Origin of the sequence: Vibrio sinensis, from assembly GCF_003605645.1 — a bacterium.
GTDB lineage: Bacteria > Pseudomonadota > Gammaproteobacteria > Enterobacterales > Vibrionaceae > Vibrio > Vibrio sinensis.
In genome coordinates this window covers 1-57,671 of the sequence record NZ_QVMU01000022.1, presented here as the reverse complement: position 1 = coordinate 57,671, position 57,671 = coordinate 1, and the positions used below count along the sequence as shown (strand labels likewise).

Sequence of the window (57,671 nt, the reverse complement as noted above, 5' to 3'; positions counted from 1 at the left end):
GGAATATTTGCTCATACTTTGTGTCGATTTGGATTAGAATACCGTGAATTTTACGCAATCCAGATCGAACTGTCATTAAAAGCGAACGTTCGATAGACCCGAATGGAGAATCTAATGGTTGATAACGCCAAACAAGCATTGCTCTCGTTTAGCGAAAAGTATCGCTTAGCGCACCAAGCTGAACACGGCACGCTTCCTTTTAATGAAGAATTGGCGGACCTTGTTTCCCCATGTGTTGAGCAAAAACGAGAAGATGGTGTGGAGTGGCTTGCTTGTGTACGCGATCAGCAAGCAGATTTCTCTAATGTTGAAAATGGTATCGAGCTTGCGTTGCACGAAGATGTTGCCATCTTTTTCGGTACTCAATATAGCGCTGATATGAATGCGCTGTGGCAGGGCAACGAACTGACGTTACTTCAAGTGTGGAATGATGAAGATTTCGTGCGTCTGCAAGAAAACATTCTTGGACACCTTGTGACTCAGCGCCGCTTGAAATTGAAACCAACGATTTTTATTGCTGCGACAGATGCAGAGTTGGATGTAATTTCGATTTGTAACCTTACCGGCCAAGTAGTATTGGAACGTTTAGGCACAAGCAAACGTGATGTGTTGGCGGTCAATCTCGCTGAATTTTTGAATAACCTGACGCCGGTGGTTTAGATGTACGTTGTAGAGATGCAATTTGAGTGTTTCGACAACACGACGGTTTCTGCGGTCGATAAAGCCATTAATGGCTTAATGGATGCGCTACGTTATAACGGTCAAGTTCTCGGTCGAGAGTTTCCTATTGTCATGGGAGATGGTGAGTTTTATGTGCGAGTGGTATGTCCTGAACAAAACAGCTTGCACCCCAAGTACCATTCTGATTTCGTTAAAGTCTGTATGAATCGCCTTTCTGATGCGGCATTGCTTGCGCCTAAAATGCGCTTGCTAGGACGCGATCTTAATTCGGAAGAAGCGGCGGAAGAAGAGACACCAAGTTGGCAAGTGCTGTACACCACGTATGTGCATACTTGTTCACCGCTGCGTAGTGGTGAGTCGCTATTGCCAATTCCGCTATATCGTAACCCTCCGACTTTGAATGGCGATCACAAAGGTGTGGTTAAATGGCAAACTGAATGGCAAGCGTGTGATGAAATTCAGATGGCTGGAGGCTGTCGGGCTGAACATGCTGCTCTGCATGAAATTTGCGATGCTGATAGCGTGCTATTTCGCCGTGGTTGGGATTTAAGAGGTCGAATTGAATTCATTACTAAAATCCCAACCTATTACTACCAGTATCGAGTTGGAGGCGTAAGCCTAGCAGAAGAGAAAGCTCGTCCTTGTCCCAAATGTGGTGGAGCGTGGCTACTTGATGAGCCGTTACACGACATCTTCTACTTTAAATGCGATGAATGCCGAATTGTTTCCAATATTTCTTGGGACCACATTAAGTAACCTGAATTTGAGATAGACGTGTTTATCTTGAGCTCAGATTTCGCTATTAAGACCCGCTTATTTTTGCGGGTCTTTTTTATCCATTTCGTCAGAATGTTCTTCTTTTGAGTCGCTCGATTCTGAGTCGACCACATCAGAGTGCTCTGAGTCCGCTTTATCCATGTTCGACGAGCGATTTTTATCTCTTTGGCCAAGTTTCATTTTTGCTGTGTACTTCAACGCCATAATATTACCGATGATGACACTCAATACGATGATGATGATCACCCAAGGGTTAGTGAGTAACTCCATTGAACACGCTCCTAAGATATATTAGTGATAAATTGAGTGTAGAACTGCTCAAGGTTATCTAACACGCTTTCCTTTCCGATAATGGGCTGTGCTTGTAACTGTTGACGTAATGTACTGACGGATAATTGCATCATACACCCTTGTGCCGTCTTTTGATGGCTAATATGCCAAGGTTCCGGTGAGACTCCACCTTTGTCTTTCGCATAAGGGAAGAAAAAGCCAAATTGAGTCAAGTGGGCAGTGAGCCACTGATAAAATCGAGCTTGATGTCCGGTGAGGTATTCCCAAGGTTCAAGTTGTAACTGAGTATCGAGAGGTAGGCTGTTTCGGTCAAACACATCAAACTCAGTTCCCCAGTGATGCCGACTTGCCCCTGGTAATGCAGACCAACGTAAAATAGCGAAAGCTTTATCGGCATCGCTAAGCGTTTCACTATCGATAGGTTGGCAATGTCGGTCTAAGATGGCCCTTTCACCGGACATTTTCCCATTCCAAATTGCCAACTGACGATCGAAATCGCGAAACCCACTGGCAATATTGAGATTAAACCCAGCTTGATCCGCCGCATGTTTTAGCGCCAGCAAATCTTGAGCGACTTGCTGGTGGACTAAAAACTGCTTTTGACCGATTAAGGCTTCCACTAAGTGGGAAGTCACTTGACCAGTCAGTTGCTCGGAAGTCATGTTCACGAGAATAAATTTTCCAATGTTTTTTGGTACATTTTTGTCAGTTTCTCTAGGTCATCAACGCTGACGCACTCATTGACCTTGTGAATCGTGGCATTGACAGGACCAAGTTCAACCACCTGACCTCCCATGCGAGCGATAAAGCGTCCATCTGAGGTTCCGCCAGTGGTCAGTAGAGCGGGCTTGGTTTGATTGACCGCATCAACGGCATCTACAACTGCATCCAATAGTGCGCCGGTATCGGTTAAGAACGGGTCGCCATTAAATGTCCACTTGAGATCGTAATCCAAGTCATGTTTGTCCAAGATGGCGTTAATGCGTTCGATGATGATGTCGTTATTTAATTCGGTACTAAAACGTAAGTTGAATTGAACATTAAACTCACCCGGTATCACATTGGATGCCCCTGTTCCTGCTTGAACGTTCGGGATTTGAAAACTAGTAGGAGGGAAATATTCGTTTCCTTTATCCCACTCGGTTGTCGTTAGTTCATGGATAGCGAGCAAAGATTGATGAACCGGGTTTTTTGCCAAATGTGGGTATGCCACATGACCTTGAATCCCTTTGACGGTTAAATCACCAGTGATTGAACCTCGACGACCATTTTTGACGACATCACCGACATGATGGGTACTGGATGGTTCACCAACAATACACATGTCGATATGCTCACCCCGGGCCATCAGCGCTTCAACGACGCGTACTGTACCGTTAATAAATGGCCCCTCTTCATCAGAAGTAATTAAAAAGCCAATTGAGCCATTATGATCTGGGTACTGGGCAATAAACTGCTCTACCGCAACCACCATACTGGCGAGCGAGCCTTTCATATCAGCGGCGCCACGGCCATAGAGAACGCCATCTTTGATAGTGGGTTCAAAAGGGTTCGTCTCCCAGTGGCTTAGATTACCAGCTGGTACAACATCAGTATGGCCTGCAAATGCAAACAAAGGGGCTTGCGTGCCACGGCGTGCCCAAAAATTTGTTGTATCTTCAAAAACCATAATTTCAATGTTAAAACCCAGTGCTTTAAGACGTTCAATCATCACATCTTGGCAACCCGCATCTTCAGGGGTTACCGATTGACGGCTAATGAGGTCTTTTGCGAGAGCCATAGTTGGGCTATCAGTCATCCTTGAAATCCTTTTTTAACTGAAAATAGCGGAGTATTGATCTGCTTTAAAACCAATATGATATTGATCATTAACCAATAGGATAGGGCGCTTGATCATAGCTGAGTGCTCAACCAGTAATGGAATAACACTGTGTTCATTTAAACTATTTTTTTGCTCTTGAGATAGTTGGCGATAAGTGGTTCCGCGTTTATTTAAAACGTTCTCCCAACCCAGTGCTTGGCAGAAAGTGGTGACCATCGCTGCATCGATACCTTGCTTGCGGTAATCATGGAATTGATAGTCAACGCCTTGAGCCTCTAGCCATTTTTTTGCTTTTTTAATTGTGTCGCAATTTGGAATACCAAACATCGTAATTGACATAAACAACCTATTGAAGTGACTTTATTTATTGTTATTTGAGCTGGTTTTTATCGTATCAGGAACTGCGAGTGGAAACAAAAGTGTGACGAAGATATTTCGTTGAATAAAAAACTAACACTTTCAATAGGGAGGAATGGAGACTTATTGATCAAACGCAACACCTGTAACGCCAAAACAGAAATAATGAGCAATGAAGTTTATAGGAGGTATCAATGGAACTGAGTCCTGTTTTTGCAAGGCGTTTGTATTTGGCTCTGTTAGTGGAACACTTAGAAAGACCGAATGTCCCTAAGTTGATTGAGAAGACAGGTTGGCCTCGTCGCACAATTCAAGATGTGATTAAGGCATTACCTGGGATCGGTATCGAGCTCGCGTTTGTTCAAGATGGTCGTCGTCACAACGACGGTTATTACCAGTTATCTGACTGGGGGCCTTTTGATAGCCAATGGGTTATAGAGCGAGAAATCGATATTGCAGCAAGCTTAGGCTTTGAGGCTTAATATTTTTCAAATATCCACAGTTTAGATCGCGCTTATTTTTGCCCTACGATCAGTCAACATAAAGGCAGCAGTGAACATTGCTGCCTTTTTCGTTTCTTAAGCCCAATTATACCAATTCACATCGTTTTTTATTCATCCTCGCGGATTAAAACTCACTACGCGCCGTCAGTGATTTCTCTTTTGCAAATGATGAATATTTACTTATCCGGGTTGGAATTAGCACGAGCTAGGTTACTTCACACTAACCCAATTATCGGCATAGATGGGCTATTTATTCTCGTGTACCAAGAGACACCTTAGTTTGCGATGAAGTCGTTATCGGATACTTGTGGGTGAAAAAATAGTGAAAGATGGTAGTATCGCCCCCCACTTTTTAGTTTGTTAATTCGCTATCGCTCGTATTAACACCAATAAATAGATTGTTCTAGTATGATGACGTTACAACCAGATTTGATTTCTTCAAGTTTACTGACCTTAGGTGTGATCTTTTTAGCGGAAGTCGGGGATAAAAGTCAGTTGGTTTGTATGACATTGGCGTCACGTTATCGCACAAAACCGGTAATTTTCGGTGCTATCTGCGCATTTGCCTTACTGAACCTTTTAGCTGTCAGCCTAGGGGCCAGTTTAACGTTACTTGTTCCTGAAAAATGGTTAACTGTGTTTGCGGCTGCACTATTTGGTCTATTTGGTATTCAAGCTCTTTTAAGTAAAGAGGAAGGTGAAAGTGAAGAGAGCAAGCCGAAGCGAAGTCGCAATATTTTTATCACGACATTTGTGATGATTTTCCTTGCTGAATTGGGCGATAAGACTCAGCTTGCGGTAGTCACACTCAGTACTACTTATTCACCTATCGCTGTCTGGATGTCTTCGACACTCGCTTTAACGGCAACGTCAGCCATGGGGGTTTTTGTCGGTCGAAAGTTTCTTGCTAAAATGAATGTTCAATTGATACATAGAGTGAGTGGGGGGCTTTTTATCGTGATGGCTTGCCTGATGCTCTATCGTCTATTTTGAAGTGATATATAGCTGATTCACTGCTCATCTACTCAACTTAAGCAGGTAACCGATTTTAATGACACTCATAAAAGCTCGGTTACCTTATGGTTATGATAGACCTAATTATGCCTAAGATTGAGTAAATTGATACGCAATAAACCCAACCCAACTGATGGCAAGCAGTACCCATGGAAGTGTATTGCTTTTGCTTGAGCTAACCGCCTCTACCGGTTCGATTATTTCTACAGAATCAGTGGCTTGTTGTTTCTGCTTTTGAACTTTCTTTTTCGCTTTATCTGCTTGACGTGACTTCTCTTTTTGCTGCTTTTTGTACAGCGCGATGCCTTTCTCTATGCCTTGAGCAATTAATTTAGTTTGTTCTTTAGTCTGGTTTGTTTTCTGGGTGGCTTTGGCAATTTTCATTGCTTCGGTTTGAGTTTGCTCAGAGGGGATTGTTTTATTTTTCATGCCATTGGTCTGGGTTGATCAATACTTAGCCTATGTTAACACGATATAATGGCCAGTGAATTAGCTTAGCGTCAAAGGATTTGAAAAGCATGAAGAAAGTAATATTCATTAGTGTCCTATTAGCCATTCCTACTTTCTTATTGTTGCGTGGAGAGCTTCCAGTGGATCAACGCTCACAGGAACTTGTCGTGACGGCTGAAGATGCAATGGAAAATCTACAAACGAAACTCAGCGACGATCCAAACCAAGCACAATTATGGTTTCAGCTTGGTCAAGGGTATCTTGCTAACCAAGAATTCTCTTCAGCACTAACATGTTTTGATTATGCCATTCGATTAACGCCTAAACCCTCAGCCAGTTTTTTTGTTGGTAAAGCAACAGCGATGTATTACCTTGATACTCAAACAATAACCATTCCTATGCGCGAGTTGTTAGATGCTGCATTAGATTTGGATCCCTATCATCCTGCTGCTCTCACTCTTATCGCTAACGACCACTTTATTAGTTTTCGTTATCAGCAAGCCATAGAGAGTTGGACTAAGTTACTGAATAGCGATCGTGTCGATATTGATCGCGAAAAAATCATTCGGTCACTCAATCAAGCGAAAGCAATGATACAGAAATAGCCAAGACTTACGATAAAGCGTTTAAAGATCAAGAGTGTAAAGACAAAGAGCCAACAATTTCAAATTGTTGGCTCTTTAATTATGAGATCTTAATGGTGGTAAGAATGACTATTGGTAGCTGGCTTCTCGTTGTTCAGCGGCTTTGTCCCATTTTGGTGCCACTGTTTCTAAGAAGTGTTTCTTCTCTTGATTCATCTTATCCATATCCATACCAAGTGCCTGTTGGGCTTTTAACTTGGTGGAAATGTCTGGGATAGTGACTGGCTCGGTGACCCCTTTTGTTGCCAGTAAACGAATTAACTTAGTTCGTGCGTCCGCAGCATGATCAACGGCACTACCCAATACTTCCAGTGCAACTTCAGGTGCGTGCATATGAATGCCGTGAGAGGCAATAGCATAATCCCAACGCCATTGAGCATGACGAATATCCATCAGTATTTCGGCCATTTCAGCTTCACTAGCTCCGGCTTCCCATGCAGCTTGCGCTTCAAAGTGTGCGGCGACAATTTGTTTTTCGGCGGTCAGCTTCATTTTAAGAACTTGTGCTTTACGACTTGAAACAATGCTGTGTAGCTGTTCTTTGGTTTGAGTGTGACAGTTGGCACAAGTGTCTTCAAAGCGATCGAACGGATTCCCCACTTTATGATCGGTATAAACGGTTCCATCTTCTTTGGTGACTTTTGGCATATGGCAGTCGACACACGCTACTTTGTTTTTACCATGAATACCCTCTCGCCAAGTTTCAAAGCCCGGATGCTGCGCTTTGAGCATTGGTGCTTTGGAAACTTTGTGGGTCCAATCTTTGAAGTTAAGGGCATCATAGTAGTCTTCCATTTCACCGACTTTGGTGCCTTGATCCCATGGGAACTTGACTGCTTTTGTTGGACCGGCAAAATAGTATTCCACATGACACTGAGCGCAAACTGAAGCTTGTTGATCCAATCGAGATTGTTCATCAAAAGGCTTACCGATGGACTCAAATGCACGCTCCACGTAGGGACGAGTTAGGGCAAGTTCAGGCTCGCCATTTTTAAACTTTTCGCTGTTAGTGTTGTGACAATCAGCACATCCGATCGGATTGACGATTTGATCACCTAAGCGAGCCCATTTGCCCTCAAAGTAACCATCTTCGCCACGCTCATCAATGACTCTTGCCACATCTGGACTTTTACAGCTCCAGCATGCCATTGGCATCGGGCCTGAGTTTTCGTCTTGCGGTCCACCGGTTCGTAGTGTTTGTCTGACATCATCTAGTGCGTAGAAGTGACCACGAGCCTTGTTGTAGTCTTTAGCAAAGCCATATCCAGCCCACATGATGACCATATTGGGATCTTCATGTAGTGCATCTTCGATGACGGCACTTTCAGAGGTTGATTTCCATGAATGATATTGATCCGGGTGCTGCTGTTGATACGCATCATTACGAGGATCAATGAGTTGTTTTTCTTCCGATTCAGCGAAACTTGGCACGCTCAATAGAGAGCTTGCTACAAGGAATAACGCCGCAATGGAAGTGTTGCTCCAGCGTTTTATGTTCACAGTGGGTTTCTCCATAATTCTGATGGTGGTATCGGCGTTGTGAGCAGACGTTTCCAAAACGAAGAATTGGAGAATTCTTAGTCAGTTTATGCGGTTGTTGGTATAAAAATAGAGCGAGTTGATGATGAATTGCTCCAGATCAATTTAATGCCGTGATCAAAGTCAAACTCTATTAAAGCTACCACTAAATAGGTAGTCGCGTTGTTTGTGTAACTAAAAATGAAATCTATTATCATTCATTGAGTTAGAGCCTGTGTTGTGACAATAAAGAGTGATTTTGGTCGCTATTTAAGTGTATTTTCCTGTCTATAAAATCACCATTTGTTATTATTGTGTTTATAGCGTTGTGGCTGTTCCAAACTGAGAATTGATTTCATCTGATAGGCATTTTTTGAATATCAGAAGGCGTTAATTTTGGCCGAGTTTAACTCATATCTAATGAGGTTAATTGGTCTAAGGAAAGGAACAAATGGGCAAGATTAAATTGGCCATAGCCATTATGCTGAAGTCTCTTCTCGCATTATGTCTCTATGGTTACTCTCTTCATGCCGTCGCTCAAAGCCAAGAAACCGAGGTTGTGCCATCATCGGCTCGCCATGAGGTTTCATTGCAACGTGACAAAGACTACAAGTGTATTCAATGTCATAAAGATGCAAAGCAGACGCTTTGGGAATCGCACGGTAAACTCGTTACAGAAGATCTCGGTCGAGATATCACCTGTACTGATTGCCATAATAATATTGGTCCCGATCATCGAGAGGGAGCACCTGATATTACTAAATACCACAGTGCTCAATCACAATCAGGTATAAGCAAAGTCTACTTAAACCCTGATCTTATCCTCAAAGCAAACAGTCAGTGTGTGGATTGCCATCAACCGGTCGACTTACGTGAAAGTAGCTGGACACATGATGTTCATGCGAAAAACCTCACCTGTTCGAATTGTCATGATGTTCATGCAAGTAAAGCGAAAGTCCTTGGCTTAGATCGTAAGCAAACCATTAAGCTATGTGTGGATTGCCACTCTGATTTCAATAGTAAAAAAGAGGGGAGGTAGACATGACTTGTTCAAGACGATCTTTTTTAACAGGGACTAGCGCCCTTATTTTTACTACGGGTGTGGCGGGAACCGCTGTTATAACGAGTCGAAATAGTTTTGCTGAACAAGCGAAGAGCCCTCAACGACTTGGTATGGTTCATGATGAAACCGCTTGTATTGGGTGCACAGCTTGTACTGATGCTTGTCGAGAAACCAATAAAGTTCCTGAGGGAGTCTCACGCCTCGAAATTCATCGCAGTGAACCTCAAGGTGAATACCCAAATGTTGAGTACCGTTTTACTCGTCAATCTTGTCAGCATTGTGAAAATCCACCTTGTGTTTATGTGTGTCCTACAGGAGCTGCTTATAAAGATGAAGCGACAGGCATTGTTGATGTACACAAAGAAAAATGTGTTGGCTGTGGTTATTGTTTAGCAGCTTGCCCGTATCAAGTGCGCTTTTTCCATCCAGAAAATCATGCTGCAGATAAGTGTAATTTCTGTCGTGATACCAATTTAGCGAAAGGTAAGCAGCCAGCATGTGTTGAATCATGCCCGACGAAAGCACTTGTATTTGGTGACTTGAATGATCCAAATAGTGAAGTCAATCAAGTGATCAGTAACAAGGTGGTATATCGAGATAAGGTGCATTTGGGAACCAAACCAAAATTGTACAAAGTGCCACATCAAAAAGGGGAGGTATGATCATGGGTGATATGACGATGGCATTCCACTTTGACTCTTTAGTGTGGGACTGGATTATCGCGGTCTATCTTTTTTTAGCCGGTATGTCGGCCGGTGCAGTGATGATTGCAATTTATTTAAAACGTAAGGTGATTGTTGGCGATCCTGCGGACAATGGTATTTTAAAAGCAACGGCTTGGTTAGCTCCATTTGGTATTATTGCTGGGTTGGTTATTTTAATTTTCCATCTCACAAAACCATTAGAGTTTTGGAAAATTATGATCTATTTCAATCCTACATCAGTGATGTCGATGGGGGTTATTTTATTCCAAGTGTATATGCTGGTGTTATTTGTATGGATAGGCGTCATATTCCGCAACACCATCATCGGATTTTTGGAATGCAAGATCCCGGATAAATGGCTGCATTTTATTGACGGCCTGTTATTGAAAATTGGGCGAGTTAACCATCTAACAGAGCTGTTTTTAGGTTTGTTAGCTTTGATGTTGGCAGCATACACCGGCTTCTTATTATCCGCTTTGAAAACCTACCCAATGCTGAATAATCCGGTATTGCCTATTCTGTTTCTGTTTTCTAGTTTGTCATCTGGTGCGGCGGCGTGTTTGCTCTTTGGTGTACTGGTATTTAAAGAGTCATCGACGAGTCCAAGCGTAAAGTGGGTGCACAGTTTTGAGCGTCCAGTGGTGATGTTTGAACTGTTTGTATTGGTGACTTTTTTCACCGGACTTATCTTTAGTGGCGGTCAAAATGAGGTGGCAGCATGGAACGCGATCGGCGGTGGTTTTTGGTCTAACTGGTTTTGGTATGGTGTAATCCTTATCGGGATGTTGTTGCCATTATCATTGAATGCTATTGCACCTAAGTCGATGAAATACAGTGGTGGGTTTGTATTTTTGGTCACAACGCTTAGTTTGGTCGGGGTATTGATGTTACGTACGTTTATTTTGTACGCAGGCCAAATGACGGTGGTATAAATCGATGGGTGAACTAGGGTTATTGGCTTTAATTTTTGTGGCGATGTTAAGCAGCACATCCAGTGTTGTCTATGTATTGCGACGAGCTAGAAATCAACAACCCTTGTTCTCTTTGGTACAGATATCACACCTGAATGCATTTTTTTCGCTATTGAGTCTCATTGTTTTAGCGATATTATTTTTAACTAACCAATTCACTTTTGCCTATGTGGCAAGCCATTCTAATATCGCTTTACCTACACCTTTTAAACTGGCCGCAGTTTGGGGGGGGCATCAGGGCTCCATGCTTTTTTGGGTCATGACACTATGTTGCTGGTCGGCATTAATTGCCGTGCATAAGCAACGAAATAGCCGTTATTTTCAAGATGTTTTGTGGATAATGCAGCTACTGATCGCCGCTTTTAGTTGGTTTACGTTACTGGGTTCTAACCCTTTTGAATACAACGCTGAATTTGTTGTACAAGGTCGAGACCTTAATCCGATGCTGCAAGATATTGGCCTCATTTTCCATCCACCACTGTTGTATTTAGGCTATATCGGATTTTCAACGGTATTGGCTTTTGCATTCGCGGCATTAATGCAACCGCATTACGATCATCGCTGGGTGTTACTCAGTCAATATTGGGCTGTATCCGCATGGGTATTATTGACCATTGGGATCGGGATAGGATCATGGTGGGCGTATAACGAACTCGGCTGGGGGGGCTGGTGGTTCTGGGATCCGGTTGAGAATGCCTCATTGCTACCTTGGTTAACAGGAACAGCATTGTTACATGCAATGTATGCTGCTAGAACGCGAAAGATGCTGCAACTTTGGGCGTTGATATTAGCGTTAGTGACATTTAGTTTAAGTATTTTAGGTACGTTTATTGTCCGTAGTGGTGTACTGACCTCTGTTCATGCATTTGCAGTTGATCCCGGTAAAGGTCTTGCTCTGTTAGGGATTTTAAGCGTGGTGTTGATTGGTTCATTTGGCTTACTGATCATGCGATCTGATCAAGTGGTAAGTGAGAGAATTGAGTCTATCTTGAGTCGAAGTTACTTTACTTTATTCGCTATTGGCTTATTGAGTGTCGGGTGTTTTACGGTATTCCTCGGTACATTTTACCCTATGGTTTATGAGTTATTGGGGCTAGGAGCGATATCGGTTGGTGCTCCGTATTTCAATACATTGTTTGTTCCACTCTCTTTGATTACGTTAATTGTGATGGGGTTAGCGCCATTTTTGCAGTGGCAACGGGGAATAAGAGGTTCATGGAAAACTATTGTCGTTCTCTTTACCGTTTCATTTTTAATGGGTGTAGCGGTTTATATACCGCAAGTAACGTCAGCTAAGTTTATTGTCGCGATAGCTTGGGGGTTTGGTGTATGGGTGATGACAAGCCATTTATTTATGCTTGGGCGTGGAAAAAAACTTAGTTTTATGTTGTTTGCTCATATTGGTATTGCAGTCGGGGTGATTGGTGCGTTGATGAATGCGCAGCATTCTACTCAAATTAGCATTAAGCTTGGCCCTGGGATAGAGGTCGAATGGCAAGGATGGACAGTAGATTACGTCAACACCAATTGGTTAATAGGTAATAATTACACAGCAGAGCAAGCCGTGATTCGTTTTAATGACCAAAATGGAAATACTTTTGAAGTCTACCCTGAACGGCGTTATTACCCAGTGCGTGTGATGAATATGACGGAACCCGCAATCCGTTCATTCTGGTATGGCGACGTTTACGTGACATTAGGCAATCGAATTAGTGATGATTTTTATGCTGTTAAGCTGCAATATAACGCGTATATCTTCTGGATTTGGGGGTGCGGATTGTTGATGATTTTCGGCGGTATTGTGAGTGGAGTAAGGGCGTTGACTCGACGTTATTCTCTGAATAAGAGAGGGAGAGAAGTTGTCCAAACAACCGCTATCTAAACAACCGTTATCCAAAAAAAATTGGTTGCTTATCTTTATTGGCAGTGTGGTGTTATTTATTACCTTGTTGACCATCGCTGTTTTTCAGCAAGCGGAAGGTTTTGGGACTTCATCTGCCGTTAAACAATTTCCGCCCTTTCAAAGCACATTATTAATCACAAAAAAAACGGTATCAGAGCAAGACTTTTTTCAGCGTCCCTACCAGTTAGTGAACGTTTGGGCTTCTTGGTGCGGAGTTTGCCGTTTAGAACATCCATTGTTGATGGACTTAGCGGAAAAAGGAGTGGTTATTCAAGGCTTAAATTATCGAGATAAGCATGATGCGGCGGTCACATATCTTGAGAGGGCTGGTAACCCATATCAGCATGTATTGTATGATCCTAAGGGAAAAGTGGCGATTGATTTGGGGGTGGTTGGTACGCCGGAGACATATTTGGTCGATCAACAAGGCGTTATTGTGCTTAAGCATCAAGGTGTTCTGAATCACTCAGTTTGGGCTGATAAATTTGCTCCCTATTTTGCTGATATAGAGGTTGTTCAATGAAATATTCTTTTCAAGGAGGTCGATGTAGTTTGTTGGCTTTATTTTTATGTTTATTTATAGAGCCAGTTATGGCGGCCACAACCGATATTTTCCCCAGTAGCGATCAATCCATAACTGAACAAGTGGAGTTGTTTCAGTTCGATTCCGATGAACTACGCCAACGCAGCTATACATTAGCAAAAGCATTGCGATGCCCTCAGTGCCAAAATCAAAACCTTGTAGAGTCCAATTCTCCCATTGCTCTCGATTTACGCCTTATCGTGTTTAATATGATTAATTCAGGATCAAGTGATCAAGAGGTGATTGAATATATGACATCACGATATGGTGAGTTTGTCTTGTATAACCCCGCATTTCGTATTGGTAACGGGCTGCTTTGGGGAGGACCTATCGTACTATTAGTACTGTTTCTATTTTTTTCTTGGCGCTCAATCCGTTCTCCCCATTCTACTTAAAACACCTCACCGATCCGTAATGTTAAGCCGCTTGATGATGATGTTTTTTCGCTGCTGACTTCGTTCATATCAAAAATTACCATGGTAACTTTCGTCATATGCGTTAAAGTGACCGACTGCTTGAAGTGGCGTTATTTAAGGTAGAACGTGCGTTATACAATCGAAAATTATGATAAACATGGCTTTCTTAAAGCTCCTATTTGGCTTTGGTTAGGCTGGGGATTATTGGCAAAAGCATGGATTGTATTTGTTGTAGCCGGTGCAAGCAGGGATAGCGGCAGTAAAATACTGACCATTGTATACCCCGATCACGATATGTTGTACTTAGGGTTAATGATGGGCTTACCAAGCTTGGCTTTAATGTGGATGATCAGTTTACGAACGCCAGAGCGAGGTTGGGCTAATAGAATGGTTTCATGGGGAAAACCCGTGACCTTACTCACTACTGCGCTGCATTTTCTACAAAGTGGTTATCATGTCTATCTACGACATGGCGAATTCAGTTGGTTGCAAGGTATCGTCATGCTGATGTTACTTTGGTTTGGAATCTACGTTTATAATAGCCAGACTGTTGCAGATTGTTTTCGAATTCCACAAATTCAAACAGAATGATCACAATCAATACCTGATAAATCAAACATATTATACTGATTAAAATAATTTATGAGGGCTATTAAATGTCACAACCTCAAACGGCCATTCTTCCAGAACCAGGTCCATTTGCTCAATACACACAGCTGAAAATCAATCAAAATCCTGCATTAGTATTAATGCAACTTCAAACTTTACCATCGTTGATTGCTCAACTTAATCAAGAGCAGCCAAACGCAGATTTAGTTCTGTCGGTTGCTTTCACCCATTCATTTTGGTCTCAACTGAACCAAGAGATGCCTGCTGAATTAATTCAATTTCCGCAACTTGGTGAGGGTGATACTGTTGCCCCAAGTACAGATGTGGATGTGTTAATCCATCTACACTCAAGCCGTCATGACTTACATTTTTATGTATTACGCAAATTTTTAGAGTCGGTATCTGAGTGTGTAACTGTCGTTGATGAAACTGCGGGCTACCGCTACTTAGATTCACGAGATATGACGATGTTCATTGATGGGACGGAAAACCCAAAAGATGAAAAGCGCCGTGAAGTCGCGATTATTGCTGATGGCGAATTTGTGGGTGGTAGTTACGTGATGGTTCAGCGTTTTGTGCACAATTTGCCAGCATGGAACCGTTTGAACATATCAGCTCAAGAGAAAGTGATTGGTCGAACTAAGCCAGACTCGATTGAATTAGAGAACGTGCCAGCACAATCTCACGTTGGTCGTGTTGACATAAAAGAAGAGGGTAAAGGGTTGAAGATCGTGCGTCATAGCTTGCCGTACGGTAGTGTAACTGGTGAACATGGCCTGCTATTCATTTCTTATTGTCATACACTGCATAACATCAAGGTGATGCTTGAAAGTATGTATGGTGTGACTGACGGTAAAACTGACCAGTTGTTGCGTTTTACTCATGCCGTGACCGGTGCGTATTTCTTTGCGCCATCGGCGGATATGCTACAGGCACTTTCGCTAAAGTAAGCCATCGAACTGAAAGAGAAACCGAGCTAAAGGCTCGGTTTTTTTGTTAAAGGACATGACTAATCTGCCGATAAAGAGAAATCCCAATCAGGCAGCAGTAACGAATGGCAATTACAGTTAATACCAATGTTTCAGCAATGACAGCTCAGCGTTCCCTCAATAACGCGACGGATTTGTTGAATCAATCTCTTGAGCGCCTTGCCTCTGGTAAACGTATTAATAGTGCCAAAGATGATGCAGCAGGGTTACAAATATCTAATCGTCTTGAATCTCAAATCCGCGGTATTGATGTTGCGGTGCGAAATGCCAACGATGGTATTTCTATCATGCAAACTGCAGAGGGGGCGATGAGTGAATCGACCAATATTTTGCAGCGTATGCGCGACCTCTCCCTTCAATCTGCCAATGGCACCAATACCGCTTCTGAACGCTCAGCCCTACAAGAAGAAATGGGCGCTTTAAATGACGAATTAAATCGAATTGCTGAAACAACCTCTTTTGGTGGCCAAAAACTGCTCAATGGTTCGTTTTCGAATGCCGCTTTTCAAATTGGTTCCAGTTCTGGGGAAGCCGTTCAGCTTGGTCTGAAGAATATGCGATCAGACAGTATTAACATGGGTGGTTTTTCTTATGCTTCGGCTCAGTCAGTCGATAGCCAGTGGCGTGTTGGCGCTGATCAGCGCCAATTTAATATGCGCTATACCGATGCTTATGGCCAAGAGCAAACCATTCAAATTAATGCGAAAGCAGGTGACGACATAGAAGAGCTGGCTACTTATATTAATGGCCAAACGGATAAAGTCAGTGCCTCAGTTAATGAAGAGGGACAATTACAAATCTTCATGGCTGGTGAAGAAACCTCCGGAACAATGGCTTTCTCGGGTGGTTTGGCTAATGCTTTACAAATGAACCTGTATGGCTACGAAGCGGTTGATAACATTGATATTGGTAGTGTCGGTGGCGCGCAAAGAGCGGTATCCATTATAGATACCGCCCTTAAATATGTGGATGGTCACCGAGCTGAACTCGGTGCGATGCAAAACCGCTTTGATCACACTATCAATAACCTATCGAACATCAGTGAAAATATTTCAGCATCGAATAGTCGTATTCAAGATACTGATTATGCGAAAGAAACTACACAAATGGTTAAGCAGCAGATATTACAGCAAGTCAGTACCTCGATCTTGGCACAGGCTAAGCAGCAGCCCAATTTGGCGTTAACCTTATTAAGCTAACTATTTTTCATGCTGTAATCTATGTAAATAGCAATTGAAATCAAAGGCTTTTGGTTCAGGGGGAGAGATATCGACGCCTATCTGAAAACCTTTAGTTAATAGGTTTACTTTTTATTGAAAGCGACCCTTTCATCACACAAAACTAGCTAAATGAACTTTTTTAGAAAAAAACTTAAAAAAAATCTAAAGGTTTTCAAAGCAGTGCCGTTAATAAAAGTAACTTTGAGAGAACTACCTTGGTTTTCCGAGACGTCGGAAGCCGGAAACACGGAAAATCAATTGGAGAAATCACCATGGCAGTAAATGTAAATACCAACGTTTCAGCAATGACCGCTCAGCGTTACCTAAACAGCGCGACAAATGCACAACAAACGTCAATGGAGCGTCTAGCTTCAGGCAGCAAGATCAACAGCGCAAAAGATGACGCTGCAGGTCTACAAATTTCTAACCGTTTGAATGTACAGAGCCGCGGTCTTGATGTAGCGGTACGTAACGCAAACGACGGTATTTCAATTGCACAAACAGCAGAAGGTGCAATGAATGAAACGACAAACATTCTACAACGTATGCGTGATTTGTCTCTTCAATCATCAAATGGTTCAAACTCTAAATCTGAGCGTGTTGCGATTCAAGAAGAAATCACATCACTAAACGACGAGTTAAATCGTGTTGCTGAAACCACATCATTTGGTGGTAATAAACTACTAAATGGTACGTTCCAAACTAAATCTATGCAGATTGGTGCGGACAACGGTGAAGCAGTAATGCTGACTCTAAATGACATGCGTTCAGATAACTCTGGCATGGGTGGCGTAAGCTACAAAGCTTCAGCAGAAAACGCTAAAGATAAAGACTGGGGTGTTGCTGCTGGCAAAAACACACTAGACATTACACTGACTGAGAAAAATGGCGCAGCACCACAAACTATCTCTATCAACGCTAAAGAAGGCGATGATATTGAAGAGTTAGCGACATACATCAACGGTCAAACTGATCTAGTAAAAGCTTCAGTTGACGAAGAAGGTCGCCTACAAGTATTTGCTGGCACTAACAAAGTTGATGGCGCTGTATCATTCGGTGGCAGTCTAGCGGGTGAGCTAGGTATGGACGCTGGTAAAAACATGACTGTTGATACGATTGACGTAACGACAGTAGGTGGCGCTCAAGAATCAGTTGCTATCATCGATACTGCATTGAACTATGTAGATAGCCACCGTGCAGAACTAGGTGCTTTCCAAAACCGTTTCGACCATGCTATCAATAACCTAGATAACATCAACGAAAACGTGAATGCATCTAAGAGCCGTATCAAAGATACTGACTTCGCGAAAGAAACGACTGCACTAACTAAGTCTCAAATTCTTTCTCAAGCATCAAGTTCAGTACTTGCTCAGGCGAAACAAGCGCCAAACTCGGCACTAAGCCTACTAGGTTAATCTTAACCTTGATTAAAAAAATCCAGCTTCGGCTGGATTTTTGCGTTTATAGTACTTTGTAACTAAAAAGCAACGTATTTTAGATATAACTCACGTTTCTAAGTGAAAGCAGTAAAAATAAATAAAAAGCGTATTTTTTCTCTAAAGCTTATTTTTCCCTCGCCGTTAAAGGATTGAGAGAAATGATATGCGCCAATGTGAGGTGAGAGACACAAAGGCGCATGCTTAATGCCTAAGGAGATCAAATATGGCAATTAACGTAAACACAAATGTGTCTGCGATGACGGCTCAGCGATACCTAAATGGTGCTGCTGAGGGTGCGCAAAAGTCGATGGAACGCCTGTCGTCTGGTTATAAAATAAACAGTGCTCGTGATGATGCCGCTGGTTTGCAGATATCAAACCGTTTGACTTCACAAAGTCGTGGTTTAGATATGGCAGTAAAAAATGCCAATGATGGTATTTCTATTGCTCAAACAGCGGAAGGGGCAATGAATGAAACCACGAATATACTTCAGCGTATGCGTGATTTGTCACTGCAATCATCTAATGGTTCGAACTCTCGTTCAGAGCGTACGGCTATTCAAGAAGAAGTGACATCATTGAATGATGAGTTGAATCGAATTGCCGAAACAACATCATTTGGTGGTAATAAACTTCTTAACGGTCAGTTTGGTAATCAGTCTTTCCAGATCGGTGCAGGCTCAGGTGAAGCGGTCATGCTTTCTATTGGAAGTATGCGTTCTGACACGAGCGATATGGGAGGAAAGGCATATACTGCAGCAACGGGTAAATCAGCCGATTGGCGCGTAGAAGCAGGAAAAACAGACGTAACATTCGACTATACAGACGTGCATGGCGATGCTCAAACACTCACCATCAATGCAAAAGAAGGTGATGATATTGAGCAGTTAGCTACTTACATCAATGGTCAAAGTGAAGACGTGAAAGCCTCGGTCGGTGATGAGGGTGAGTTACAACTATTTGCTGCAACAAAACAAGTATCATCAGATGTAACGATTGGTGGTGCATTAGGGGCAGATCTTGGTTTTGGCGCGGCAAAAGAAGTTACGGTTGCTGATGTTGATGTCTCGACGGTAGCAGGATCGCAGATGGCGATCTCAGTTATCGATGGCGCATTAAAATCAGTGGATAGCCAACGCGCTTCTTTAGGTGCATTCCAGAACCGATTTAGCCATGCGATTAGTAACCTAGACAACATCAATGAAAACGTCAACGCATCTCGTAGCCGAATTTTGGATACGGACTATGCAAAAGAAACGACACAACTGACAAAGTCGCAGATCCTGCAGCAAGCCAGTACGTCAGTATTGGCACAAGCAAAGCAGTCACCTTCTGCAGCTTTAAGTCTTTTGGGTTAATAGATGGGTTCGAAATCGAGCTTATAAGGTCAGATTATCTTTAGGATTCGCCTTTGGGTAGACAACCATTAAGTTGGAAGGGAGATTGTTATGGAAGTACCGTCCTACACATCGAACATCCAGTCTTATAGCTCACAAAGTGGCACTAAAATTGCTAATGATTATGATAGTACGCAGAATGTTTCCCCTCAGTCGGGTACGTCTCGAGCTTCGGAGTTAAATCAACAAAGTGTACATTCGTTAGAAAAAGCGGTTGAGTTTTCACCCCAACAAGTGGAAATCGATCGGGACGAACGTGAACGAATTGTGGAAGAGATGAATGAGTTTATTTCATCTTTCAACAAGGATTTATCTTTTCGAGTTGATGAAGAATCTGGTCGTGAAGTCGTGACGATATACGAAGCGAGCACTGGTGAGATTATTCGTCAGATCCCGGATGAAGAAATGTTAGAAATACTGCGCCGCCTTAGAGAGCAAACCTCACGTTATTCTTCAGGTTTGTTTGACGGTAAGGTGTGATTGTAATTTTGAGGTGATTAAATGAGTTTTGGCCCAATAGGGATGAATACTGGCATGGACATCAATTCCATGGTCGGCAAAATTGTTGAAGCAGAACGTGCGCCTAAACAGCAGCGTATTGACAATGAGTTGACTAAAATTGATACCAGTATTAGTGCTTATGGACGACTCAGAGAGTCACTGGATACGATGAAAAACTTGATGACGAGCTTTCGACAAGAGAAAGCGTTCGCAGCAAGAACGGTAGCGTCTACGGATGATGCCGTCGTATCAGCAACAGCAACAACTGAAGCTATCGCTGGTCGATACGCAGTCGATGTATTGCAGCTTGCTCAAAGCCATAAAGTCGCGTCAGATGTACTGCCAGAAGACGCACGTTTTGGTGAGGGTAAGCTGCAGATTTCGCTAGGCAATAAATCTTTTACCATTGATGTCGACAATCGCTCTAAGCTAGTGGATGTTGTTCGTAGTATCAATGGTAGTAAATCAAATCCAGGTGTTAGAGCCTCGGTGATTAATGATGTTAAAGGGCCGCGTCTTATTGTCGCCTCTGATCTTTCTGGGGCAGATAATCGCATTAAAATGAGTGTGGAAACCGCCGATGGGGCTAACCCACTTAAGCGCCTTGAATATAAAACCCTTGAGCAGCGTGTTGAAGATCTTGAAAATGCGCGTTCAGAGGCACAGTCGTTATTGAAACCATTGACACCCAAAGAGCAAGAAGTTGCCGATCGCATCGCACAAAAGAACATCGATGCGGCAAAGGTTGTCGATCAAGAGATAGCAAACACCTCAAAACAAGCGGCAGTTGCCGCCGATCCCCGAGCAGAAAAAGAAGCAACCGTCTCCAATCCGATGTCGGAATCGGCAGTAAGAGCCGCCGCTGATGCAGCGATCGAAGCGAACAAATATATCAAGCCTGAAGATAGAATACCGGGCTGGAGTGAAACCGCTTCTGGGACGCTACTTGATTCTTATTGGGAACCAGAACCAGAACTGGATGCGAAAGCGTTAGAAAAGTCTAAAGATGTACCGGGCTGGAATAACACCGCATCAGGGACACTCACTGACTCCTATGTGACGCCAAAAGAGGCCCAATTAGCTCTCGAGCAAAAGTTAGCGAAAGAGCAAGAAGCAATTAAAGCCGCAGTCGCTCATCAAGACGTTTCACCTGAGCAGGCTAAAGATGCAGAACGAGCAAAGTTATCACAAGAAGAACGAGACTATCTTGCTCGAATTGATAACGCTAATGCGAATTTACAAGCGGCTCAAGCATCATTTGATTCCTATCAAGGGATGATCCAAGTTCAAGCAGGCCAAGATTCTCAAGTTTTATTGGATGGTGTTGCCCAACTGTCGAGTAATAACAATGTAATTGAAAATGCGATAGATGGTGTCGATCTTGCGTTAAAAGGGCGTAGTGAGCCGGGAAAAACACCATCTGAAATTGATATAGAATATGACAGACAAGGTGTCCGAGAGGATATTGAACAATTTGTCGGAGCTTACAATCAGTTTTATCAAATCACCAAGGATTTATCCGGTGTCGATCCCCGTACGGGGCAAGCGGGACCTCTTGCTGGCGATAGCATCATACGTAGTGCCGATGCCCGATTAAAATCGGTGTTTTCTTCTTCGGTGGACGGTGCACCTATCGAATTAAAGACCTTGACGGAATTTGGTGTGACCACAACACGTCAAGGTATGCTTGAGATTAACTACGACATGCTTGATCGTCAGTTAAATAATAACTTTACTAAGCTCGAGTCATTTTTTGGTGGTAATGATGGGTTTGCCAAAAAGGTAGAAGATGCAATTCAAGGCTTAACTGGGGTGACGGGGTCGATTCGTACTAGAGAAAGAAGCCTCGTCGAGCAGAACTATCGTTTAGAAGACGATCAAACCTCATTAGACCGTCGCATGGAAGGGCTAGAGAAAAGAACGCACGCCAAGTTTACGGCAATGCAAGATGCCACCAGTAAAATGCAGTCACAGTTAGCAGGAATGATGAATGCGCTTGGCGGATAATTTTGAAAAAAACATAAATTTAATTAGTGATTTAGATCGCGAAATTAAAATAGTAATTACATTGGATGACATTGCCGCTGAAGAAATTCAGGCGTTGGTCGATAAAAGGGAACAGTTATTGCGTCCCTTGATCACACAGATCGAACAAGAGCCGGTGCTCGCGACAAGCGAACAGTGGGTAGCAGTAGTCAAAGAAACCCAAATTATTGTCGAATTAATGCAGAATAAGACGGCTAACATCGGTCAAACGTTAGCAAAATATCGTCGTGGCAGTAAGTCGGTTCAGCAGTACAAAAAGTATTTATAAGAGGAAGGTTATGCGCGGTTCATTACAGGCTTATAAGAAAGTTTCAGTTGATAGCCAACTCAGTGCGGCCTCTCCGCATAAAATCGTTCAAATGTTAATGGCAGGGGCGATTGAGCGATTGATCCAAGCGAAAGCTGCGATGCAACAAGGTAATATTCCAGTAAAAGGTGAGCGTTTGGGCAAAGCTCTAGACATTATCATCAGCTTACGTAGCTGTCTTTCGATGGAAGATGGGGGGGATATTGCTCAAAACCTTGATCAACTTTACGAGTTCATGATCACTCAAATCACGGAAGCAAACCACAAGAACAATCCTCAACCACTGGATGATGTTATTGATATCATTCGTGAAATAAAGTCGGCATGGGATCAAATTCCAGCGGAATATCATAATTTGACAGCAAATTCGGTGGGTATTTAATCGTATTCAGACAAGCCACTATTTTCTAGAAAACTATAGATAATAATGCGCAATAAAAGCCGGAGCGCATCGCAAAATTATGAATTTATGAAGTTATCTAGCTGATCCTGCTGTCAATTTTTGTTTGGGTAAATATCACACCTAATCATTGCTTGGTTGCCTTATTTTTTTTATCAAATAGAATAGAAGCCACTAACTAGCCTAGTGGCTTTTTTCGTGACTAAATTTAGTAAATTGAATTGTTAGAATTATTGTTCATAATTAGAACGATATTAATGTTCATTTATAAACAGCCACTCATTTGAAATTAAGGCAATCATTCACACCTATGCAAGGCTTAGCAAAAATACTTGTTATTGAAGACGATGCGCAAGCGCGAGTCAATTTAAGTAATATTTTAGAATTCGTCGGAGAGCAGTGTGAAGCTATTCACTCAGGGGATCTCGACACGTTGGATTGGTCGTCTCTTTGGGCAGGGTGCATTATCGGCTCAATTGAAGGTCAGATCCATGCAGCTAAGCTGGATGGGGTGCTTTCCCGTGCTAATCACATACCTTTGCTCTTTGCCGGTAAACGTTCGAGTATGGCTGACGATCTCACCAATTATGTCGGTGAGCTTGAATATCCGTTGAATTACCCACAATTAAGCGAAGCTTTACGCCACTGTAAAGACTTTTTGGGACGTAAAGGCGTTAATGTCTTATCGAGTTCTCGTAAAAACACTTTATTTCGTAGCTTAGTTGGGCAAAGTATTGGGATTCAAGAAGTTCGTCATTTGATTGAACAAGTGTCATCAACAGAGGCTAATGTACTGATACTGGGCGAGTCAGGGACAGGAAAAGAAGTGGTCGCGCGGAATATCCACTACCATTCATCTCGTCGTGGTGGGCCATTTGTACCAATCAACTGTGGTGCTATTCCGCCTGATTTGCTCGAAAGTGAACTGTTCGGTCACGAAAAAGGTGCTTTTACGGGAGCAATAACCTCACGTAAAGGTCGCTTTGAATTAGCTGATGGCGGAACTCTGTTTCTCGATGAAATTGGCGACATGCCGATGTCCATGCAAGTGAAATTATTACGTGTATTACAAGAGCGTTGCTTTGAGCGAGTGGGTGGAAACAATACTATTCGCGCTAACGTTCGGGTGATTGCAGCGACCCATCGTAACTTGGAAACTATGATTAGTGATGAGTCATTTCGTGAAGATTTGTACTATCGCTTAAATGTTTTTCCAATTGAAATGCCGGCGTTACGTGAACGAAAAGAAGATATACCACTGTTACTGCAAGAGCTAATGACTCGTATGGAGGCGGAAGGGGCTCAGCCTATCTGCTTTACTCCTCGATCCATCAATTCTTTAATGGAACACGATTGGCCCGGTAATGTTCGTGAGCTTGCGAATTTGGTGGAGCGAATGATTATTCTGTTCCCGAATAGCTTAGTTGATGTGAATCATTTGCCAACCAAGTATCGTTACAGTGATATTCCCGAATTTCAGCCAGACTATTCAAGCTTTGGTTCGATAGAAGAGCAAGAAAGAGAAGTGCTACAAGACATTTTCTCCGAAAGCTTTGATTTTGATGAATTGGATAATTTTAATTATAACGAGAATGCGCCACAGTCTTTACCTCCTGAAGGGGTGAACTTAAAAGAGATGTTGGCGACGTTAGAAGTTGACATGATTAACCAAGCATTAGATGCGCAAGCGGGTGTGGTTGCGAGAGCAGCCGATATGCTAGGTATGCGTCGTACAACCTTAGTTGAGAAAATGCGTAAGTACAGCTTACAGCGTTAGGATGATTTGGTTTTCTTTGCTGTCAAAAAAACGACCTAGTTAAGTTGTTGATAAATATATAAAAAGGCCTGGCTTGTTTTTTGCATGCTAGGCCTTTGTGGTTTATTAGGCAGAAAGTCGACATGCAGGAAGTAGGCAATCAAACTCATTTGGGATCATTAGAACAACAGGTAGAACGTTATCAACAAGTGTTGGACGTCATGCCTGCTGGTGTGATCTTACTCGATACACAAGGGATTGTGCATGAAGCCAACCCTGAAGCGATTCGTCTACTAGAGTTGCCTTTGGTTGGACAGCGTTGGTTCGAAGTGATTCAACAAGCATTTTCCCCAAGAGAAGATGATGGTCACGAAGTGTCATTACGTAATGGGCGTAAAGTTAGACTTGCTATTTCTGCCTCGCTAACCGGACAACTTATTTTAGTTACCGATTTGACAGAAACTCGCTTATTACAAGCACGCGTCGGTGATTTACAACGTTTATCGTCACTGGGGCGTATGGTGGCATCTCTTGCTCATCAAGTTCGCACACCTCTTTCTAGTGCCATGCTCTATGCTGCCAACCTTGGCGCGCCCAATTTACCTGCACCTACTCGCGAGCGTTTTCAAACCAAGCTCGTCGACCGATTACATGACTTGGAAAAACAGGTTAATGACATGCTGTTATTCGCCAAGGGAGGCGATAACAAAGTCGTAAAACCATTCACAATTGAAGAGTTAGTGGTTGAGTTTTCACCTATGGTGGAAGCGGCCATTAAAAACAACCAAATAGATTATTTTTTGGAAGTGGAAGATGCAGAAACTTCCTTGCTCGGTAACTCAAATGCCATTGCTTCGGCTTTGAGTAACTTGGTGATGAATGCGATACAAATTGCCGGAAAAGAATCGCAACTGGATGTGTTTTTCCGTTCTGTAAACGGTGAACTTAAAATTTCGGTCCAAGATAGTGGACCGGGTGTAGCAAAAGAGCTGCAAAGTAAAATTATGGAACCTTTCTTTACTACTCGCTCACAAGGCACCGGACTTGGTTTAGCGGTTGTACAAATGGTGTGTCGCGCCCATGACGGAAGGTTAGAACTGATTTCAGAACAAGGTGAGGGAGCGTGTTTTACAATGTGTATCCCACTCGAAAGAACCCACTTGCCCCAAGATGTAACGACTGGAGAACAATAATGGCTCAGAGCAAAGTACTGATCGTAGAAGATGATGAGGGTCTACGCGAGGCGCTGGTTGATACGTTAGCATTGGCAGGCTATGACTGGCTAGAAGCAGACAGTGCAGAAGATGCGCTAGTGAAGCTCAAAGCACACTCAGTTGATATTGTTGTCTCTGATGTGCAGATGGCAGGGATGGGCGGTTTAGCTTTGCTCCGCAATATCAAGCAACATTGGCCAAACTTGCCTGTATTGTTGATGACGGCGTACGCAAATATTGAAGATGCCGTTTCAGCAATGAAAGACGGCGCTATTGATTATATGGCGAAGCCTTTTGCTCCTGAAGTTCTACTGAACATGGTCAGTCGTTATGCTCCAGTTAAATCAGATGACAATGGCGATGCCGTTGTTGCTGATGAAAAAAGCCTAAAACTACTTACTCTGGCGGAAAAAGTAGCGAAAACAGACGCAAACGTGATGATACTTGGCCCGAGCGGTTCAGGTAAGGAAGTCATGTCACGCTATATTCATAACGCTTCAAATCGTAAAGATGGTCCATTTGTCGCGATTAACTGTGCTGCGATTCCGGACAATATGTTAGAAGCGACCTTGTTTGGTTATGAAAAAGGGGCATTTACCGGTGCTGTTCAAGCGTGCCCTGGCAAATTTGAGCAAGCTCAAGGTGGTACGATTTTACTTGATGAGATCAGTGAAATGGACTTGAGCCTACAAGCAAAACTGTTGCGTGTTTTACAAGAACGCGAAGTGGAGCGCCTGGGCAGTCGTAAGAGCATTAAGTTAGATGTTCGTGTACTTGCTACCAGTAACCGTGATTTAAAACAGTATGTCCAAGAGGGTAACTTCCGTGATGATTTATATTACCGTCTAAATGTATTTCCTTTGGCATGGCCTGCGTTGTGCGAGCGCAAGGGCGATATAGAACCGTTAGCAAAACATTTGGTTGAGCGTCATTGCCAAAAGCTCGGTATGCCAATGCCAGCTTTCTCAGTAGAAGCGATAGGTAAATTATTAACTTACCCTTGGCCTGGTAACGTTCGTGAATTAGACAATGTTATTCAGCGCGCGCTGATTTTAAGCGAGAACGGTGACATTACGGCGGAACATATTTTGTTAGAAGGCCTTGATTGGCAGGACGCAAGCAGCTTGCAACAGATCGTTGAAGCTGGCGATGTCATTGTGCCATCCATCAAGCCCGTAGCAGAAATGGATTACACCAAAGCGTTACCCGTTGGTAGTGGGCTTGGAAACGAACTGAGAGATCAAGAATACGCAATTATTCTTGAGACATTAGTGGAGTGTCATGGCCGCCGTAAAGAAATGGCGGATAAGTTAGGCATCAGTCCACGTACATTGCGCTATAAGTTAGCGAAAATGCGTGATGCAGGGATTGATATTCCAAACTAACGTGCTATTTTCCTATCTTTGTGGCGTGGCATATTCTTTGCATCGTCATATTTATAACGAAAGTGCTAGTCAAAAAGTTGACGTTCGAGGTTGAGATGAGAATTGATGGGTTTCAAGGTGAAATGAAAGCAATGATGCTTGACGCTACAGCCACTAAGCCGACGGCGACGGGTCATAGTGTTGGAGCTGATTTTGGTGAATTGCTCAACCATGCCATTAATAACGTGAATCAACTTCAGAAAAGTTCTGGCAACTTACAAACTCGCTTTGATCGTGGTGATGAGAATGTCTCGCTCTCTGATGTCATGATTGCACGAAATAAATCCAGTGTTGCATTCGAAGCAACCATTCAGGTACGTAATAAGCTGGTAGAAGCGTACAAAGAACTGATGAATATGCCAGTGTAACTTGTTTAGGTAGCGTCTGTGGCAGAGCACAACCAATCAACCAATTTGTCCGTATCAAACGGTGCATCAGATACAGCGATGTTGAGTCATTCTGATCCCGATTTAGGCGGTCAAAACCCGGATCTTGATGAAAAAAGCAGTTCCAAATTTGACTTTGCAGTTGGCGATCTAGACTTACTGCGTCAGATAGTCTTGGTGCTGTCCATTTCTATTTGTGTGGCGTTAATCGTCATGCTTTTCTTTTGGGTAAAAGAGCCGGAAATGCGCCCGCTTGGTGCGTATGAAACTGAAGAACTCATTCCTGTTCTTGATTATCTCGATCAGCAAAAAGTGGATTACCAGTTAGATGGCAATACCATTTCGGTTCCGGTAAGCGAATACAGCAGCTTAAAACTGAACCTTGCACGCGCTGGTCTAAATCAAGAGAAAGAAGAAGGTGATGATATCTTGTTGCAAGATATGGGCTTCGGTGTTTCTCAACGTTTGGAAATTGAACGACTCAAACTCAGCCGTGAACGACAACTCTCTAAAGCGATTGAAGAGATGAAGCAGGTACGTAAAGCACGTGTCCTTCTTGCGTTACCGAAACAAAGCGTGTTTGTTCGTCATAATCAAGAAGCATCAGCTTCAGTCTTCCTAACACTGAATTCGGGTACAGCCCTCAAGCAGGAAGAAGTCGATTCTATTGTAGATATGGTGTCGAGTGCGGTTCCGGGGATGACTCCAACACGTATTACTGTGACCGATCAACATGGTCGACTGCTGAGTTCTGGTTCTCAAGATGAAGCGTCGATGGCACGTCGTAAAGAGCATGAGCTTGAGCGCAAGCAAGAGCAGGCACTGCGTGAGAAGATCGATTCTGTACTGATCCCGATTCTAGGTTTTGGTAATTACACCGCTCAAGTTGATATTGAACTCGATTTCAGCGCTGTTGAACAAACGCGCAAGAGCTTTGATCCAAATACTACCTCTACACGAAGCGAATACACTTTAGAAGATTACAACAACGGTAGTGTAACAGCTGGTGTTCCTGGTGCACTCAGTAATCAACCTCCTGCGGATGCCTCAATTCCACAAGATGTGGCACAGATGAAAGGTGGCTCAATGATGGGTCAAGGTTCGGTTCATAAAGAAGCGACGCGTAACTTTGAACTAGATACCACAATCAGCCACGAACGCCGTCAAACTGGGGTCGTTAATCGACAAACCGTCGCTGTTGCGATTAAAAATCGCGCGGTCACTAATCCTGAAACTGGTAATGTAACTTACTTACCTTTGCCTGAGTCTGAGTTGAATGCGATTCGTCAGGTACTTATCGGCGCCGTTGGCTTTAGCCAAAACCGGGGTGATTTGTTGAATGTGTTGAGCATGCAGTTTGCTGAGCCTGAAGTTGATATCGTCCAAGATGTGCCTATTTGGGATCATCCTAACTTCAATGATTGGGTTCGTTGGTTTGCAAGTGCGCTGGTGATTATCGTAGTGGTTCTTGTTCTTGTTCGCCCTGCAATGAAGAAATTGCTCAATCCAGCTTCAACTGATGAAAATGAACAAATGTATGGTCCTGATGGTTTACCAATCGGTGCTAACGGTGAGACATCTTTGATTGGTGGTGATTTTGATAATGGCGAATTGTTCGAATTCGGATCAAGTATTGATTTACCAAATCTGCATAAAGATGAAGATGTATTAAAAGCGGTGCGTGCGCTGGTGGCAAATGAACCAGAGCTAGCGGCCCAAGTTGTCAAAAATTGGATGAACGATGCCTAACGAAATGGTCCCTCAAGAGCAGGGCGGAGACGTGGTTGAAACCACAGTTGATATCTCTTCTATTCCGGGAGAGGAGCGCGCAGCGATTCTCTTGTTGAGTTTAAATGAAGAAGATGCCGCTGGTATTATTCGTCACTTAGAACCTAAGCAAGTTCAGCGAGTGGGCAGTGCCATGGCGCGAGCTAAGGATCTGAGCCAAGATAAGGTCGGTGCCGTTCATCGTGCATTTTTGGAAGATATTCAAAAATACACCAATATCGGTATGGGTAGCGAAGACTTCATGCGTAACGCTCTTGTTGCCGCGTTAGGTGAAGACAAAGCAAACAACCTAGTTGATCAAATTTTGTTGGGTACTGGCTCAAAAGGTTTGGATTCTTTGAAATGGATGGATCCTCGCCAAGTAGCGTCTATCATCATCAACGAACACCCTCAGATTCAAACTATCGTTTTGTCTTACTTAGAGCCGGATCAATCAGCAGAAATTTTGTCACAGTTTGCTGAACGTGACCGCCTAGATCTGATGATGCGCATTGCAAACCTTGAAGAAGTTCAACCATCAGCGTTGGCGGAATTGAATGAGATCATGGAGAAACAGTTTGCAGGTCAAGCTGGTGCGCAAGCCGCGAAGATCGGTGGTCTGAAAGCTGCAGCTGAAATCATGAACTACATGGATAACAACGTCGAGGGTATCTTGATGGAGCAAATCCGCGATCAAGACGAAGATATGGCAACGCAAATTCAAGACCTTATGTTTGTGTTTGAAAACCTTATCGAAGTGGATGATCAAGGTATTCAGAAATTGCTGCGTGATGTACCACAAGATGTTCTGCAAAAAGCACTTAAAGGTGCGGATGATGGATTACGCGATAAGATCTTCAAGAACATGTCTAAGCGTGCTGCTGAGATGATGCGTGATGACTTAGAAGCCATGCCTCCAATTAAGGTTTCTGACGTGGAATCGGCGCAAAAAGAAGTGTTGGCAATTGCTCGTCGTATGGCGGATTCAGGTGACCTAATGTTATCTGGTGGTGCGGACGAATTCCTCTAATTAATGGCTAGGATAATAATTCATGTCGGGTGAAAGAAAACGAGGCTTTTTACGTCTTGATGATAGCGAAGCTGTCTCGAAACCAGAGCGTTGGGGTTTACCGGATTACTCGGCTGAAACACAACAAGTCGCACGAGAAACTGCGCTGAATTACGATCCAAGCTGGGCTCCCAACTTCGCACCTATTGAAGAAGAGATCCCGGTCGAGCTCAACCAAGAAGAAATTGACCAGATCAAACAACAAGCTTATCAAGAGGGCATGTTGAATGGTCAGGAAGCGGGCTTTAAGCAAGGCTACGAAAAAGGCAAAGAACAAGGTTTTGAGGACGGTCGTGAAGAGGGCCTGGAGTCTGGAAAAATTGAAGGCGTCGCTGCCGGCCAAGAATTTATTCAACAGCAAGTCCAAACTTTTGTGACGTTAGCAAATCAGTTTGCTCAACCACTAGAGCTAATGAATGCTCAAGTGGAAAAACAGCTCGTTGATATGGTGCTGACTCTTGTTAAAGAAGTCGTGCACGTTGAAGTACAAACCAACCCGCAAGTGGTGTTGGACACGATTAAACAATCGGTAGAATCCTTACCGATTTCTGGCCACGCGATTACCTTAAAACTTCATCCAGATGATGTTGAGATCATTCGTTCTTCTTATGGACAAGAGGATCTGGATTTTCGCAATTGGACCTTATCGAGTGAACCCGCATTGAATCGTGGTGATGTTCAAATTGAAGCAGGCGAGTCCAGCGTTAATTATCGAATGGAAGAACGTATTCGTAGTGTTATTCAAAGTTTCTGCGGTGTGAATCGTCATCAAGGTGGTGAGTAGTGCTCCCCCTCGCTGAGCGATTATCGCAATATACCACCAAAGGTTTGACTTGCCGTCCGGTTGCCTCTGGGAAATTGGTACGTGTAGTCGGTTTGACCTTAGAAGCGACAGGTTGTCGAGCTCCAATTGGTAGCCTGTGTCTTGTTGAAACCATGACAGGTGAAATGGAAGCGGAAGTGGTTGGCTTTTCCGGTGATAACTTGTTCTTAATGCCGAGTGAGCAGATCACCGGTGTTTTACCTGGCGCACGTGTGACACCAATGACCGGCGATGTCGGTCTACCTGTAGGCATGGAATTACTGGGACGAGTGATCGATGGCGTGGGTAATCCACTCGATGGTCTCGGTGAAATTTATACCGAGCAGCGCGCTTCTTTCAATGCTCGTCCGATTAACCCCCTTTCTCGTAAACCCATCTCTGAACCACTTGATGTAGGGATTAAAGCCATCAACGGTTTATTAACCGTAGGCAAAGGACAGCGTATTGGCCTATTTGCTGGCTCTGGTGTCGGTAAATCGGTGACTTTAGGCATGATGACTCGCGGTACAACAGCACAAGTCGTGGTTGTTGGCCTCATTGGTGAGCGTGGTCGAGAAGTAAAAGAATTTATCGAAGAAATATTAGGTGTTGACGGTCGACAACGCTCAGTCGTGGTCGCCGCACCTGCGGATTCATCACCATTAATGCGTTTGAAAGGGTGTCAAACGGCACTAACGATTGCGGAATATTTCCGAGATCAAGGCTTAGATGTCCTTTTGTTAATGGACTCACTCACTCGTTTTGCTCAAGCGCAGCGTGAAATCGCACTTTCTGTCGGTGAACCTCCGGCAACTAAAGGCTATCCGCCGTCGGTATTTGCCAAACTGCCAGCGCTGGTGGAACGTGCAGGTAACGGCAGTCCTGATCAAGGTTCGATTACGGCGTTTTTCACTGTTCTTACGGAAGGTGATGATTTACAAGATCCAATTGCGGATGCGTCGCGGGCGATTCTCGATGGTCATATCGTTCTATCTCGTGAAATGGCTGATGCAGGGCACTATCCAGCGATTGATGTCGAGAAATCGGTCAGCCGTGTTATGCCTCAGATCACTAATGATGAACATGTGCTGATGTCTAAAGCGGTGCGCCAAATTCTGTCATTGTGTCGTAAGAACCAAGATTTAGTTTCGATTGGAGCTTATAAACCGGGCACTGATCCTGCGATTGATGCTGCGTTTACGTTGAAACCGAAACTCGATATGTTCTTACAACAAACGATGAAAGAAAGCGTGCCTTACGATATGTGCGTCAACATGTTAGGGCGTTTATTACATGGTGAGTAATTCGTTGCTAAAAAAACTGTTGTCAGAAAAGTTGTTGTTAGTAGAAGAAGCACAGCATGGATAATGCATTAGAGTTCTTATTAGAACAGGTTATAGAACGTGAGCATCAAGCGGTGCTTGCTTTAAACCAGACTCGCTCAGAATTAGACAATTACTACAATCAACTACGCCAAATTGAACAGTATCGAATGGATTATTGTCAGCAGTTGATTGACCGCGGTAAAGAGGGATTAACGGCGAGCCAGTATACTCACCTTAATCGATTCTTGACGACCTTAGATGAAACGCTCTCGAAGCAGAAACAAGCGGAACAGCACTTTAAAGATCAAGTCACTAATTGCGAACAAAACTGGATGGAATGTCGTAAGCAAAGACGTTCTTATGAATGGTTAATTGAAAAAAAACAATCAGAAAAACAGCGTTTAGAAAATGCTCGTGAGCAAAAACAGATGGATGAGTTTTCTACTCTCTTGTATGCGCGACGTATGAAGCGCGAGTGAGTGAGACTTGTCATAACTGGCGTATTTCTTGCAGATGTTTCTGATAGATGTTTTCTATAGTTATGCCCTGTAAGAGTACCTTTCAGGTGATATCTAGAAGTAGAAGTGATGATTTGCTTCGCTATACCCATTGCCATTGTTTTTGTCGCAGATAGCTCAGGTTTCAAAAAGCTATCCATACTATGTGAGTTATTGCTATATGCATATTAATGTGTCATCGGTTTCAGAATCTCAAAAGCTGAATAAACTTGCGCTGGATTCGTCAGACGGAGCGAGTGAATTGCCTGAGGATAAAGGCTTTTTTTCTCAGCTAAGTGCCATGATTGATGGTGATTCACAAAAGAAAGTCGATGAACAAACGATCTCAGTGGCAGAAACTGAGAGTGAACTTAAGACGCAAGATAGCGCAGAAGAGCTCGATCTTGCTGATGATGCAAATTCAAGTGAACAGCTTACATCACAACTTGATAGCGATGCGTTAGCCTCTGATCAGGTAGCCAGTACGCAAGCTCTATCTGAGACAGAACAAGCTCAGCTTGCAGAGCAAACTGTCGACGAGAGCAATCAGTTATTAGGGCGTTTAGATCAAGCTTCGAAAGCATTACAGACAGCAAACGGCAATGAGTTGCCACCAAAAGCTGCTAGTGCAGTTGACGAACAATCTGATGATTTCCAAGGTCACGCAGTAGTAATCGGGTCTAAAACTTCTCAAGTTGACGCAGCGAGTGACGCGAATAGCGATGAAGCATTAGCTGAAATCTCGCCATTAGTGGCTCGTTTTGTTGAAAATGCACAAGACAATGTAACGTCAACAGCCTCAACTCAATCAATGCCGATCGTGCAAAGTGTTGAGGGTGAGCATGTTGTGCTTGAAAGTGAATCATCGATGGTGAATCCACAGGCGGTTGCTTTAGTGGGAGAGTTAACCAATGGGGCTGAATCTGAGTCGACAGATGCTGTGCTAATAAATACCCCATCTGGAGTTTCAGGTCAGCCTGCTGGCGCCGTTAACGAAGAGTTAGCCACAGCAGGGAGTGGTGAAGCGACGGTCTCAACGAACGAAACTGGAAATAGCGATATTCCAGCATCCACAGCGATAGAAAATAGTAGCGTGGCCAATGGTTCTTCGACAATTCAGTGGGGAACGCCACAAACAAGTGTTGATGATCAAATTGCTCAAGAATTAGCAAATAAAGCTAGACCAGCTGCTGTATCACAGTCGGTACAACAAGCTTTGAATGCACAAGCGTTAGCGCAGCAAGCCCAAGCATCAGGTCAGGCGCCAGTTACGAGCACACCTTTAACGACTGAGGGACAATTTACACCTCAGTTGACGCCTAATGCAGCCATGATGAACGCACTACAAAGCTCAGCATCTCAAGAGCAAGCGGTATTGAAAGCTGCTTTAGGAGCGAAAGCAGCCGCTAGCTTAGGCCAATTAGGTGGAGCGGATAGCCCATCGACCTCGGGTACAGAGGCGAGTTTCGCGCAGCAATTATCGCAAGCTGCGGGGCCATTGGGTTTGAATGCTCAGGCGTTAAATCGAAGCGATCAAGCAGCGGCACAAATGCCGATGACATTGAATCGTGAAATGGCGAGTGAGCAGGTTGCGGAACGTATGCAAATGATGCTATCGAAAAACCTGAAAAATATTGATATTCGTTTGGATCCGCCAGAGCTTGGTCGAATGCAAATTCGTATGAATATGAATGGTGATACGGCGAGCATCCAATTCACTGTCGCTAACCAACAGGCGCGCGATATTATTGAACAATCCATGCCAAGATTACGTGAAATGTTATCTCAACAAGGGGTTCAATTGGGGGAAAGCTCGGTGCAACAACAGTCTGCAGGGCAGCAGCAAGGGCGTTATGCCACAGGGAATGAGACTGGATCTGGTCAAGGCAGCAGCAGTCAGCACGCATTCGGTGAAGAAAACCTTGAACCAGACGTCAATCTTGATTTGAATGTCACTGCAAAGCGTGATGGAATCAGTTATTACGCATAAACTATAACAAATTGAATTTGCGAAGAAACCAGTTATGGCTGTAGAAGAATTACCGGTAGATGCCCCAAAAGGGAAAGGAAAACTCATTATTATTATAGCCGTTGTTGTGGTGTTGCTATTGGGCGGCGGCGCAGCAGCGTATTTCTTCATGGGGTCATCATCGACAGAAAGTCAATCATCGACATCGACTCAGCAGTTAGCAGTCCCAGAAGAGCCTGTTGCGTATGTGAGTATTCCTCAGCCATTTCTCTTTAATGTCACAGGCGATAGCAAAGATCGTTTAGTACAAATCAAAGTACAGTTAATGGTTCGTGGTTCAGAGAATGAAAATTTAGCGGGTTATCACTCGCCATTGATTGAAAGCACCTTGTTGAGTACGTTTGCTGGTGCAAGCGTAGAGCAACTGCGTAGTCCGACAGGGCGCATTGAGTTGCGTGACAAAGCGACAGCGGATATCAAAGCGAGTTTAACCAGTGCAGTGGGCAAGCCTGTCATTGAACGGGTGTTGTTTACTGATTTTGTAATCCAGTAGGTGATATGTGACCGATTTATTAAGTCAAGACGAAATTGATGCACTGTTACACGGCGTAGATGATGTCGATGATATAGATGATGATGAGATTGGCGGCAATGAAGGTGCTGTCGACTTTGACTTTTCTTCTCAAGACCGCATTGTACGTGGTCGGATGCCGACCCTAGAGCTGATCAATGAACGTTTTGCCCGTCACATGCGAATCAGCCTATTTAATATGTTGCGAAAAACCGCCGAAGTCTCGATCAACGGCGTACAAATGATGAAGTTCGGTGAATATCAAAACACCTTGTATGTACCAACTAGTCTAAATATGGTGCGCTTTCGTCCTTTAAAAGGGACAGCATTGATTACCATGGAAGCGCGTTTGGTCTTTATTTTGGTGGAAAACTTTTTCGGCGGTGATGGGCGTTTTCATGCTCGTATCGAGGGGCGTGAATTTACCCCGACGGAACGTCGAATTGTGCAGCTGTTACTGAAGATCGTCTTTGAAGATTACAAAGAAGCATGGTCTCCGGTAATGGGCGTCGAATTTGAATACTTGGATTCTGAAGTGAACCCAAGTATGGCAAACATAGTTAGCCCAACGGAAGTGATCGTTGTTAGCTCATTCCATATTGAAGTGGATGGAGGCGGTGGAGATTTCCACGTCGTGATGCCATATTCCATGGTTGAGCCGATTCGGGAACTACTCGATGCGGGTGTTCAATCAGACAAGATGGAAACCGACGTTCGTTGGAGCACAGCATTACGTGAAGAGATCATGGATGTGCCGGTTAATTTCCGCGTTAACTTGCTCGAACAAGATATTTCTCTGCGTGATCTTATGGAGTTACAGGCTGGGGATATTATTCCAATTAATATGCCAGAACATGCCATTATGTTTGTTGAAGAATTACCGACATATCGCGTAAAAATGGGCCGTTCAGGTGATCACTTAGCTGTGCAAGTGTCTGAAAAAATTAAACGTCCTGATGTGGTGAAAACCGATATTGCGTTCCTTGGCAAAGATGTTATTTCTGAGCTGGAAGGCGATGATGGCGATATTGAAGATTAAAGAAAATAGTAAGGTTTAAATATGGCTATAAGTGATGACCAAAGACTGGCTGACGAATGGGCCGCTGCATTAGGTGAAGATCCTAACGCGCCAGACATCGATGTCGATGAAGTAATGGCTGCGCAATTAGATGATTTAAAAGATACATCGTCGCCAATTTCTGATGATGAGCGCCGTAAACTCGATACGATTTTGGACATTCCAGTGACGATTTCAATGGAAGTAGGTCGTTCTCAGATCAGTATTCGTAACTTGCTACAGCTTAACCAAGGTTCAGTTGTTGAACTGGAGCGTCTGGCGGGTGAGTCGCTCGATGTATTGGTTAACGGTACCTTGATTGCGCACGGCGAAGTCGTGGTGGTCAACGATAAATTTGGTATTCGTCTAACGGATGTTATCAGCCAAACTGAGCGAATTAAAAAGCTAAGGTAGTTTATGAACTGGAAAGCGTTTGGGCTTTTACTGATTTCACCTACTGTTTGGGCTTCTACTGAAAACCAATTGAATTTAGCGACCACATTCGGGTCGCTTTTATTCGTTATTGCCCTGATTTTATTGTTGGCTTGGTTACTTAAGCGTATGCGTTTGCCAACCATGAATAATCAGAAAGGGTTGAGTGTAGTGAAGCAAGTCTCCGTTGGGACACGCGAGCGTATTATTATCGTTCAAGCGGGTGAGGAGCAATTTCTCGTGGGCGTGACGCCGCAGTCGATACAACTTATCTCTAAACTCGAACACCCGTTAGCACAGGAGGAGCTGGCCGCCAGTCCGTTTGCCAATCAACTGACACAGCTTTTGAAAAAGAATGATACGAATTAGCCATATTGCGATGTTACTTCTGATCTCGCTATTGTCATTGGTTTCGACCTTTGCGATAGCATCACAGGAAGTGGATTCTCCTGCAGCTTCGACTCCAGCAAGTGGGTCAGTGACGGTCAGTGAGATGAATAAAGAACAAGGCGGATCAAGTACATTAGCCATCGGCAATTTTAGTGGTGGTAGTGGCGTTCCGGCTTTTACCATGACCACCAACGCCAATGGTGGAGAAGATTACTCCGTTAATCTGCAAATCCTAGCTTTAATGACCATGTTGGGTTTTTTGCCTGCCATGGTGATTTTAATGACTTCGTTTACTCGGATAGTGGTTGTGATGTCGATTTTGCGTCAGGCAATGGGTTTACAGCAGACACCATCAAACCAAGTGATTATCGGAATCGCGATATTCTTGACCTTTTTTATCATGTCACCGGTGCTCAATAAAATTAATGATACAGCGGTTCAGCCCTACCTTAATGAACAAATGTCAGCACGTGACGCATTTGATTTGGCACAGATACCCATGAAAGATTTCATGCTGAAGCAAACACGGGTAAAAGATCTTGAAACCTTCGTGAACATTTCAGGCTCGGATGCCACTGCGCCTGAAGATGTATCGATGGCGGTGTTGATTCCGGCGTTTATCACATCGGAGCTTAAAACGGCTTTCCAAATTGGTTTCATGCTCTTTTTGCCATTTTTGATTATTGACTTAGTGGTGGCGTCGGTACTGATGGCGATGGGTATGATGATGCTTTCGCCAATGATCGTATCGCTGCCATTTAAGCTGATGCTATTCGTATTGGTTGACGGTTGGAATTTAATTCTCTCCACCCTCGCCAGTAGTTTTGCAATTTGACGGGAGAACGCCATGACTCCTGAAATGTTTGTCGAGCTATTTAGAGATGCACTATGGATGGTGTTGATTATGGTCTGCGCCATCATCATCCCAAGCTTGTTAATTGGTTTGGTGGTGGCTGTGTTTCAAGCCGCCACATCCATCAATGAACAAACATTGAGTTTTTTGCCTCGTTTGGTGGTGACACTACTTGCTTTGATGATGTTCGGACACTGGATGACGCAAATGCTGATGGAATATTTTTATTCCATCATTGAGCGATTGCCGCAGATATTGTACTAGGAGTCCTAATGGAGTATCCAAGCAGTATCGTGCTCGATTGGATAGCAAATTACTTTTGGCCTTATACACGAATCGCTGCAATGTTAATGGTGATGTCGGTAACAGGGGCGCGTTTTGTTTCAACCCGAATTCGACTCTATCTTGGTTTGGCTATTACCCTAGGTGTCATGCCCGCGTTACCCGCTGTTCCGGATACTATTGAGTTGCTTTCGTTCCAAGGCTTTATGGTTCTGCTCGAGCAAATCATCATCGGTGTTGCGATGGGGACGATTACTCAATTTATGATCCAGACGTTTGTCATTCTCGGTCAGATATTGGGTATGCAGTCGAGCTTAGGTTTTGCCTCAATGGTTGACCCTGCTAACGGTCAAAACACCCCTTTGCTTGGTCAGCTTTTTATGTTCCTAGCCACGATGTTTTTTTTGGCGACTGATGGGCACTTGAAGATGATCTTGCTAGTGGTGATGAGCTTTAAGTCTTTACCTATTGGCAGTGGTTCATTAACTGCGGTTGATTTTCGTGAACTTGCTTCTTGGTTAGGCATCATGTTCAAAGTGGCATTGAGTATGTCGCTGTCGGGTATTATTGCATTGCTGACCATTAACTTATCATTTGGCGTAATGACCCGCGCCGCGCCACAGCTAAATATTTTCTCATTGGGTTTCGCGTTTGCTTTGATTGTTGGTCTTTTATTGTGCTGGTACATCATCGGCGGGTTATTTTCTCATTATGAGTTGCTTTGGCTCGATGTAGAGCAGCAAGTGTGCCGCTTTATACGCTTAGATTGTTAGGAGGCTGAGTTGTCAGAGTCAGATGGTCAAGAACGTACCGAAGACGCCACGCCCAGGCGCTTGCAACAAGCTCGAGAAAAGGGGCAGGTTGCAAGGTCTAAAGAGTTAGCGTCCGTTTCGGTGCTGGTGGTAGGTTCGGTCTCATTGATGTGGTTTGGTGGTGCTCTCGCCGGTGGTTTGCTTACTTTTATGGGTCGACTATTTACACTTTCACGAGAAGAAATATTTAATCATAGTAAGTTATTAGAGATAGCGTTTGGATCTCTAACCGTCTTGATCTTGCCGATGTTATTAATACTGATTACCTTGTTTGTGGCAGCATTGGTTGGAGCAGCAGGTATTGGTGGGGTGAACTTTTCGGTAGAAGCCGCGATGCCCAAACTTTCAAAAATGAACCCAATCAGTGGCTTAAAGCGCATGGTGGGGATGCAAAGCTGGGTAGAGTTAGCAAAATCGATACTTAAAGTGTCCTTGGTTTCCGGCGTAGCGTTTTATCTCATATCTGCGGCGAAAGAAGATCTATTTCAGTTGAGTCTTGACGTATATCCGCAAAATATTTTCCATGCTCTCGATATTTTGCTCAATTTTATTTTTCTTATTAGTTGCTCATTATTGGTTGTAGTCGCCATTGATATCCCGTTTCAGATCTGGCAACACGCTAATCAGCTAAAAATGACCAAACAAGAAATTAAAGACGAATACAAAGAAACGGAAGGGAAACCAGAAGTAAAAGGCCGTATTCGGATGCTTCAACGTGAAGCGGCTCAGCGACGCATGATGTCTGAGGTTCCTCAGGCCGACGTTATTGTGACTAACCCTGAGCATTTCTCGGTGGCTTTACGCTATAAACAGAACTCGGACCGAGCTCCAATAGTGGTCGCGAAAGGGGTCGATCATATGGCGATGAAAATTCGAGAGGTGGCACGTGAACATGATATTTATGTGATTCCCGCTCCTCCATTAGCGCGAGCTCTTTACCACTCTACGGAATTAGAGCAGGAAATACCGGATGGTTTGTTTACCGCCGTGGCACAGATCTTGGCTTATGTATTCCAGTTAAAGCAGTATCGTAAACGTGGTGGACAGAGACCGTCGATTAAAGCATCAGAGCTGCATATTCCCCCTGAGTTACGTAAATAACGGAGTTCAGGTTTAATAATCTGAATTTTGGATAAGACAATTTAACAAAGGCAGGCACTGGGTCTGCCTTTGTTTTTATGGCTAGTAATGGTTGGAACCTATTTTTCTGGAATAGAAATAAGGACCAATAACGCGCCAGCACCACCAAACTCTAGGGGCGCTTGGTGAAATGCCATAACATCAGGGTGCTGGGCAAGCCAAAGTGGGGCTTTCTGTTTAAGGATATGCTTGCCAATACCATGCTGAACACAGGCACAATGTACATTATTTTTGACACAATACGCGAGCATGGCACCAAGTTCGCGTTTGGCTTCTTTTTGATTCATACCATGCATGTCTAAAAACACATCCGGTACATATACCCCACGGCGCAGGCGTTTGACCTCATAATGAGAGACATCACCACGGGCGTAGCGTGTTGGGCCTTCATTATTAAGTAGCGGCACAAACTCGTCAGAGAAATAAAACTCTGTATCGCTTGCTTCACGGGCGGTGCGCGTGATTTCTTTTTGTTTACTGTTTTTTGTTGGCTGTTGGATTATGGTATCCTGTGAGAACTTTTTTACGCCTTGTACTGCTTCCCGAAACAGGGCGAAATCGTCATCACGATCGGTGTCTTTTTTGCTCATGGGATTTTAAATTACATTGAAAATAGAAACTGGCAGTATTGTAGCGCTTTTCGGAGGCAATTTTGGATAAGATTTTTGTAGAAGAGGCGGTATCAGAATTACACACGCTTCAAGATATGATTCGCTGGACGGTTAGCCGTTTTAACGCAGCGAACATATTTTATGGCCATGGTACTGATAACGCTTGGGATGAGGCTGTTCAGCTAATCCTACCAACGCTGTATTTGCCGATTGATGTGCCTCCACATGTACTGAATTCACGTTTAACTGGTAGTGAGCGTTTACGTATTGTTGAGCGCGTTGTGAAACGTATTAATGATCGTACTCCAACGTCATACCTAACTAACCGAGCTTGGTTCTGCGGTTTAGAGTTCTTCGTTGATGAGCGCGTATTGGTACCACGTTCACCAATCGGTGAAATGATTCAGTCTGAATTCCAACCTTGGTTGGTTGAAGAGCCGGTACGTATTATGGACCTATGTACCGGTAGCGGTTGTATCGCTATCGCGTGTGCATATGCATTCCCGGATGCTGAAGTCGATGCTATCGATATTTCAGTAGATGCACTACAAGTTGCTGAGCAAAACGTACAAGACCACGGGATGGAACAACAAGTTTTCCCTATCCGTTCAGACCTGTTCCGCGATCTACCAAAAGTACCATATAACCTTATAGTCTCTAACCCACCTTACGTGGATGAGGAAGACATGAACAGCTTACCGGAAGAGTTCTCTCATGAACCTGAACTTGGTTTGGCTGCGGGTACAGATGGCTTGAAAATTGTTCGTCGTATTCTTGCGAATGCACCAGATTACTTGACTGAAAATGGTATTTTGATTTGTGAAGTCGGTAACTCAATGGTTCATATGATGGAACAATACCCACATATTCCATTCACATGGATTGAATTCGAAAATGGTGGCCATGGGGTGTTTATGCTAACGCGTGAACAAATCTTAGCTCACGCTGAAGAGTTTCGATACTACAAAGATTAATGAGTGAAAACCCACAGTGATCTCTGTTTATAAACGCCAAGGCTTGCCTTGGCGTTTTTTTTATCCCTTATTTCATCGGCGTTTAATGTGGAATTAGTGAATATTTACCCTTTACATCAAAACGCAATAAAGCGACTATGAAAACACCAAAAACAGTCAAGATTGTGGTGAGTGGTCGTTCGCTCATAAGCAACATATCGAGGAAGTAATGGCAGGAAACAGTATCGGACAACATTTTCGAGTTACGACATTCGGAGAAAGTCACGGTATCGCACTAGGATGTATCGTTGATGGATGCCCCCCAGGATTAGAGCTTACCGAAGCAGATTTACAAGTAGATTTGGACCGTCGTCGTCCAGGTACTTCGCGTTATACCACCCAACGTCGTGAAGCTGATGAAGTGAAAATTTTATCGGGTGTCTTTGAGGGGCAAACGACTGGCACATCGATTGGTTTATTGATTGAAAATACCGATCAGCGTTCAAAAGATTATTCAGAAATCAAAGACAAGTTTCGCCCAGGTCATGCAGATTATACTTACCACCAGAAATATGGTGTTCGTGATTATCGCGGTGGTGGACGTTCTTCAGCGCGTGAAACCGCAATGCGAGTTGCTGCTGGCGCTGTGGCAAAGAAATATTTGAAGCAAGAATTTGGTATTGAAATTCGTGCTTACTTGTCTCAAATGGGTGATGTCGCTATCGATAAAGTCGATTGGGACGAGATTGAAAACAATGCGTTTTTCTGTCCTGATGTTGATAAAGTTGACGCTTTTGATCAGCTTATTCGTGATCTAAAGAAAGACGGTGATTCCATCGGGGCAAAAATTCAAGTTGTAGCGACGAGTGTTCCTGTGGGTTTAGGTGAGCCGGTTTTTGATCGTTTAGATGCGGATATTGCTCATGCATTGATGAGTATTAATGCAGTGAAAGGCGTCGAAATTGGCGACGGCTTTGACGTTGTTAATCAAAGAGGTAGCCAACACCGTGATCCATTATCTCCTCAAGGTTTTGGCAGTAATCACGCTGGTGGTATTCTTGGTGGTATTTCGACAGGCCAAGACATTATTGCCAATATTGCATTAAAACCGACATCGAGTATTACGATTCCTGGTGAAACGATCACGAAAGAGGGTGAAGCGACTCAGCTGATCACGAAAGGGCGACATGATCCTTGTGTTGGTATTCGAGCGGTTCCTATTGCTGAAGCGATGATGGCGATTGTGGTTATGGACCACCTATTGCGCCATCGTGGTCAGAACTTCGCCGTAACAACTAATACGCCAAAGATTTAGTCTTTAGTTATTCGATCTTTTAGCGTTGATTTGTCTAGATCAAAAAAAGGTTGCTCGAGGAGCAACCTTTTTTCATATTTAGCATAGCAAAGTGATCAGTGTAGAGACGTTTCACTCTCAAGATGGAATGATGGTAAACGCCATTTGAAGCGGACAGCCGCCATTCGTAATAGATAGCCAAACACAAGCGTCACCATTGTTGCCGTTACATCTGGTACGGCAAACTCAAGTAACAACAAGTAAAGTCCCGATGCCGCTAACGCAACAGAGGCATATAACTCTTCATGCAATACGAGGGGAGTTTGACGGCAAATCAAATCACGTAATAGGCCACCAAAAACGCCTGTAACAAGGGCCGACACCATACAAATTCCAGGGTGTAGTTCCATCCCAATCGCGACTTTCGTACCGATAATGCTAAATACAATCAGGCCAAGTGCATCAAGGCGGATGAATAACCCTTTAAACTTGATCACCCATTTAGCTAATCCAGTAGTTAATACACCAGCAATACAAGTAATGGCAAGGAACTCCGGATTTTTAACCCAACCAAGAGGGTAGTGGCCAAGCAAAATATCACGAACAGTACCACCGCCGATTGCCGTAGCACTCGCAACGAGCATTACGCCAAACCAATCCATTTTTCGGCGCCCAGCACTTAACGCACCTGTCATCGCTTCAGCTGTAATCCCAATGATGTATAAAACGCTTAATAGCATTAAGTTCCCCTAGCTTTAAGACCGTACCGATACGATTCCTTTTATTTTGAGATATTTTTAGGAATATGCTGGATAGCGGTATGAACCGTGAAACAGAGTTTTAGTGTTCTGTATCACAAAAATAAAGCAAGAATTTTAGTGGGAATTTCACACACTGACGAATGAGATTTTATGCAAGTGAACCCCACTTTCAGATTAAATAAACTAATGCCCATTATTATCGTGAGGGTTTTACTTAGAAGATAAAGATGCGAGAATGCGTCGCGTTAGAACCACTATTACTGTTTAGGCCATGAAGCACGAATACCAAGACTTGATTAACATTTTTAATGCTACTTTTTTCGCTGAATTTAATACAAAACTCGAACTAGGTGGAGATGAGCCAATTTATCTACCAGCAGACGATAATATTGCGTATCACCGTATTATTTTCGCGCGAGGTTTCTACGCTTCAGGGCTACATGAAATTGCCCATTGGTGTGTGGCTGGGCCACAACGTCGTTTATTGGAAGATTTTGGCTACTGGTATGAACCTGATGGCCGAACAGCCACGGTACAAGCCGAATTCGAAAAAGTTGAGATTCGCCCACAAGCTTACGAATGGATCCTTGCTGTGAGTACAGGTTTTCCCTTTTCAGTGAGCTGCGATAATTTAAATGGTGATTTTGAGCCGAATCGGTTGGAATTTATGAGTAAGGTGCATGATGAAGTTGAAAGTATCTTGCAGCAAGGTATTCCCCCTCGAGTGCTAATGTTGTCTGAAGCATTGCGTACTTTCTACCAAATTCCACCATTGGCAATAAATCAGTTTCAGGTAAAATAATACGTTCCAACAAGGAGTTGCTGGAACGTATTGATAGTGCATGTGTTGATCATCAAGCATACGCTGAAGTGGGGTATTTATCGAATGCCCCAATATTGTTCTTTCGACTTATCATGTATCAGGGTGTAGGTTAGGGGATCTCGATCCTTCTCCATAATCCAAATTACCGCGATGAGGTCAGTACAATGATTTGCTATACGTAAATCATATTGGCCGATGCCCTGATCTAATCTGCCTTTGATCATACAGTTATCAAAATCGATTGCCTTGAGATCACCTTGCGCACCTGAGTTATCACAGATAGAGATGAAAGCTCTAGCGGTTGATCTTGCAGATATATCGACATCGACATCGACTTGATAAACCGAACTAAGATCGTTTTCTTTATCAATTTTTAAGTCCCTAACAGATAATGAGGGTTGGACACCATTATTACTGTCATCATTGGCTCCTTGAATGCCACCGCCACCGGAACTTCCGCCGTCACCATCACCACCTCCGCCACAACCAGCGAGTAACCCTACGAGTAATAACACAATACATTTTGCTGACACGGTGTAAGTTATATTCATTTTAATGACTCCTTAGTCGACAAAAATCTTATTGAGAATAGAGTTGGTGTACCAACTTGGTTCGGTTTGTCCACTCGCGTCTTGAGCGAAATCCGCAAACTTAGGGTAGGCCTGTAAAATGTCTACTGTTTCCAGTGGGTGTTGCCAATTTAGTGGGATCTCAATTGCCCATGGTAGACCGTTTTCATTTTGGAAATAGGCCCCGCCACCGACATTAGTTGCATCATCAGCTTTTCCGAAGTAGCCGGTATTGAACTTGGATGTTGGTGCTTTATTTTTAAGGTGAATTTCGATTTCTCGCCCTGGGTTACCGTTGCTAACTTGTTGGCCAATTTCACCATAGTAATAACCAGGTGTTGCAAAAATGAATGGGTCATAAGGAAAATCAGGCATAGCACTACTGTCAATCGGAGTACTAAATGGCACAATTAGAGACCATTGCAATCGATAGGAAGTCCCGCAACCATTTTCAGTTCTGAACATGTTACAACTGACAGATTCCCCAGCTTCTGTGACGGACCAAAGATCCTCATGGATGATAAACACGGCATCCGTAGTTCCGGTTTCAAGTACTTCTGAGCTTTGAACTTCGCTTCCAATAATGAGTTTAACAGAGTCGCTTTTTATAGAATTGGGAGCAATTCCCGGTAATCTAATCGCAAAACCTGAGTGGTAGTCACCGCCTAATGCAGCAATTTGCCCCTCAATTTTTAGCTGAATGACTTTATTGTTTTGACTGTATTCCGTAAAGCGAACGTTCATTAGTACGTCATTCATATCGTAGTCCCCGACTTTCGGGTATTGATCTTCGTAGGCAAAAGTTGTGTAGTCTGATCCGATGGGATAGTTTTCGACTGTAACTCCCTGATCCGCAACATTGACTTGATAATCTTCGACTTCACCTTGACCAACACCACCATTAGGACCTATATCGCTAGTGTTACTAATTCTGAAGCGAGCCCATGTCGCTCCTGAAATTGCCCAACTTGGAACTGCAATGTTGATAGTGTTTTGTCCGTCATCAACAAATTCACTATTGAATACGCGCTCATCATCATTAAATTTTCCGTCCTGATCCCAGTCAACCCAACCACTAAGAAGTCCCTCACCATCCGACCCCTCAACATTTGCGTAAATGAAACTGGTGGCCCCAATTTCGAGTGGGATAGGAAAGCTGATGCCATCATCATCGTTACTTCCATCTGAGCTATCATCAGATAGTGGATGTGCATAAGCCTCCGTTTCACCATCGATGACTGTTCCAAGCTTGAGATCGGTAATACCATGTCGCGCACCTGCAGATGAGAAAAGTGTACCGTAACTATCAGGTGCATCACCAAAATCGGTGTTGGTACTTGGCTCTACAGGAGCAAGGGCGCATCTTGCTCCATCGTTGGAGTTACTTGAAGGGCCATAAGCAAAGAATTCGGCGCTTGAACTATTCCCATCAATGGTAATTCGGAAAATATGCCCATTGCCGTTGTTACTGGCATAGAGATAACCATCAACATCGAAATATTGAGCGCCAAAAGCCAAGCTGTGTCCTAAAGTCGAGCTATTCAAAACTTGATTTAGGCGTTCACTTGTCCCGGTTTGAGCGTTTATTTTTTGTAAATAGCCGCTGTTATCAACGGAGTAAATGAAACCGTCATCAGGGTGAAACGCCATATCGAGGATTTTGATTTTGCCAATGGTGGCCGACGTTGCGATTTGCGTCATTGCTAAAGTCGTTAGGTCGATGCGAAACAGACCGTAATTGATTCGATAACCAAACCAAGCGTTATCATCGACGGAGACATCACCAACGTAGAATGAAGTCGGAGCTATGCCTAAGTTACTGACTGAAAGAGGATTAGATACAAAGTCGGAGCCAATACGGGTCAATGATTTTGCGCCATAATCCCAGCCATAGATATAATCATCATGTTTACTAAATCCAACACCATTGATTTTGCTAGGACCGACCTCCCAAGATAAGGTGGAATAGCTACCTACATCTATATCAACGCCATAGGCAATAGGTTTGCCTGATGGGTTCTGTATTAAAAAAGCCTGAGTCGGGCATGAGGTAAAGGGTGTTTCAGCCAATACACTGGTGCTATAGCCAAGACTGACTGCCATGAATAGAACGGAGTGTTTAAATAGGTTCGTTTTCATCAACTCATCCTTGTGTGAATGTTATATTTTTCGTGGTTTCCAGTAGTAGTGCATAGGCTGTGCCACCTGTTGAGGCCTTATAATACGTAGTGTTTGCGTTAAAATTCTCAATGTGAGAAGCTCTGCTTTCTTTTTGAGAATCAAACTAAATTAGGCATATTTGAAAGATGATTATTGAATACGAAGAGAAGTTACTTGGACTGATAGATGAGCGTGTATCAACAGCATCAGACGATGAGTTGTTTGCTGGTGGTTACTTACGTGGGCATATTTCGCTTTCAGCGGCTTCTTGTGAAGAAGATGGATTAGTCAATGTTGCTGATCTTAAATCTCGTGTAGACGCTTCTCTTGAAGCAGCTCGTACCGAGTTAACTCCGGCAGATCGTATTGTCGTCAATGATTTGTGGGATGAACTCGTTAACCATATCTAACTATCTAGATAACGAGTTTGTTTAGTTGGTAGATGGGGTTACCCATTCTCAATTTAGAATAATTCGATTTTCAAATCGGTGCCGTTGTCTACCATCTGATTTTTTCAGCAATTCAGTTAACCCTGCTATCTCGACGTTATTTGTTCAAAATTTTCGATTAAGGCCGTAGAAACTTTTTAATGGTGAAGTACTCAGGAATCGCATAGTCTAAATAGACAATAACGTGAGTAAAGAGTAAGGATACCATTATGAAAGTCGTTGTTTTCGGTGCTTCAACAAGCACAACATCCATTAATAAAACGTTGGCTATATATGCGGCTAACTTTATTGAGAATGCCGATGTACAAGTATTGGATTTGAATGACTATGACGTACCGTTATTCAGTGAAGATATGGAAAGAGAGATAGGTCAGGCTGATGGTGCGAAAGCATTCTTGGCTGATATAGCAGCGGCAGACGCATTGATCGTTTCTTTTGCTGAACATAATGGTTCATATACGGCAGCGTATAAAAATCTATTTGATTGGTCGACGCGTATTGAGCGAGAAGTCTTTCAAAATAAACCGGCGGTTTATCTAGCAACTTCACCTGGCCCCGGTGGTGCAAAATCGGTATTAGCGGCGGCGACGGGCTCTGCTCCTTATTTTGGCGCGGATCTGAAAGCATCATTATCAATTCCCAGTTTTTATGAAAATTTCGACTTAGATAGTGGTGCATTGCGCTCTATTGAATTAGCGGAAGAACTGCAAAAAGCAGTCGAAGCACTTAAGTAAGAGAGTCAGTTTTCATGATTAGCTCAACGTAATCACGGATAATTGAATAGAAAACGCCTCGAATCAATCGAGGCGTTTTTACATATTAACGTTTTAGATTATCGACTAGCGCTCAGTGAGGGCTTTTCCTTTCTTTAATCGTCGAACCCACATTCGACTTGGGTGGATTTCTTTAAGTACATTGACAGGCAAAGGCAACGGGTCACCACAAATTTGTGATGCTAATACTTCAGCCATTAATGGTGCTGAACTTAGACCTCTGGAGCCTAAACCCAGCAAACAGTATAAGTTTTGATGCTGAGGTACGGGTATGACATCTTGCTCTGATTGCGATGCTAAATCCGCGTAGCATCGCTTTGTTTCTTCGAGTAATCCGACACCGCCAACAAAAGGTAGGTGGTCACGACTAACACAACGAACGCCTTGGCGAGAGAGGTTACTGGTCGTGTTGACATCATTTGGCCATGTTTGGTTCGGGATGCAGTGACGTAACTTGTTGCCATTTTCTTGTTGAGCGACAGCATCGAATTGGTTATCGATGTGAGTACGATCATAACTAGCCCCAATACAGTGATGGGCATTATTTGGGTTCATTGGGGTCATATAGCCGTCATAACAAAGAACTGTTTTCAACTGAGCTAAAGTATCGGTAGTCGGTATATGACTCACTTGTCCTTTTACTTGTCCTAATGGGATATCGTTCGTTGGTTCTAACTCAGAGAACTGATGTCCATTAGCAATAATGACCGTATCGTGATTAAAACTGGTGGAATCACAGGTCAAGCACCACTCATTTTTGCTTTCATGCCAATCAAGCTTTGTGACCTTATGGTTGAACTTAACAGAAAACAGTGGATTGGAACTTAGCTCTTCGATAAGCCCTTGTGTCAATTCCGCAGGAGACAACCACCCACCTAGAGAGTAATAAACACTTGCTTGATCAATGGGTAATCCAATTCGATCTGCTGTTTGCTCTGGCGTTTGGTAATCAATGAGGAGTGGGTTGAAATTTCCCTCAAGGATATTGTTCAACTTGATGGTTGCTTTCTCATCCCACATTAGCTGTGTAATACCACACCAGTCATGGTCAAACTTAATAGTGACAGCGGCTTGATCGACAAATTGACGAGCAAACAAAAAAGCGGGTGCGAAAATGCGAGAAACTGGAGTCGGTTTACCCGTGAGTAACGGGTAGACAGCACCTTGACGGTTTCCGGACGCTCCTTGAGCCGCTTGTTCATCTTGGCAATAGAGTGTGACTCTTTGCCCACGACGAACCAAGGTTTTGGCGAGTGTGGCACTAGCGATACCACCGCCAATGATGGCAATATCATCATGTGAAGAACTTGGCGTACAAGCAAACCATGGTTTGATGTTACTTTTCATTTCACGCTGATTAAATTGGCCAGCAATCATTTCTCGCTTAGTACCAAAACCTTTGACTTTTTTCATGTCAAATCCGGCTTCAATCAATCCTCTACGAACAAAACCGGCAGCAGTAAAGGTGGCGCAACTGCACTCTTTTTTTGCCAGAGTAGCCATGTTATTGAACAAGTCTTGGTTCCACATCTCTGGGTTTTTGCTCGGCGCAAAACCATCAAGGAACCAAGCATCAATGAGCCCTTGTTCAGGAACGGGTACCATAGGCATGCAGTCTTTAATATCACCAAACCAGAGATCTAAAGTAATCGCACCATCAGCCAGCACAATACGATGGCATTCAGGAACGGCAATAGGATAGTGCTCTTGTAACTGTTTGGCATAATCTGCTAATTCAGGCCATGCTTGATGCGCCTTGATCAAGTCATCCTTACTTAAAGGATATTTTTCAAAGCTGATAAAATGCAGCTCTTTAACTTGCGCATCAGGGTTTTGTTGTCGGAAATGGTCAAACCATTGCCATACTGCTAAAAAATTTAACCCAGTGCCAAACCCAGTCTCTCCGATAACGAATCGACGTTGCTCATAAGTTTGCCATCTTTCAGGTAGGTGATTTTGTTTTAAGAAAACGTAACGTGTTTCTTCTAAGCCGTTTACATTAGAGAAGTAAACGTCATCAAACTGATCAGAAACAGGTGTCCCTACTTCGTTCCAGCCTAATTGAGCATTGGTAATCGAGGTCATAATATCCGAGAACTGTGAAAACAACCGATAAAGTGTAGGAGATTGTACGGTTTTATAGGAAAGCTGACCACTTCTGATGGTCTTCTTAGTTATCATCAGGGCGTGATAACGTTCATTGTATAGTTTTTTCACCACAGATTAGCTTTTTACATTAAACTGAGCTTACGCATTGTGGTTTAGCTACATTGAGCGTCAATTTTTAGAATTATAGGAATGTCATAATGAAACGAGTCGTAATCACCGGTATGGGAATTGTTTCAAGTATCGGTAACAACGTCGAAGAAGTTCTAGCGTCTCTTAAAGCGGGTAAATCTGGCATTACTGCTTCTGAGCAGTTTAAAGAAAAAGGTCTGCGTTCTCAGGTTTGGGGTGATTTAAAAATCAATCCAGCAGAACACATTGATCGTAAGCAGATGCGCTTTATGGGTGATGCGGCTGCGTATGCATACCTATCTATGCAACAAGCAATTGAAGATGCTGGCTTATCTGAAGATCAAGTTTCCAATGACCGTACCGGTATTGTTGCTGGTTCTGGTGGTGCGTCTTCTCTAAACCAAGCGGTAGCAGTCGACACTCTTCGTGAGAAAGGCGTAAAACGTATTGGGCCTTACATGGTACCACGTACAATGTCTTCTACCGTTTCTGCATGTCTAGCAACACCATTCAAAATTCGCGGTGTTAACTACTCAATGAGTTCTGCATGTGCAACATCTGCACACTGTATTGGTCATGCAATGGAACTGATTCAACTTGGCAAACAAGATATTGTATTTGCTGGTGGTGGTGAAGAGCTTGATTGGACATTAACAATGATGTTCGATGCGATGGGCGCACTATCAACTAAATACAATGAAACACCAGAACTTGCATCACGCACATACGATGCAAACCGTGATGGCTTTGTTATCTCTGGTGGCGGCGGCATGATGGTTATCGAAGAGCTAGAACATGCTCTTGCTCGTGGCGCAAAAATCTACGGTGAGATTGTTGGCTACGGCGCAACATCAGACGGTTACGACATGGTAGCACCTTCTGGTGAAGGTGCTGTTCGTTGTATGAAGATGGCGATGCAAGGTCTAGATAGTGTTGATTACGTGAATACTCATGGTACTTCAACACCTGTTGGCGATGTTAAAGAGCTAGGTGCAATTCAAGAAGTATTTGGTGGCCATAGCCCAGCAATCTCTGCAACTAAAGCAATGACAGGCCATGCACTAGGTGCGGCGGGTGTACATGAAGCTATCTATTCAACGCTAATGCTGCACAACGGTTTTGTAGCACCAAGCATCAACATCGATAATCTTGATGAAGCAGCAGCAGGTTTAGACATCGTTACTGAAATGCGTGAAACAGAACTGAACACAGTGATGTCAAACAGCTTTGGTTTCGGTGGTACGAACGCGACGCTTGTTATCAAGAAGTACCAAGCTTAATACCTGAATGTCTGCATTAACGTGAGTTAATGTAGAATCCAGTTTCCGGAGCAGATTGGTTTACGAATCAATCAACAGACGCAGACTCTAACCCCTGGAGAGCGGGTTAGGATCCTTTTGTTCTGGATTGTTGCCCGACATTATGTCGGGCATTTTTCTTTTCTGGACTAAGGAAATTAGCTCGACACTTAGGCTGCTTTTTTGCACAATCTCAGCATTATTCACTAAGAAATAGAAGCTATGAAAATCCTTATCGATGAAAACATGCCCTACGCAAAAGAGTTATTTAGTCAACTAGGTGACGTCATTCTTAAACCAGGCCGTTCGTTAACAGCTGAAGATCTGGTCGATATTGATGCACTAATGATTCGTTCAGTGACTAAAGTTAACGCTGAATTAATAGCCAAAGCGAATAAACTCAAATTTGTCGGTACTGCAACGGCAGGTATGGATCACGTTGATCAAGAGTTGTTGAAAGAAAAAAACATATTCTTTACAGCGGCTCCAGGGTGTAACAAAGTTGGCGTCGCTGAATATGTGTTCAGTATTATGATGGTTCTTGCTCAGCAAGAAGGTTTTTCTGTCTTTAATAAGACCGTTGGTATTATTGGCGCAGGTCAAGTCGGTTCATATCTACAAACGTGTTTGGAAGGCATCGGAATTAAGGTGCTGATTAATGATCCTATCAAACAAGCGCAAGGTGATGCTCGTAGCTTTACGGACTTAGAAACCTTATTAGAAACCGCTGATGTGATTTCACTACATACCCCAATTACTAAGTCAGGACCATTCCCAACACATCACTTGATCAATGAATCTATACTGGGTCAATTACGTGGCGATCAGATTCTAATCAATGCTGCACGTGGCCCAGTGGTTGATAATGAAGCTCTTAAGCGTCGTTTAATGAAAAATGATGGTTTTATTGCTGCATTAGATGTCTTTGAGTATGAACCAGACGTTGATATGGAGCTTCTACCTCTGCTAGCATTCGCAACCCCGCACGTTGCAGGCTATGGCTTAGAGGGTAAAGCGCGCGGTACGACCATGATTTTTAATAGCTATTGTGAATTTTTAGGTAACCCACTGACTGCAGCCGCGAGTGAATTATTACCAATTGCTCCAATTCCACAGCTAAAATTAGAAACAACATGGGATGAAGCAACGCTGCACAATCTGACTCAGATAATTTATGATGTGCGTAAAGATGACGCTCTATTCCGTCGTGAGATCCATAAACCAGGTAGTTTTGACCAAATGCGTAAAGATTACTGGGACAGACGTGAATATGGAGCGGTTAAGTTAATGGGAAGCCAAGATTGTAATCTGGACCCATTAGCGAAATTAGGTTTTCAAGTTGAGGTAAGTGAATGAGCCAACAATTTAACGTGGCCGTGTTTGGCGCAACAGGCGCCGTCGGTGAGACTATTATTGAAGTGCTTCAGGAGCGTAAATTTCCAGTAGGCGAAATATACCTATTGGCGAGTGAGCGCAGTGAAGGAAAAACATACCGCTTTAATGGTAAAACAACACGCGTACAAAACGTTGAGGAGTTTGACTGGTCTCAAGCTCATATTGCACTGTTTTCTGCTGGCAGCGAATTATCGGCGAAGTGGGCTCCTATTGCGGCGGATGAGGGCGTTATTGTTATAGATAACACGTCACAGTTCCGCTATGAATATGATGTTCCACTCGTTGTGCCAGAAGTAAACCCTGAGGCAATTGCAGAGTTTCGTAACCGCAATATTATTGCAAACCCGAACTGTTCAACTATCCAGATGCTAGTGGCTCTGAAACCGATTCATGATGCTGTTGGTATTGAACGTATTAACGTCTCTACTTACCAATCAGTTTCTGGAGCGGGTAAATCAGGTATTGATGAACTAGCAAGCCAAACTGCAAAACTGCTAAATGGTATGCCAGCAGAACCAGAACAGTTCCCTCATCAAATTGCATTTAACTGTATTCCTCAAATCGATCAGATGATGGAAAACGGTTATACCAAAGAAGAGATGAAAATGGTCTGGGAGACTCAGAAAATTTTCAATGATCCATCGATCATGGTTAACCCTACTTGTGTACGAGTACCCGTATTCTTTGGTCATGCAGAAGCGGTACATGTAGAGACTCGTGCACCAATCGATGCTCAAGAAGTCACTCAGTTGTTAGAGAATACTGATGGTATTGAAGTTTTCCAAGGTGATGACTTCCCTAGCCAAGTTCGTGATTCTGGTGGTAAAGACCACGTAATGGTTGGCCGTATTCGTAATGACATTAGCCATCACAGTGGTGTTAACCTTTGGGTCGTTGCTGACAACGTACGTAAAGGCGCGGCAACGAACGCAGTTCAAATTGCTGAAGTACTGATTCGTGACTACTACTAGGTATTTAGCACTAGGTATTTTGCGACATGCAGCATACCTTCGATGATGTTAATCAAAGCCTCGCCATTGTGTGGGGCTTTTTTAATCGGATGAGCATGAATTGTGTGAGATTACTGCGATTATTGCGTCAGCCACACATTTTTTGCCACTATGCCTATAGTTTTGGCACCTTTATCCGATATATTTAACAGATCATATTATTTATCGTTAACTAAGTACAAGACTGAGCCTCATATGCGTCGAATTCTACCGCGTCTTTTACTGCTTTTAGCAGTTGCTGCCGTGACTCAGACATCAATCGTAAATGCAGAAAGTATTCGCATTAAGGGACCTAACGGCGAGATTCAGACATCGCCGCAGTATTCTCAACCAGTATCCCGATCACTTTCTAATGCGAATGAACCGTCACGTTTTTATGGACCGACTACAAAGCAAGATACGCTTTGGAGTATCGCTTCTCGTCTACGTCCTTCTAATCAAGTGTCGGTTCAACAAACTCTTTTTGCGATATTTCAAATAAACCCACAGGCATTTGAAAGCCAAAATATTCATAAGTTGATACCAGGTAGTACGATTCGTATTCCATCTCTTGCACAAGCTCAGCAGGTATCAACGGAAGCTGCGATTAATATCATGGCGGCGCACAAGGCTCGTTTAGCGGGCAATGCAGCACCGGTACAAAACAAGGTTGCTCAGAACGTACCAGTAGCCCCAAAAGATCCCGAATCCATTGAAAAGCCTAAAGTTGAAGCAGTAAAAGCCAATCCGGCGCCTAAGCCTGCTAATACCCTAGCTCCAGCTATAGCTATCTCAAAAACAGAAGATGTACGCGCAGCGAAATCTGATTTGTTGGAAAAGCAACTCAAGCTTTCTGAAAGTGAACTATTGGCTCTTGAGGAAAAAAATCATCGCTTGCGGTTAATGCTTGCAGATGTGCAAAACGAAGTTTCTGGGCTGAAATCTGAACTAGATGATGAATCTCGTATTCGTACTGAAGTCGAAAAACTACTCGAAGAAGAGCGTTTACGTATTGCTGAGCAACAAAAAAATGCGCCAACAGGTTTAGATAAATTACTATCGAATGGTTGGCTTGTTGGGGCTTTAGCCATTATTCCTGCGTTGTTAGTTGGTTTGATTTCATACCTTGTACTTGGTCGACGCAAAGAAGAAGAGGCAGTTGAAGATACTGCTGAACCAATTGCTCCGATCATACCGCCAATGCCTATTCATGAAGAGATTGAAGACGATCTTGCTCTTGATGATGATCTATTTGGTGATACCGGTGATGATATTGACCTGTTTGCGGATGATCTTGATTCCCTTGATGAGCAAGAAAATGATGAGCTTGACGTCTTTGCCGGTCTTAATGATGAAGACCTCGACTTCAATCTAGAAGATGAAAATGTCGAAGACCTTTTTGCTGGTATTGATGATGATGGCGACCTCGATGAGGCGCTTGCTGATCTTGATATGAGCAGTAATGGCATTAGCGTCAATAGCGAGGAGAAAGCGCTTGGCCTTGAGGAGATGGAACGAGCACTCGATGATGTCGTTATTGAAGATAGTAGTGAAGACGATTTTGATTTGTCAGACGAGGCAACATTAAGTCAAGACGAACTGGATTCGCTACTTGGAAGTAGCGATCTTAGCGAGATGGATGATGAACCGAATGACAATATTTTTGATCAGTCGATGCTGGATGAGCTGCTGGCAGAAAACAGCAGTGATTCATTAGAGGAAGATTCGGAAGATGACTTGTTTGCTGGTTTTGAATCTGAGTTTGATTTAAGTTCAGATGATGAATCAGAGCTAGAACCATCATCTGATGAAGATGACATCGATGCATTACTATCTCAGTTTGGCTCAACATCAGATGTTGATTTAGCGCAAGAACGCGACATAGACACGAAAGAACCGTCTTTACCGGATAATAGCGATGATCTCACTCAATTAGAACAAGAGAGTAAAGCGCTATTTGATGAGTTATTTGATGAAAGTTCGCCGTCAACGTCTCGCAGTGATAGCGAATCCGTATTGGATGAATTATGGGAAGAGGAAACTCATCCTACAACATCTAAGCTAAGCGGGGAGAGTACCGAATTACTCGACGAACTCTTAACAGAGGAAAATTCTGAAGAGTTAGATACCGATTCTTTCGCTATGCTGGACGAATTACTTGAAGAGCCTGAAGAGGATGAACTTGATTTAGAGCTCGACGAGGATTCCATTGCACTACTTGATGAATTGCTGGATGACTCTGATGACGAAGATTCTTCATTTGCTCAATTGGATGAAAACAGTACCGATCTATTAGATGAGCTATTTAGTAGTTCTGATGAGAGTGATGAAGATGAAAGTGACTTAGGGGATGAGAGCACGGATCTTTTCGCCGAATTACTTGCTATTGAACAGCAAATTACAGATGACTCTTTTGATGCTGATGCTGATGCTGATGCTGATGCTGAGTCAGAGCTTGATTTAAGTATTCCTAGTGCGGATGCAGAACAAGTTGATAGCAGCAAGTTAGATAACAATACTCCTGCAGAGCCAGAGCCAGAGCCAGAGCCAGAGCCAGAGCCAGAGCCAGAGCCAGAGCCAGAGCCAGAGCCAGAGCCAGAGCCAGAGCCAGAGCCAGAGCCAGAGCCAGAGCCAGAGCCAGAGCCAGAGCCAGAGCCAATTGCATCAGAAGCCATCGCTAATGAATTTGGTATACCTCAAGATGATGATTGGTTAATTGATGATGAGGAGTTTACCGAGCCAGAATTGGTTCAAGAACCCAATCTCGGTGAAGAATCTGAGTTCGACCAAGAATCTCATCTAGATCAAGAGCTTAAGCTAGAGCCTGAATCACTAGAGCAAGAATCAGCGTCAGAGCCAGCCGTTGCGGAAGAGCAACCAGCTGTTGATGATATTGACGATAGCTTTAACTTTGATGACTTTGAATTGCCAGAATTTGGCGAGGAAGAAGCGTTAGCTGAGCTTGATGAAACGCTAGCTGAGCCAGAATTGGCTCAAGAAACCAATCT

General features: G+C 43.4%; 59 protein-coding genes (1 of these 59 running past the window's edge). 47 read left to right on the top strand and 12 right to left on the bottom strand.

The genetic code is table 11. The annotated features are described in order from the left end of the window. On the bottom strand, positions 1-15 hold the 5' end (the start) of the coding sequence (queF, locus tag DZ860_RS18190) for an NADPH-dependent 7-cyano-7-deazaguanine reductase QueF (protein WP_120034134.1). It extends 831 nt beyond the left edge of the window; the window shows 15 of its 846 coding nt (coding positions 1-15); the start codon lies at positions 13-15; the stop codon falls past the left edge of the window. 99 nt (positions 16-114) lie between these two features. On the opposite strand from queF, the gene syd reads away from it, so the two are divergent. Further along, positions 115-660 (top strand): SecY-interacting protein, encoded by a 546-nt coding sequence (gene syd, locus DZ860_RS18185; protein ID WP_120034132.1) that lies wholly within the window; start codon positions 115-117, stop codon positions 658-660. After that, complete coding sequence (locus DZ860_RS18180) at positions 661-1,437, top strand: Zn-ribbon-containing protein (RefSeq protein WP_120034131.1); 777 nt, start codon at positions 661-663, stop codon at positions 1,435-1,437. Between the two features lie 57 nt (positions 1,438-1,494). Here DZ860_RS18180 and DZ860_RS18175 read toward each other — a convergent pair whose 3' ends face one another. From DZ860_RS18175 to DZ860_RS18160, 4 genes are read right to left on the bottom strand one after another with little or no spacing between them, the layout of a single operon-like run. After that, the gene (locus tag DZ860_RS18175; protein ID WP_120034129.1) at positions 1,495-1,728 is read right to left on the bottom strand and encodes a DUF2897 family protein; all 234 of its coding nucleotides are present in this window, start codon (positions 1,726-1,728) and stop codon (positions 1,495-1,497) included. Between the two features lie 11 nt (positions 1,729-1,739). Further along, a complete protein-coding gene (locus DZ860_RS18170; protein WP_120034127.1) occupies positions 1,740-2,411 on the bottom strand; it encodes a M15 family metallopeptidase in 672 nt (223 codons plus the stop codon). A gap of 2 nt (positions 2,412-2,413) precedes the next feature. After that, positions 2,414-3,547 carry a succinyl-diaminopimelate desuccinylase gene (gene dapE, locus DZ860_RS18165; RefSeq protein WP_120034125.1) on the bottom strand — a complete coding sequence of 378 codons (1,134 nt, stop codon included), beginning with the start codon at positions 3,545-3,547 and terminating at the stop codon, positions 2,414-2,416. A gap of 15 nt (positions 3,548-3,562) precedes the next feature. Further along, positions 3,563-3,910 carry an ArsC family reductase gene (locus DZ860_RS18160; RefSeq protein ID WP_120034123.1) on the bottom strand — a complete coding sequence of 116 codons (348 nt, stop codon included), beginning with the start codon at positions 3,908-3,910 and terminating at the stop codon, positions 3,563-3,565. Between the two features lie 212 nt (positions 3,911-4,122). Here DZ860_RS18160 and DZ860_RS18155 point away from each other — a divergent pair, with 212 nt between their 5' ends. Beyond that, positions 4,123-4,410: a winged helix-turn-helix domain-containing protein gene (locus tag DZ860_RS18155; protein ID WP_120034121.1), complete on the top strand. Its 288-nt coding sequence runs from the start codon at positions 4,123-4,125 to the stop codon at positions 4,408-4,410. Between the two features lie 429 nt (positions 4,411-4,839). Further along, entirely contained in the window at positions 4,840-5,424 is a 585-nt protein-coding gene (locus DZ860_RS18150; RefSeq protein WP_120034120.1) for a TMEM165/GDT1 family protein, read from the top strand. Positions 5,425-5,535: 111 nt separating this feature from the next. On the opposite strand, the gene DZ860_RS18145 is transcribed toward DZ860_RS18150, so the two are convergent. Beyond that, entirely contained in the window at positions 5,536-5,874 is a 339-nt protein-coding gene (locus DZ860_RS18145; protein ID WP_120034118.1) for a DUF2956 domain-containing protein, read from the bottom strand. Positions 5,875-5,963: 89 nt separating this feature from the next. Here DZ860_RS18145 and DZ860_RS18140 point away from each other — a divergent pair, with 89 nt between their 5' ends. Next, entirely contained in the window at positions 5,964-6,500 is a 537-nt protein-coding gene (locus tag DZ860_RS18140; protein WP_120034116.1) for a TPR domain-containing protein, read from the top strand. A gap of 108 nt (positions 6,501-6,608) precedes the next feature. Here the strand turns inward: DZ860_RS18140 and nrfA are convergent, their stop codons facing one another. Beyond that, entirely contained in the window at positions 6,609-8,054 is a 1,446-nt protein-coding gene (gene nrfA, locus DZ860_RS18135) for an ammonia-forming nitrite reductase cytochrome c552 subunit (RefSeq protein ID WP_165862931.1), read from the bottom strand. Between the two features lie 454 nt (positions 8,055-8,508). Here nrfA and nrfB point away from each other — a divergent pair, with 454 nt between their 5' ends. From nrfB to flhB, 33 genes are all read left to right on the top strand, one after another. Next, the gene (nrfB, locus tag DZ860_RS18130) at positions 8,509-9,096 is read left to right on the top strand and encodes a cytochrome c nitrite reductase pentaheme subunit (protein ID WP_120034112.1); all 588 of its coding nucleotides are present in this window, start codon (positions 8,509-8,511) and stop codon (positions 9,094-9,096) included. Between the two features lie 2 nt (positions 9,097-9,098). Further along, the gene (gene nrfC / locus DZ860_RS18125) at positions 9,099-9,782 is read left to right on the top strand and encodes a cytochrome c nitrite reductase Fe-S protein (protein ID WP_120034110.1); all 684 of its coding nucleotides are present in this window, start codon (positions 9,099-9,101) and stop codon (positions 9,780-9,782) included. A gap of 11 nt (positions 9,783-9,793) precedes the next feature. Continuing rightward, positions 9,794-10,756, top strand: coding sequence for a cytochrome c nitrite reductase subunit NrfD (gene nrfD / locus DZ860_RS18120; RefSeq protein WP_120034184.1), 963 nt, complete (start codon positions 9,794-9,796; stop codon positions 10,754-10,756). A 4-nt stretch (positions 10,757-10,760) separates the two neighbouring features. After that, on the top strand, positions 10,761-12,677 hold the full coding sequence (locus DZ860_RS18115; protein WP_120034108.1) for a heme lyase CcmF/NrfE family subunit: 1,917 nt from the start codon (positions 10,761-10,763) through the stop codon (positions 12,675-12,677). Further along, positions 12,655-13,221, top strand: a complete 567-nt coding sequence (locus tag DZ860_RS18110) for a DsbE family thiol:disulfide interchange protein (RefSeq protein WP_243641883.1) — start codon at positions 12,655-12,657, stop codon at positions 13,219-13,221. The genes DZ860_RS18115 and DZ860_RS18110 overlap by 23 nt, the downstream gene beginning before the upstream one ends. Before the next feature lie 68 nt (positions 13,222-13,289). Further along, entirely contained in the window at positions 13,290-13,676 is a 387-nt protein-coding gene (locus DZ860_RS18105; RefSeq protein WP_120034180.1) for a cytochrome c-type biogenesis protein CcmH, read from the top strand. Between the two features lie 147 nt (positions 13,677-13,823). After that, the gene (locus tag DZ860_RS18100) at positions 13,824-14,288 is read left to right on the top strand and encodes a DUF2919 domain-containing protein (RefSeq protein WP_120034106.1); all 465 of its coding nucleotides are present in this window, start codon (positions 13,824-13,826) and stop codon (positions 14,286-14,288) included. A 65-nt stretch (positions 14,289-14,353) separates the two neighbouring features. Beyond that, complete coding sequence (locus DZ860_RS18095; RefSeq protein ID WP_120034104.1) at positions 14,354-15,256, top strand: Dyp-type peroxidase; 903 nt, start codon at positions 14,354-14,356, stop codon at positions 15,254-15,256. Between the two features lie 104 nt (positions 15,257-15,360). Further along, positions 15,361-16,494: a flagellin gene (locus DZ860_RS18090; RefSeq protein ID WP_120034102.1), complete on the top strand. Its 1,134-nt coding sequence runs from the start codon at positions 15,361-15,363 to the stop codon at positions 16,492-16,494. Between the two features lie 293 nt (positions 16,495-16,787). Then, positions 16,788-17,930 (top strand): flagellin, encoded by a 1,143-nt coding sequence (locus tag DZ860_RS18085; protein ID WP_120034100.1) that lies wholly within the window; start codon positions 16,788-16,790, stop codon positions 17,928-17,930. A gap of 247 nt (positions 17,931-18,177) precedes the next feature. After that, complete coding sequence (locus tag DZ860_RS18080; protein WP_120034098.1) at positions 18,178-19,311, top strand: flagellin; 1,134 nt, start codon at positions 18,178-18,180, stop codon at positions 19,309-19,311. 90 nt (positions 19,312-19,401) lie between these two features. Further along, the gene (gene flaG / locus DZ860_RS18075; RefSeq protein WP_120034096.1) at positions 19,402-19,830 is read left to right on the top strand and encodes a flagellar protein FlaG; all 429 of its coding nucleotides are present in this window, start codon (positions 19,402-19,404) and stop codon (positions 19,828-19,830) included. Positions 19,831-19,851: 21 nt separating this feature from the next. Next, positions 19,852-21,858: a flagellar filament capping protein FliD gene (gene fliD / locus DZ860_RS18070; RefSeq protein WP_120034094.1), complete on the top strand. Its 2,007-nt coding sequence runs from the start codon at positions 19,852-19,854 to the stop codon at positions 21,856-21,858. Then, on the top strand, positions 21,842-22,165 hold the full coding sequence (locus DZ860_RS18065) for a flagellar protein FliT (protein WP_120034092.1): 324 nt from the start codon (positions 21,842-21,844) through the stop codon (positions 22,163-22,165). Before fliD ends, DZ860_RS18065 begins: the two co-directional genes overlap by 17 nt. Positions 22,166-22,175: 10 nt before the next feature. After that, on the top strand, positions 22,176-22,586 hold the full coding sequence (gene fliS / locus DZ860_RS18060) for a flagellar export chaperone FliS (protein ID WP_120034090.1): 411 nt from the start codon (positions 22,176-22,178) through the stop codon (positions 22,584-22,586). Positions 22,587-22,914: 328 nt separating this feature from the next. Continuing rightward, positions 22,915-24,381 (top strand): sigma-54 dependent transcriptional regulator, encoded by a 1,467-nt coding sequence (locus DZ860_RS18055; RefSeq protein ID WP_120034088.1) that lies wholly within the window; start codon positions 22,915-22,917, stop codon positions 24,379-24,381. 122 nt (positions 24,382-24,503) lie between these two features. Beyond that, entirely contained in the window at positions 24,504-25,553 is a 1,050-nt protein-coding gene (locus DZ860_RS18050) for a sensor histidine kinase (RefSeq protein ID WP_120034086.1), read from the top strand. Continuing rightward, positions 25,553-26,959 (top strand): sigma-54-dependent transcriptional regulator, encoded by a 1,407-nt coding sequence (locus DZ860_RS18045; protein WP_120034084.1) that lies wholly within the window; start codon positions 25,553-25,555, stop codon positions 26,957-26,959. The genes DZ860_RS18050 and DZ860_RS18045 overlap by 1 nt, the downstream gene beginning before the upstream one ends. A gap of 95 nt (positions 26,960-27,054) precedes the next feature. Further along, on the top strand, positions 27,055-27,366 hold the full coding sequence (gene fliE / locus DZ860_RS18040; RefSeq protein WP_120034082.1) for a flagellar hook-basal body complex protein FliE: 312 nt from the start codon (positions 27,055-27,057) through the stop codon (positions 27,364-27,366). Positions 27,367-27,384: 18 nt separating this feature from the next. Continuing rightward, a complete protein-coding gene (fliF, locus tag DZ860_RS18035) occupies positions 27,385-29,133 on the top strand; it encodes a flagellar basal-body MS-ring/collar protein FliF (protein ID WP_120034080.1) in 1,749 nt (582 codons plus the stop codon). After that, positions 29,126-30,181 (top strand): flagellar motor switch protein FliG, encoded by a 1,056-nt coding sequence (gene fliG, locus DZ860_RS18030; protein ID WP_120034078.1) that lies wholly within the window; start codon positions 29,126-29,128, stop codon positions 30,179-30,181. Before fliF ends, fliG begins: the two co-directional genes overlap by 8 nt. A gap of 22 nt (positions 30,182-30,203) precedes the next feature. After that, entirely contained in the window at positions 30,204-31,004 is an 801-nt protein-coding gene (gene fliH / locus DZ860_RS18025) for a flagellar assembly protein FliH (protein ID WP_120034076.1), read from the top strand. After that, positions 31,004-32,326: a flagellar protein export ATPase FliI gene (fliI, locus tag DZ860_RS18020; protein ID WP_120034074.1), complete on the top strand. Its 1,323-nt coding sequence runs from the start codon at positions 31,004-31,006 to the stop codon at positions 32,324-32,326. The genes fliH and fliI overlap by 1 nt, the downstream gene beginning before the upstream one ends. 56 nt (positions 32,327-32,382) lie before the next feature. Beyond that, entirely contained in the window at positions 32,383-32,826 is a 444-nt protein-coding gene (gene fliJ / locus DZ860_RS18015; RefSeq protein ID WP_120034072.1) for a flagellar export protein FliJ, read from the top strand. Positions 32,827-33,025: 199 nt separating this feature from the next. Continuing rightward, positions 33,026-34,834 (top strand): flagellar hook-length control protein FliK, encoded by a 1,809-nt coding sequence (locus tag DZ860_RS18010; RefSeq protein WP_120034071.1) that lies wholly within the window; start codon positions 33,026-33,028, stop codon positions 34,832-34,834. 34 nt (positions 34,835-34,868) lie between these two features. Further along, entirely contained in the window at positions 34,869-35,366 is a 498-nt protein-coding gene (fliL, locus tag DZ860_RS18005; protein WP_120034070.1) for a flagellar basal body-associated protein FliL, read from the top strand. Positions 35,367-35,373: 7 nt separating this feature from the next. After that, positions 35,374-36,423, top strand: coding sequence for a flagellar motor switch protein FliM (fliM, locus tag DZ860_RS18000; protein ID WP_120034069.1), 1,050 nt, complete (start codon positions 35,374-35,376; stop codon positions 36,421-36,423). A 21-nt stretch (positions 36,424-36,444) separates the two neighbouring features. After that, positions 36,445-36,855: a flagellar motor switch protein FliN gene (gene fliN, locus DZ860_RS17995; RefSeq protein ID WP_120034068.1), complete on the top strand. Its 411-nt coding sequence runs from the start codon at positions 36,445-36,447 to the stop codon at positions 36,853-36,855. 3 nt (positions 36,856-36,858) lie between these two features. Next, complete coding sequence (gene fliO, locus DZ860_RS17990; protein WP_120034067.1) at positions 36,859-37,242, top strand: flagellar biosynthetic protein FliO; 384 nt, start codon at positions 36,859-36,861, stop codon at positions 37,240-37,242. Between the two features lie 10 nt (positions 37,243-37,252). Further along, complete coding sequence (gene fliP, locus DZ860_RS17985) at positions 37,253-38,098, top strand: flagellar type III secretion system pore protein FliP (RefSeq protein WP_439333161.1); 846 nt, start codon at positions 37,253-37,255, stop codon at positions 38,096-38,098. 12 nt (positions 38,099-38,110) lie between these two features. Next, positions 38,111-38,380: a flagellar biosynthesis protein FliQ gene (gene fliQ / locus DZ860_RS17980; protein ID WP_120034065.1), complete on the top strand. Its 270-nt coding sequence runs from the start codon at positions 38,111-38,113 to the stop codon at positions 38,378-38,380. 8 nt (positions 38,381-38,388) lie between these two features. Then, positions 38,389-39,171: a flagellar biosynthetic protein FliR gene (fliR, locus tag DZ860_RS17975; protein WP_120034063.1), complete on the top strand. Its 783-nt coding sequence runs from the start codon at positions 38,389-38,391 to the stop codon at positions 39,169-39,171. Between the two features lie 9 nt (positions 39,172-39,180). Continuing rightward, positions 39,181-40,311: a flagellar biosynthesis protein FlhB gene (gene flhB / locus DZ860_RS17970; protein WP_120034061.1), complete on the top strand. Its 1,131-nt coding sequence runs from the start codon at positions 39,181-39,183 to the stop codon at positions 40,309-40,311. A 98-nt stretch (positions 40,312-40,409) separates the two neighbouring features. On the opposite strand, the gene smrB is transcribed toward flhB, so the two are convergent. Then, positions 40,410-40,940: an endonuclease SmrB gene (smrB, locus tag DZ860_RS17965; RefSeq protein WP_120034059.1), complete on the bottom strand. Its 531-nt coding sequence runs from the start codon at positions 40,938-40,940 to the stop codon at positions 40,410-40,412. 62 nt (positions 40,941-41,002) lie between these two features. Here smrB and prmB point away from each other — a divergent pair, with 62 nt between their 5' ends. Continuing rightward, entirely contained in the window at positions 41,003-41,935 is a 933-nt protein-coding gene (prmB, locus tag DZ860_RS17960; protein ID WP_120034057.1) for a 50S ribosomal protein L3 N(5)-glutamine methyltransferase, read from the top strand. A gap of 208 nt (positions 41,936-42,143) precedes the next feature. Continuing rightward, a complete protein-coding gene (gene aroC, locus DZ860_RS17955; protein ID WP_120034055.1) occupies positions 42,144-43,229 on the top strand; it encodes a chorismate synthase in 1,086 nt (361 codons plus the stop codon). Between the two features lie 95 nt (positions 43,230-43,324). Here the strand turns inward: aroC and DZ860_RS17950 are convergent, their stop codons facing one another. Next, a complete protein-coding gene (locus tag DZ860_RS17950; protein WP_120034053.1) occupies positions 43,325-43,948 on the bottom strand; it encodes a trimeric intracellular cation channel family protein in 624 nt (207 codons plus the stop codon). A 292-nt stretch (positions 43,949-44,240) separates the two neighbouring features. Here DZ860_RS17950 and DZ860_RS17945 point away from each other — a divergent pair, with 292 nt between their 5' ends. Next, complete coding sequence (locus tag DZ860_RS17945) at positions 44,241-44,771, top strand: elongation factor P hydroxylase (protein WP_120034051.1); 531 nt, start codon at positions 44,241-44,243, stop codon at positions 44,769-44,771. Positions 44,772-44,848: 77 nt separating this feature from the next. Here DZ860_RS17945 and DZ860_RS17940 read toward each other — a convergent pair whose 3' ends face one another. Then, positions 44,849-45,343: a hypothetical protein gene (locus DZ860_RS17940; protein ID WP_120034050.1), complete on the bottom strand. Its 495-nt coding sequence runs from the start codon at positions 45,341-45,343 to the stop codon at positions 44,849-44,851. 12 nt (positions 45,344-45,355) lie between these two features. Further along, positions 45,356-47,500 (bottom strand): LruC domain-containing protein, encoded by a 2,145-nt coding sequence (locus DZ860_RS17935; RefSeq protein WP_120034048.1) that lies wholly within the window; start codon positions 47,498-47,500, stop codon positions 45,356-45,358. Positions 47,501-47,667: 167 nt separating this feature from the next. Between DZ860_RS17935 and DZ860_RS17930 the strand changes: the two genes are divergently transcribed. Together DZ860_RS17930 and DZ860_RS17925 are read left to right on the top strand one after the other, a co-directional pair. After that, positions 47,668-47,931 (top strand): YfcL family protein, encoded by a 264-nt coding sequence (locus DZ860_RS17930; RefSeq protein ID WP_120034046.1) that lies wholly within the window; start codon positions 47,668-47,670, stop codon positions 47,929-47,931. 248 nt (positions 47,932-48,179) lie between these two features. After that, complete coding sequence (locus DZ860_RS17925; protein ID WP_120034044.1) at positions 48,180-48,704, top strand: NADPH-dependent FMN reductase; 525 nt, start codon at positions 48,180-48,182, stop codon at positions 48,702-48,704. 105 nt (positions 48,705-48,809) lie between these two features. On the opposite strand, the gene mnmC is transcribed toward DZ860_RS17925, so the two are convergent. Further along, positions 48,810-50,828, bottom strand: coding sequence for a bifunctional tRNA (5-methylaminomethyl-2-thiouridine)(34)-methyltransferase MnmC2/FAD-dependent 5-carboxymethylaminomethyl-2-thiouridine(34) oxidoreductase MnmC1 (gene mnmC, locus DZ860_RS17920; RefSeq protein ID WP_120034042.1), 2,019 nt, complete (start codon positions 50,826-50,828; stop codon positions 48,810-48,812). Between the two features lie 221 nt (positions 50,829-51,049). Between mnmC and fabB the strand changes: the two genes are divergently transcribed. The 4 genes from fabB to DZ860_RS17900 all read left to right on the top strand — a co-directional run. Then, entirely contained in the window at positions 51,050-52,261 is a 1,212-nt protein-coding gene (fabB, locus tag DZ860_RS17915; protein WP_120034041.1) for a beta-ketoacyl-ACP synthase I, read from the top strand. Positions 52,262-52,501: 240 nt separating this feature from the next. Beyond that, positions 52,502-53,635 carry a 4-phosphoerythronate dehydrogenase gene (locus DZ860_RS17910; RefSeq protein ID WP_120034039.1) on the top strand — a complete coding sequence of 378 codons (1,134 nt, stop codon included), beginning with the start codon at positions 52,502-52,504 and terminating at the stop codon, positions 53,633-53,635. Next, a complete protein-coding gene (locus tag DZ860_RS17905) occupies positions 53,632-54,645 on the top strand; it encodes an aspartate-semialdehyde dehydrogenase (RefSeq protein ID WP_120034037.1) in 1,014 nt (337 codons plus the stop codon). The genes DZ860_RS17910 and DZ860_RS17905 overlap by 4 nt, the downstream gene beginning before the upstream one ends. 234 nt (positions 54,646-54,879) lie before the next feature. Then, on the top strand, positions 54,880-57,671 hold a 2,792-nt coding region (locus DZ860_RS17900), incomplete at its 3' end, for a FimV/HubP family polar landmark protein (RefSeq protein ID WP_279386838.1).

Excerpts from the sequence above, each read along its gene's own strand:
- DZ860_RS17905 (WP_120034037.1), top strand. The coding sequence starts at position 53,632 with ATGAGCCAACAATTTAACGTGGCCGTGTTTGGCGCAACAGGCGCCGTC.
- DZ860_RS17945 (WP_120034051.1), top strand. The coding sequence starts at position 44,241 with ATGAAGCACGAATACCAAGACTTGATTAACATTTTTAATGCTACTTTT.
- DZ860_RS18090 (WP_120034102.1), top strand. The coding sequence starts at position 15,361 with ATGGCAATTACAGTTAATACCAATGTTTCAGCAATGACAGCTCAGCGT.
- DZ860_RS18145 (WP_120034118.1), bottom strand. The coding sequence starts at position 5,874 with ATGAAAAATAAAACAATCCCCTCTGAGCAAACTCAAACCGAAGCAATG.
- DZ860_RS18115 (WP_120034108.1), top strand. The coding sequence starts at position 10,761 with ATGGGTGAACTAGGGTTATTGGCTTTAATTTTTGTGGCGATGTTAAGC.
- fliH (WP_120034076.1), top strand. The coding sequence starts at position 30,204 with ATGTCGGGTGAAAGAAAACGAGGCTTTTTACGTCTTGATGATAGCGAA.
- DZ860_RS17910 (WP_120034039.1), top strand. The coding sequence starts at position 52,502 with ATGAAAATCCTTATCGATGAAAACATGCCCTACGCAAAAGAGTTATTT.
- nrfD (WP_120034184.1), top strand. The coding sequence starts at position 9,794 with ATGACGATGGCATTCCACTTTGACTCTTTAGTGTGGGACTGGATTATC.
- DZ860_RS18105 (WP_120034180.1), top strand. The coding sequence starts at position 13,290 with ATGGCGGCCACAACCGATATTTTCCCCAGTAGCGATCAATCCATAACT.
- fliE (WP_120034082.1), top strand. The coding sequence starts at position 27,055 with ATGAGAATTGATGGGTTTCAAGGTGAAATGAAAGCAATGATGCTTGAC.
- DZ860_RS18095 (WP_120034104.1), top strand. The coding sequence starts at position 14,354 with ATGTCACAACCTCAAACGGCCATTCTTCCAGAACCAGGTCCATTTGCT.
- DZ860_RS18180 (WP_120034131.1), top strand. The coding sequence starts at position 661 with ATGTACGTTGTAGAGATGCAATTTGAGTGTTTCGACAACACGACGGTT.
- DZ860_RS17925 (WP_120034044.1), top strand. The coding sequence starts at position 48,180 with ATGAAAGTCGTTGTTTTCGGTGCTTCAACAAGCACAACATCCATTAAT.
- DZ860_RS18150 (WP_120034120.1), top strand. The coding sequence starts at position 4,840 with ATGATGACGTTACAACCAGATTTGATTTCTTCAAGTTTACTGACCTTA.
- fliS (WP_120034090.1), top strand. The coding sequence starts at position 22,176 with ATGCGCGGTTCATTACAGGCTTATAAGAAAGTTTCAGTTGATAGCCAA.
- fliO (WP_120034067.1), top strand. The coding sequence starts at position 36,859 with ATGAACTGGAAAGCGTTTGGGCTTTTACTGATTTCACCTACTGTTTGG.
- fliG (WP_120034078.1), top strand. The coding sequence starts at position 29,126 with ATGCCTAACGAAATGGTCCCTCAAGAGCAGGGCGGAGACGTGGTTGAA.
- DZ860_RS18065 (WP_120034092.1), top strand. The coding sequence starts at position 21,842 with ATGCGCTTGGCGGATAATTTTGAAAAAAACATAAATTTAATTAGTGAT.
- DZ860_RS18050 (WP_120034086.1), top strand. The coding sequence starts at position 24,504 with ATGCAGGAAGTAGGCAATCAAACTCATTTGGGATCATTAGAACAACAG.
- DZ860_RS18085 (WP_120034100.1), top strand. The coding sequence starts at position 16,788 with ATGGCAGTAAATGTAAATACCAACGTTTCAGCAATGACCGCTCAGCGT.
- flaG (WP_120034096.1), top strand. The coding sequence starts at position 19,402 with ATGGAAGTACCGTCCTACACATCGAACATCCAGTCTTATAGCTCACAA.
- fliR (WP_120034063.1), top strand. The coding sequence starts at position 38,389 with ATGGAGTATCCAAGCAGTATCGTGCTCGATTGGATAGCAAATTACTTT.
- DZ860_RS18155 (WP_120034121.1), top strand. The coding sequence starts at position 4,123 with ATGGAACTGAGTCCTGTTTTTGCAAGGCGTTTGTATTTGGCTCTGTTA.
- dapE (WP_120034125.1), bottom strand. The coding sequence starts at position 3,547 with ATGACTGATAGCCCAACTATGGCTCTCGCAAAAGACCTCATTAGCCGT.
- fliD (WP_120034094.1), top strand. The coding sequence starts at position 19,852 with ATGAGTTTTGGCCCAATAGGGATGAATACTGGCATGGACATCAATTCC.
- syd (WP_120034132.1), top strand. The coding sequence starts at position 115 with ATGGTTGATAACGCCAAACAAGCATTGCTCTCGTTTAGCGAAAAGTAT.
- DZ860_RS18140 (WP_120034116.1), top strand. The coding sequence starts at position 5,964 with ATGAAGAAAGTAATATTCATTAGTGTCCTATTAGCCATTCCTACTTTC.
- DZ860_RS18175 (WP_120034129.1), bottom strand. The coding sequence starts at position 1,728 with ATGGAGTTACTCACTAACCCTTGGGTGATCATCATCATCGTATTGAGT.
- mnmC (WP_120034042.1), bottom strand. The coding sequence starts at position 50,828 with ATGACCTCGATTACCAATGCTCAATTAGGCTGGAACGAAGTAGGGACA.
- DZ860_RS18170 (WP_120034127.1), bottom strand. The coding sequence starts at position 2,411 with ATGACTTCCGAGCAACTGACTGGTCAAGTGACTTCCCACTTAGTGGAA.
- smrB (WP_120034059.1), bottom strand. The coding sequence starts at position 40,940 with ATGAGCAAAAAAGACACCGATCGTGATGACGATTTCGCCCTGTTTCGG.
- fliN (WP_120034068.1), top strand. The coding sequence starts at position 36,445 with ATGGCTATAAGTGATGACCAAAGACTGGCTGACGAATGGGCCGCTGCA.
- DZ860_RS18055 (WP_120034088.1), top strand. The coding sequence starts at position 22,915 with ATGCAAGGCTTAGCAAAAATACTTGTTATTGAAGACGATGCGCAAGCG.
- fliQ (WP_120034065.1), top strand. The coding sequence starts at position 38,111 with ATGACTCCTGAAATGTTTGTCGAGCTATTTAGAGATGCACTATGGATG.
- fabB (WP_120034041.1), top strand. The coding sequence starts at position 51,050 with ATGAAACGAGTCGTAATCACCGGTATGGGAATTGTTTCAAGTATCGGT.
- DZ860_RS18080 (WP_120034098.1), top strand. The coding sequence starts at position 18,178 with ATGGCAATTAACGTAAACACAAATGTGTCTGCGATGACGGCTCAGCGA.
- DZ860_RS18010 (WP_120034071.1), top strand. The coding sequence starts at position 33,026 with ATGCATATTAATGTGTCATCGGTTTCAGAATCTCAAAAGCTGAATAAA.
- DZ860_RS17940 (WP_120034050.1), bottom strand. The coding sequence starts at position 45,343 with ATGAATATAACTTACACCGTGTCAGCAAAATGTATTGTGTTATTACTC.
- DZ860_RS17950 (WP_120034053.1), bottom strand. The coding sequence starts at position 43,948 with ATGCTATTAAGCGTTTTATACATCATTGGGATTACAGCTGAAGCGATG.
- nrfB (WP_120034112.1), top strand. The coding sequence starts at position 8,509 with ATGGGCAAGATTAAATTGGCCATAGCCATTATGCTGAAGTCTCTTCTC.
- aroC (WP_120034055.1), top strand. The coding sequence starts at position 42,144 with ATGGCAGGAAACAGTATCGGACAACATTTTCGAGTTACGACATTCGGA.
- DZ860_RS17930 (WP_120034046.1), top strand. The coding sequence starts at position 47,668 with ATGATTATTGAATACGAAGAGAAGTTACTTGGACTGATAGATGAGCGT.
- DZ860_RS17935 (WP_120034048.1), bottom strand. The coding sequence starts at position 47,500 with ATGAAAACGAACCTATTTAAACACTCCGTTCTATTCATGGCAGTCAGT.
- nrfA (WP_165862931.1), bottom strand. The coding sequence starts at position 8,054 with ATGGAGAAACCCACTGTGAACATAAAACGCTGGAGCAACACTTCCATT.
- fliJ (WP_120034072.1), top strand. The coding sequence starts at position 32,383 with ATGGATAATGCATTAGAGTTCTTATTAGAACAGGTTATAGAACGTGAG.
- fliP (WP_439333161.1), top strand. The coding sequence starts at position 37,253 with ATGTTACTTCTGATCTCGCTATTGTCATTGGTTTCGACCTTTGCGATA.
- DZ860_RS18045 (WP_120034084.1), top strand. The coding sequence starts at position 25,553 with ATGGCTCAGAGCAAAGTACTGATCGTAGAAGATGATGAGGGTCTACGC.
- nrfC (WP_120034110.1), top strand. The coding sequence starts at position 9,099 with ATGACTTGTTCAAGACGATCTTTTTTAACAGGGACTAGCGCCCTTATT.
- fliL (WP_120034070.1), top strand. The coding sequence starts at position 34,869 with ATGGCTGTAGAAGAATTACCGGTAGATGCCCCAAAAGGGAAAGGAAAA.
- DZ860_RS18160 (WP_120034123.1), bottom strand. The coding sequence starts at position 3,910 with ATGTCAATTACGATGTTTGGTATTCCAAATTGCGACACAATTAAAAAA.